56 protein-coding genes and 1 tRNA gene (1 of these 57 cut by a window edge) are annotated in these 56,692 nt (G+C 57.5%); 29 read left to right on the forward strand and 28 right to left on the reverse strand.

Annotation, left to right across the window (positions count from 1 at the left end; all coding sequences use genetic code 11):
- Positions 1-96 precede the first annotated feature (96 nt).
- From QRN85_RS09810 to QRN85_RS09825, 4 genes are all read right to left on the reverse strand, one after another.
- Positions 97-285: a hypothetical protein gene (locus QRN85_RS09810; RefSeq protein ID WP_062586892.1), complete on the reverse strand. Its 189-nt coding sequence runs from the start codon at positions 283-285 to the stop codon at positions 97-99.
- A 150-nt stretch (positions 286-435) separates the two neighbouring features.
- Entirely contained in the window at positions 436-1,347 is a 912-nt protein-coding gene (locus QRN85_RS09815) for a uracil-DNA glycosylase (protein WP_284757696.1), read from the reverse strand.
- Positions 1,348-1,392: 45 nt separating this feature from the next.
- Positions 1,393-2,685: an Hsp70 family protein gene (locus QRN85_RS09820; RefSeq protein WP_113218070.1), complete on the reverse strand. Its 1,293-nt coding sequence runs from the start codon at positions 2,683-2,685 to the stop codon at positions 1,393-1,395.
- A 140-nt stretch (positions 2,686-2,825) separates the two neighbouring features.
- Complete coding sequence (locus QRN85_RS09825; RefSeq protein WP_284757698.1) at positions 2,826-3,722, reverse strand: LysR family transcriptional regulator; 897 nt, start codon at positions 3,720-3,722, stop codon at positions 2,826-2,828.
- 105 nt (positions 3,723-3,827) lie between these two features.
- On the opposite strand from QRN85_RS09825, the gene blaOXA reads away from it, so the two are divergent.
- A complete protein-coding gene (blaOXA, locus tag QRN85_RS09830; RefSeq protein ID WP_350225067.1) occupies positions 3,828-4,643 on the forward strand; it encodes a class D beta-lactamase in 816 nt (271 codons plus the stop codon).
- 1 nt (position 4,644) lies between these two features.
- Here blaOXA and QRN85_RS09835 read toward each other — a convergent pair whose 3' ends face one another.
- Positions 4,645-4,848: a hypothetical protein gene (locus QRN85_RS09835; protein ID WP_112961196.1), complete on the reverse strand. Its 204-nt coding sequence runs from the start codon at positions 4,846-4,848 to the stop codon at positions 4,645-4,647.
- A gap of 160 nt (positions 4,849-5,008) precedes the next feature.
- Positions 5,009-5,797 (reverse strand): SDR family oxidoreductase, encoded by a 789-nt coding sequence (locus QRN85_RS09840; RefSeq protein ID WP_284757703.1) that lies wholly within the window; start codon positions 5,795-5,797, stop codon positions 5,009-5,011.
- A gap of 373 nt (positions 5,798-6,170) precedes the next feature.
- Between QRN85_RS09840 and QRN85_RS09845 the strand changes: the two genes are divergently transcribed.
- On the forward strand, positions 6,171-7,835 hold the full coding sequence (locus tag QRN85_RS09845; protein ID WP_284757704.1) for an electron transfer flavoprotein-ubiquinone oxidoreductase: 1,665 nt from the start codon (positions 6,171-6,173) through the stop codon (positions 7,833-7,835).
- A 217-nt stretch (positions 7,836-8,052) separates the two neighbouring features.
- Positions 8,053-8,787 (forward strand): pentapeptide repeat-containing protein, encoded by a 735-nt coding sequence (locus tag QRN85_RS09850; protein WP_113218239.1) that lies wholly within the window; start codon positions 8,053-8,055, stop codon positions 8,785-8,787.
- Between the two features lie 86 nt (positions 8,788-8,873).
- On the opposite strand, the gene QRN85_RS09855 is transcribed toward QRN85_RS09850, so the two are convergent.
- On the reverse strand, positions 8,874-9,890 hold the full coding sequence (locus QRN85_RS09855) for a zinc-binding alcohol dehydrogenase family protein (protein WP_284757707.1): 1,017 nt from the start codon (positions 9,888-9,890) through the stop codon (positions 8,874-8,876).
- Between the two features lie 104 nt (positions 9,891-9,994).
- Between QRN85_RS09855 and QRN85_RS09860 the strand changes: the two genes are divergently transcribed.
- The 8 genes from QRN85_RS09860 to QRN85_RS09895 all read left to right on the forward strand — a co-directional run bounded on the left by QRN85_RS09860 (position 9,995) and on the right by QRN85_RS09895 (position 16,855).
- A complete protein-coding gene (locus QRN85_RS09860; RefSeq protein WP_062586901.1) occupies positions 9,995-10,396 on the forward strand; it encodes a winged helix-turn-helix transcriptional regulator in 402 nt (133 codons plus the stop codon).
- On the forward strand, positions 10,393-11,796 hold the full coding sequence (locus QRN85_RS09865) for a coniferyl aldehyde dehydrogenase (RefSeq protein WP_284757711.1): 1,404 nt from the start codon (positions 10,393-10,395) through the stop codon (positions 11,794-11,796). The genes QRN85_RS09860 and QRN85_RS09865 overlap by 4 nt, the downstream gene beginning before the upstream one ends.
- Positions 11,797-11,888: 92 nt before the next feature.
- Complete coding sequence (locus QRN85_RS09870; protein ID WP_062586903.1) at positions 11,889-12,728, forward strand: undecaprenyl-diphosphate phosphatase; 840 nt, start codon at positions 11,889-11,891, stop codon at positions 12,726-12,728.
- 172 nt (positions 12,729-12,900) lie between these two features.
- Positions 12,901-13,680 (forward strand): ABC transporter ATP-binding protein, encoded by a 780-nt coding sequence (locus tag QRN85_RS09875; RefSeq protein ID WP_284757713.1) that lies wholly within the window; start codon positions 12,901-12,903, stop codon positions 13,678-13,680.
- A gap of 32 nt (positions 13,681-13,712) precedes the next feature.
- Positions 13,713-14,486, forward strand: coding sequence for a transporter substrate-binding domain-containing protein (locus QRN85_RS09880; RefSeq protein ID WP_284757715.1), 774 nt, complete (start codon positions 13,713-13,715; stop codon positions 14,484-14,486).
- An 18-nt stretch (positions 14,487-14,504) separates the two neighbouring features.
- Positions 14,505-15,227, forward strand: coding sequence for an ABC transporter permease (locus tag QRN85_RS09885; RefSeq protein ID WP_112961210.1), 723 nt, complete (start codon positions 14,505-14,507; stop codon positions 15,225-15,227).
- A 9-nt stretch (positions 15,228-15,236) separates the two neighbouring features.
- Positions 15,237-15,926, forward strand: coding sequence for an ABC transporter permease (locus QRN85_RS09890; protein ID WP_042618469.1), 690 nt, complete (start codon positions 15,237-15,239; stop codon positions 15,924-15,926).
- Positions 15,927-15,946: 20 nt separating this feature from the next.
- A complete protein-coding gene (locus tag QRN85_RS09895) occupies positions 15,947-16,855 on the forward strand; it encodes a homocysteine S-methyltransferase family protein (protein ID WP_284757717.1) in 909 nt (302 codons plus the stop codon).
- A 93-nt stretch (positions 16,856-16,948) separates the two neighbouring features.
- Here QRN85_RS09895 and mgtE read toward each other — a convergent pair whose 3' ends face one another.
- Both mgtE and QRN85_RS09905 read right to left on the reverse strand, forming a co-directional pair.
- A complete protein-coding gene (mgtE, locus tag QRN85_RS09900) occupies positions 16,949-18,319 on the reverse strand; it encodes a magnesium transporter (RefSeq protein WP_284757719.1) in 1,371 nt (456 codons plus the stop codon).
- A gap of 289 nt (positions 18,320-18,608) precedes the next feature.
- Positions 18,609-19,859 (reverse strand): MFS transporter, encoded by a 1,251-nt coding sequence (locus QRN85_RS09905; RefSeq protein WP_284757721.1) that lies wholly within the window; start codon positions 19,857-19,859, stop codon positions 18,609-18,611.
- Between the two features lie 229 nt (positions 19,860-20,088).
- On the opposite strand from QRN85_RS09905, the gene QRN85_RS09910 reads away from it, so the two are divergent.
- The 3 genes from QRN85_RS09910 to QRN85_RS09920 all read left to right on the forward strand — a co-directional run bounded on the left by QRN85_RS09910 (position 20,089) and on the right by QRN85_RS09920 (position 22,966).
- Positions 20,089-21,000, forward strand: a complete 912-nt coding sequence (locus QRN85_RS09910) for a diacylglycerol/lipid kinase family protein (RefSeq protein ID WP_062586910.1) — start codon at positions 20,089-20,091, stop codon at positions 20,998-21,000.
- Positions 21,001-21,119: 119 nt separating this feature from the next.
- Positions 21,120-22,490 carry an aspartate aminotransferase family protein gene (locus QRN85_RS09915; protein WP_284757723.1) on the forward strand — a complete coding sequence of 457 codons (1,371 nt, stop codon included), beginning with the start codon at positions 21,120-21,122 and terminating at the stop codon, positions 22,488-22,490.
- A 5-nt stretch (positions 22,491-22,495) separates the two neighbouring features.
- On the forward strand, positions 22,496-22,966 hold the full coding sequence (locus QRN85_RS09920; protein ID WP_284757724.1) for an OsmC family protein: 471 nt from the start codon (positions 22,496-22,498) through the stop codon (positions 22,964-22,966).
- A 3-nt stretch (positions 22,967-22,969) separates the two neighbouring features.
- Here the strand turns inward: QRN85_RS09920 and QRN85_RS09925 are convergent, their stop codons facing one another.
- The gene (locus tag QRN85_RS09925) at positions 22,970-24,466 is read right to left on the reverse strand and encodes a glycosyltransferase family 39 protein (protein WP_284757725.1); all 1,497 of its coding nucleotides are present in this window, start codon (positions 24,464-24,466) and stop codon (positions 22,970-22,972) included.
- 6 nt (positions 24,467-24,472) lie between these two features.
- Positions 24,473-25,465: a glycosyltransferase family 2 protein gene (locus tag QRN85_RS09930; RefSeq protein ID WP_284757727.1), complete on the reverse strand. Its 993-nt coding sequence runs from the start codon at positions 25,463-25,465 to the stop codon at positions 24,473-24,475.
- Positions 25,466-25,586: 121 nt separating this feature from the next.
- Between QRN85_RS09930 and QRN85_RS09935 the strand changes: the two genes are divergently transcribed.
- Positions 25,587-26,522: a lysylphosphatidylglycerol synthase domain-containing protein gene (locus tag QRN85_RS09935; protein WP_284757729.1), complete on the forward strand. Its 936-nt coding sequence runs from the start codon at positions 25,587-25,589 to the stop codon at positions 26,520-26,522.
- Positions 26,523-26,537: 15 nt separating this feature from the next.
- Here QRN85_RS09935 and amn read toward each other — a convergent pair whose 3' ends face one another.
- The 4 genes from amn to QRN85_RS09955 form a co-directional block, all read right to left on the reverse strand.
- A complete protein-coding gene (gene amn / locus QRN85_RS09940; RefSeq protein WP_122070807.1) occupies positions 26,538-28,043 on the reverse strand; it encodes an AMP nucleosidase in 1,506 nt (501 codons plus the stop codon).
- A 94-nt stretch (positions 28,044-28,137) separates the two neighbouring features.
- Positions 28,138-28,308: a hypothetical protein gene (locus tag QRN85_RS09945; RefSeq protein WP_162238063.1), complete on the reverse strand. Its 171-nt coding sequence runs from the start codon at positions 28,306-28,308 to the stop codon at positions 28,138-28,140.
- Positions 28,309-28,451: 143 nt separating this feature from the next.
- Complete coding sequence (locus tag QRN85_RS09950) at positions 28,452-29,429, reverse strand: HWE histidine kinase domain-containing protein (protein WP_284757735.1); 978 nt, start codon at positions 29,427-29,429, stop codon at positions 28,452-28,454.
- 276 nt (positions 29,430-29,705) lie between these two features.
- On the reverse strand, positions 29,706-30,863 hold the full coding sequence (locus QRN85_RS09955) for an esterase (protein ID WP_284757737.1): 1,158 nt from the start codon (positions 30,861-30,863) through the stop codon (positions 29,706-29,708).
- Positions 30,864-31,127: 264 nt separating this feature from the next.
- Here QRN85_RS09955 and QRN85_RS09960 point away from each other — a divergent pair, with 264 nt between their 5' ends.
- Entirely contained in the window at positions 31,128-31,340 is a 213-nt protein-coding gene (locus QRN85_RS09960; protein ID WP_502870778.1) for a hypothetical protein, read from the forward strand.
- A 78-nt stretch (positions 31,341-31,418) separates the two neighbouring features.
- Here the strand turns inward: QRN85_RS09960 and QRN85_RS09965 are convergent, their stop codons facing one another.
- The 3 genes from QRN85_RS09965 to QRN85_RS09975 all read right to left on the reverse strand — a co-directional run bounded on the left by QRN85_RS09965 (position 31,419) and on the right by QRN85_RS09975 (position 34,183).
- On the reverse strand, positions 31,419-33,326 hold the full coding sequence (locus tag QRN85_RS09965; protein WP_284757740.1) for a PhoX family protein: 1,908 nt from the start codon (positions 33,324-33,326) through the stop codon (positions 31,419-31,421).
- A 119-nt stretch (positions 33,327-33,445) separates the two neighbouring features.
- A complete protein-coding gene (locus tag QRN85_RS09970) occupies positions 33,446-33,742 on the reverse strand; it encodes a hypothetical protein (protein WP_284757742.1) in 297 nt (98 codons plus the stop codon).
- A gap of 102 nt (positions 33,743-33,844) precedes the next feature.
- The gene (locus QRN85_RS09975) at positions 33,845-34,183 is read right to left on the reverse strand and encodes a DUF2147 domain-containing protein (protein WP_284757744.1); all 339 of its coding nucleotides are present in this window, start codon (positions 34,181-34,183) and stop codon (positions 33,845-33,847) included.
- 507 nt (positions 34,184-34,690) lie between these two features.
- On the opposite strand from QRN85_RS09975, the gene QRN85_RS09980 reads away from it, so the two are divergent.
- A complete protein-coding gene (locus tag QRN85_RS09980) occupies positions 34,691-34,957 on the forward strand; it encodes an SEL1-like repeat protein (RefSeq protein ID WP_062586921.1) in 267 nt (88 codons plus the stop codon).
- Positions 34,958-35,185: 228 nt separating this feature from the next.
- Here the strand turns inward: QRN85_RS09980 and QRN85_RS09985 are convergent, their stop codons facing one another.
- Entirely contained in the window at positions 35,186-36,298 is a 1,113-nt protein-coding gene (locus QRN85_RS09985; protein ID WP_284757746.1) for a pyridoxal phosphate-dependent aminotransferase, read from the reverse strand.
- Between the two features lie 136 nt (positions 36,299-36,434).
- Positions 36,435-36,788: a hypothetical protein gene (locus QRN85_RS09990; protein ID WP_062586923.1), complete on the reverse strand. Its 354-nt coding sequence runs from the start codon at positions 36,786-36,788 to the stop codon at positions 36,435-36,437.
- A gap of 282 nt (positions 36,789-37,070) precedes the next feature.
- Here QRN85_RS09990 and QRN85_RS09995 point away from each other — a divergent pair, with 282 nt between their 5' ends.
- Both QRN85_RS09995 and QRN85_RS10000 read left to right on the forward strand, forming a co-directional pair.
- Positions 37,071-38,288 carry an NAD(P)/FAD-dependent oxidoreductase gene (locus tag QRN85_RS09995; protein WP_284757747.1) on the forward strand — a complete coding sequence of 406 codons (1,218 nt, stop codon included), beginning with the start codon at positions 37,071-37,073 and terminating at the stop codon, positions 38,286-38,288.
- A 12-nt stretch (positions 38,289-38,300) separates the two neighbouring features.
- Positions 38,301-39,095, forward strand: coding sequence for an aldolase/citrate lyase family protein (locus tag QRN85_RS10000; protein ID WP_284757748.1), 795 nt, complete (start codon positions 38,301-38,303; stop codon positions 39,093-39,095).
- 2 nt (positions 39,096-39,097) lie between these two features.
- On the opposite strand, the gene QRN85_RS10005 is transcribed toward QRN85_RS10000, so the two are convergent.
- From QRN85_RS10005 to QRN85_RS10020, 4 genes are all read right to left on the reverse strand, one after another.
- Complete coding sequence (locus tag QRN85_RS10005; RefSeq protein ID WP_284757750.1) at positions 39,098-39,274, reverse strand: hypothetical protein; 177 nt, start codon at positions 39,272-39,274, stop codon at positions 39,098-39,100.
- 78 nt (positions 39,275-39,352) lie between these two features.
- Positions 39,353-39,703, reverse strand: a complete 351-nt coding sequence (locus tag QRN85_RS10010; RefSeq protein WP_122070792.1) for a hypothetical protein — start codon at positions 39,701-39,703, stop codon at positions 39,353-39,355.
- 105 nt (positions 39,704-39,808) lie between these two features.
- Positions 39,809-39,899, reverse strand: a tRNA-Ser gene (locus QRN85_RS10015).
- Positions 39,900-39,971: 72 nt separating this feature from the next.
- Positions 39,972-40,334: a hypothetical protein gene (locus tag QRN85_RS10020; protein ID WP_284757752.1), complete on the reverse strand. Its 363-nt coding sequence runs from the start codon at positions 40,332-40,334 to the stop codon at positions 39,972-39,974.
- 134 nt (positions 40,335-40,468) lie between these two features.
- On the opposite strand from QRN85_RS10020, the gene QRN85_RS10025 reads away from it, so the two are divergent.
- The gene (locus QRN85_RS10025) at positions 40,469-41,596 is read left to right on the forward strand and encodes a porin (RefSeq protein ID WP_284757753.1); all 1,128 of its coding nucleotides are present in this window, start codon (positions 40,469-40,471) and stop codon (positions 41,594-41,596) included.
- Positions 41,597-41,902: 306 nt separating this feature from the next.
- Positions 41,903-42,979 carry a porin gene (locus QRN85_RS10030; RefSeq protein WP_284757754.1) on the forward strand — a complete coding sequence of 359 codons (1,077 nt, stop codon included), beginning with the start codon at positions 41,903-41,905 and terminating at the stop codon, positions 42,977-42,979.
- Between the two features lie 213 nt (positions 42,980-43,192).
- On the opposite strand, the gene QRN85_RS10035 is transcribed toward QRN85_RS10030, so the two are convergent.
- Positions 43,193-45,265 (reverse strand): lytic transglycosylase domain-containing protein, encoded by a 2,073-nt coding sequence (locus QRN85_RS10035; RefSeq protein ID WP_284757755.1) that lies wholly within the window; start codon positions 45,263-45,265, stop codon positions 43,193-43,195.
- 375 nt (positions 45,266-45,640) lie between these two features.
- Between QRN85_RS10035 and dapA the strand changes: the two genes are divergently transcribed.
- Positions 45,641-46,525 carry a 4-hydroxy-tetrahydrodipicolinate synthase gene (gene dapA, locus QRN85_RS10040; RefSeq protein ID WP_284757756.1) on the forward strand — a complete coding sequence of 295 codons (885 nt, stop codon included), beginning with the start codon at positions 45,641-45,643 and terminating at the stop codon, positions 46,523-46,525.
- Positions 46,526-46,640: 115 nt separating this feature from the next.
- The gene (gene smpB, locus QRN85_RS10045) at positions 46,641-47,123 is read left to right on the forward strand and encodes an SsrA-binding protein SmpB (protein WP_062586928.1); all 483 of its coding nucleotides are present in this window, start codon (positions 46,641-46,643) and stop codon (positions 47,121-47,123) included.
- A gap of 48 nt (positions 47,124-47,171) precedes the next feature.
- On the opposite strand, the gene QRN85_RS10050 is transcribed toward smpB, so the two are convergent.
- From QRN85_RS10050 to QRN85_RS10060, 3 genes are all read right to left on the reverse strand, one after another.
- Positions 47,172-49,208 (reverse strand): HWE histidine kinase domain-containing protein, encoded by a 2,037-nt coding sequence (locus QRN85_RS10050; RefSeq protein ID WP_284757757.1) that lies wholly within the window; start codon positions 49,206-49,208, stop codon positions 47,172-47,174.
- 241 nt (positions 49,209-49,449) lie between these two features.
- A complete protein-coding gene (locus tag QRN85_RS10055; RefSeq protein ID WP_113099063.1) occupies positions 49,450-50,946 on the reverse strand; it encodes a globin-coupled sensor protein in 1,497 nt (498 codons plus the stop codon).
- Positions 50,947-51,125: 179 nt separating this feature from the next.
- On the reverse strand, positions 51,126-51,698 hold the full coding sequence (locus QRN85_RS10060; RefSeq protein ID WP_062586931.1) for a LabA-like NYN domain-containing protein: 573 nt from the start codon (positions 51,696-51,698) through the stop codon (positions 51,126-51,128).
- A gap of 282 nt (positions 51,699-51,980) precedes the next feature.
- Between QRN85_RS10060 and rpoZ the strand changes: the two genes are divergently transcribed.
- From rpoZ to lepB, 6 genes are all read left to right on the forward strand, one after another.
- Positions 51,981-52,376, forward strand: coding sequence for a DNA-directed RNA polymerase subunit omega (gene rpoZ / locus QRN85_RS10065; RefSeq protein WP_062586932.1), 396 nt, complete (start codon positions 51,981-51,983; stop codon positions 52,374-52,376).
- 132 nt (positions 52,377-52,508) lie between these two features.
- Entirely contained in the window at positions 52,509-54,743 is a 2,235-nt protein-coding gene (locus tag QRN85_RS10070; protein ID WP_284757761.1) for a RelA/SpoT family protein, read from the forward strand.
- Positions 54,744-54,931: 188 nt separating this feature from the next.
- The gene (locus tag QRN85_RS10075; RefSeq protein ID WP_082469690.1) at positions 54,932-55,078 is read left to right on the forward strand and encodes a DUF3563 domain-containing protein; all 147 of its coding nucleotides are present in this window, start codon (positions 54,932-54,934) and stop codon (positions 55,076-55,078) included.
- Between the two features lie 120 nt (positions 55,079-55,198).
- Entirely contained in the window at positions 55,199-55,777 is a 579-nt protein-coding gene (locus tag QRN85_RS10080) for a DUF2062 domain-containing protein (RefSeq protein WP_284757762.1), read from the forward strand.
- Entirely contained in the window at positions 55,774-56,178 is a 405-nt protein-coding gene (gene acpS, locus QRN85_RS10085; protein WP_062586936.1) for a holo-ACP synthase, read from the forward strand. The genes QRN85_RS10080 and acpS overlap by 4 nt, the downstream gene beginning before the upstream one ends.
- A gap of 217 nt (positions 56,179-56,395) precedes the next feature.
- On the forward strand, positions 56,396-56,692 hold the start of the coding sequence (lepB, locus tag QRN85_RS10090) for a signal peptidase I (RefSeq protein ID WP_062586937.1). The gene runs 450 nt beyond the window's last position; the window shows 297 of its 747 coding nt (coding positions 1-297); the start codon lies at positions 56,396-56,398; its stop codon lies beyond the right edge, outside the window.

Consider the following 56,692-nt stretch of genomic DNA (forward strand, 5'->3'; position numbering starts at 1 on the left):
AGGCCCCAGAAACGCAAAAGCGCCTCTCCATGGGAAAGGCGCTGCAAAGCGTCGGGCTCTAAAAGCCGGTCAAGGCATGGCCTTGAGGCATTTCAATCAGCGTTCGCGGAAATCCGCAAAAACTGCCGAGGGCCGTGTGGTCCGAACCTGCTGTGTGGACGCGCGAGCGGTCAGCTGTTCGTTCGTAACACCAAAACGGTGGTAACCCTGGCTGGAGCGCGGGCCTAGGCCTGCAAGCCGGAGTGTTTCGAAGCCGGAATGTACCGGACGGAAGCGAGTGGTCATTGCCTTGGTTCCTTAAACCTTTTCCTCCCAAGACGAGATGACTTATTGCAGTGCAGCAGGGATTCGGCAAGAAAGGCAAATGCGCCGCTGTTATGCGCCATTTGCATGGCTATTTTCATAAATCATTTACATTGATCAAAAAGGAAGCATTCACAATTGCCGAATACGGCTCTGGAATGCTAATAAATCCTGCCATGCCAATGACTTACTGGCCGGAGCGTTCAAAAGCTCCTGCGGGTGCAGAGTGGCAATTGCGGGCACGGTTTCGTTGCCAGATGCGACATCACGCCACTGTCCACGCAGCGTATGGATGGTGCCGGTGCCGCCAAAGAAAAAACGCGCAGTGAAGTTGCCCAAAAGCAACAGTACTTTCGGCTCTGCTAAAGCGACCTGTCTTTCGATGAAAGGGCGGCAGATTTCCATTTCCGGGGTGGATGGCGGGCGGTTGCCGGGCGGGCGCCATGGCACGACATTCGTGAGCAGCAGGTTGGCACGTTCAAGGCCAATCGCCGCCAGCATACGGTCCAGCAAAAGGCCGGTCTTGCCGACGAAGGGCGTACCTTCTCGGTCGTCATCGGCATCCGGCATCGGGCCGATAACCATGATGCCAGAAGAGGGGTCGCCTTCGGCAAAAATGGTATGGCGCGCACTGTTCTTCAGATTGCAGCCATTGAAGCTTTCCAGTGCAGTCTTGAGTTCGCCAAGCGAGCGGGCAGTTTCTGCGGCAAAGCGGGCAGCGGCAATGGCCTGCTCGTCCGGCATGGCCACATTGGCCTGTACAGGCGCGGGCATGGAGGCGGCGGCGCGTGAAGCAGCCGATTGCGGGGCAGGCTGCGAAGAACGTGATGCGCCGCCTTGGACGTTCGCTGCAGCAGAGGACTGGTTTTCCCTTTGCTGCGCCGGACGGGCGTCCCTTGCTGCCGGGCTTGCTGTGCGCGAGGCTGCAAATTCCGCAAAGCGATCAATGGCCGTGTCTTCTAGCAGCCAGTCGACGCCCGCATCCGCATGAAAATGCAGAAGCGCCGCCAGTTCTGCCGGGGAAAGGTCTTGGGCCGAGATCATGGGCTGAAAACTACCTCAACTGCCGGTCCCGCGAAACCCCTGATATCACGCTGTCCAGCGCTCAATATCGCCGCTTTCGCCAATCATGGCCAAGCCGTGGGCAATCGACAGCAACTCGCCGCCGCTCTCGATCCTGTCCGCATCGAACCGCCGGGTGAAAAGCTCGCGCACGGCAGGCACGAAAGAGGTGCCACCCGTCAGGAACACCTTGTCGATGGCGTCAGGGGCGGTCTGGGTCTTTTCCAGCACTTCGTCGAGCGCGCCTTCGATCTTGGCGAGATCGTCGCTGATCCAGCTATTGAAATCGCTGCGCTTGACGGTCTTTTTGCCAGCCTTGCCGAGCGGAGAGAAGTTGAACTCCGCTTCTTCCTGGGAGGATAGGGCCATCTTGGTTGCCGAAATGGCCTGATAGAGCGGATAGCCTTCATCATGCTCGACAAGTTCGACAAACATTTCCAGCTTTTCCGGCTCAAGCGCTGAGCGCACCAGCGATTTCAGATCCGAGAACTCCTTGGTGGTCTTGAAGATGGAGAGCTGGTTCCAGCGCCCGAAATTGACGTAGTAGCCTGCGGGTACGTCCAGCACCTTGTCGAAGCTTTTGAACTTGCTGCCCTTGCCGATTTCCGGTGACACGAGGTTGTCGATCATGCGGAAGTCGAAATGGTCGCCCGCAACGCCGACACCCGAATGGCCGATGGGGGTGGCAGTCAGCTTTCCGGCGTGGCTTTCGAAGCGGATCAGCGAGTAGTCGGTGGTTCCGCCGCCGAAATCGGCGACCAGAACATTGGCGTCCTTTTTCAGGCTCTGGGCAAAGTAATAGGCGGCAGCGACCGGCTCATACACATAATGAATTTCAGGAAAGCCCGCACGGGTGAGGGCCTCGTTGTAACGGGCAAGCGCCAGCGCTTCGTCGGGGTTGCCGCCGGCGAAGCGCACGGGACGACCGGCAATGACGGTGGAAATGTCATCGCGCCACTCATCGCCCGCATAGGATTTCAGCTTGCGCAGGAAGACTTCCATCAGGTCCTCGAAGCTCTGGCGCTTGGCAAAGACCAGCGTGCCCTGAAACAGCGGCGATGCGGCAAATGTCTTGATGGACTGCAGGAAGCGACAGTCGCCGGGATTATCGATGAACTGCTGGATGGCGGCGTGGCCCGCCTCGACATGAAGGGCAGCGGCACCCAAGCTGCTGTCTTTCATGAAGGAGAGCGCCGTGCGCATACTGTCTGCGGTTCCGGCGCTGCTGGTAAAGCGCATGGAGTGGCTGTCGGTCCCGCTGTCGGAGAGTGCCATGACCGTATTGGTCGTGCCGAAATCGAGGCCGAGTGTCCGTGACATTGCAATGGTCCTTGGTTCCTGGGCAGGTGGAATCGCGCCCGGGGCGCGCTCTGCCCTTCAGTCTGGATGCCTGTGGCATCGGTTATTTTTGAAGAGGGCGGGTCATTGCATGATGACCGGTTCATGGCAAGCCGGGTGGCTCAGTTTTTTGTCGCTTGCCCGGCCCGCATTTGCGCCGCTTCTTCCTGCAGCCACTGCGAAAACGTCGCCATTGCCGGGGTCATAGTCCGGGATTTGAGGCGGGTCAGCCAGTAGCACCCTTTGGACACATAGACTGGAAAGGGTTGCTCCAACGCGCCGGACGAAAGCTGGCGGCTGAACATCAGCGGTGGCGCAAGCGCAATGCCTGCCCCCTGCAAGGCGGCCTCAATCATCAGCACGGAGGAATCGAAGACGATGCCCTTGATCTTGGGAGGCGTCACACCGGCAGCCTCGAACCATTCCGGCCACTCATCCATACGGTAGGAGCGCAGAAGCGGCCGTGCCGCCACGTCCTGCGGGGAATGAAGCTGGCTGGCGATCGCAGGCACGCAGAGCGCCGAATGCGGAGCCTCGAACAATTCTTCCGCTTCCGTATCGTGCCAGGCGCCGTTGCCGAAACGTATGGCGTAATCCAGACCTTCGGCGGCGATATCGACCCTGTTGTTGTTCGTGGAAAGCCGCACCTCGATGAAGGGATATCGCTCCTGAAAGGCGCTGAGACGCGGCAGCAGCCAGCCCACCGCAAAGGTGCCGACGGAGCCGAGGGTCAGAACATCACGCACATGCCCGTCTTCGAAACGCTGCAACATATCGGCCATGCGGTCGAAGGAGTCCTGCAGGGTGGGCAACAGGGCTAGGCCGTCTTCCGTAATCATCAGGCCGCGCGGCAGGCGACGGAAAAGCTCGACGCCAAGCCGCTGCTCCAGCAGTTTGACCTGATGGCTGATCGCAGTCTGCGTGACGCACAGCTCAATCGCGGCGCGGGTGAAGCTCAGATGGCGTGCAGCCGCTTCGAAAGCGCGCAGGGCGTTGAGCGGGAGATGTGGGCGTACCATGGTATGACCAAGTTTAATTCATGTCAGCAGCCAGATATCATCATTTGTACCCGTGCAACAGCGCAGACTAGAAGTAAGCCATCACAACCGGATGGAGACATGTCCATGGCAATCAAGCGGCGTATTGGTGTCGTTCTTTTATCATTTATTTCAAAAGCTTGCATCGGAAACTTGCATGCAGTTGCCGCGCAGACGGTGCAATGCACGGTCGTTCTCGATGCAGAGAGCGGTGACGTCCTGCATCGGCAGGGCAGCTGCGACAAGGCCTTTGCGCCCCAGTCCACCTTCAAGCTGCCTTTGGCCATCATCGGTTATGATACGGGTATTCTAACCAACGAGACCACGCCGCGCTGGGACTACAGGCCCGAGTGGAAAAGACCGAAACGCGAGCAGATGTCTGTCGATCCGACGATTTGGGAAAAGGAATCCATCGTCTGGTATTCGCAGGAAATTACCCGAAGGCTGGGCAAGGAAAAGTTTGCCGATTATGTGCGCCGGTTCGATTATGGCAACGCCGATGTGCGCGGCATTAAAGGGCGCTCGGACGGGCTGACGGAATCCTGGCTGATGTCGTCATTGAAGATTTCCGGCGATCAACAGGTCGCGTTTCTGCGCCGTTTCCTCACCGGCAAACTTCCCGTCTCCCAGTCCGCCTCTGATAAAACCATGGCGATCATGCCGAAGTTCACCGCAGCCGAGGGCTGGCAGGTGCAGGGCAAGACCGGGTCCGGGCGTATGCGGACCAAGGATGGAAAATATGACGGCGACGTCTGGCTTGGCTGGTTTGTCGGTTGGGCGCAAAAGGGCGATCGTCAGGTGGTTTTCGCCAAGCTGAACATCAAGGACTGGAAGAGCGAAGAGCCGATCAGCTTTGCCACGCGCGATGCGTTGATCGCCGAACTGCCGCAGCTGGTAAAATAGCCTAGCGAATGAGGCGTCGGCCGGCAAAGATCATGGCAAGCCCGACCAGCGCGACGAGGGCTCCGCGGATGATCCATGGGCTTTGATCGATCATGAAACTGGACGCGGGGTAGGGGAAATATCCGCTTCCCTGACCCATCCACAACAGGCCGACAAGGGCCAGAAGTGCGCCGAAGAAGGTAAGCAACAGACGAACTATCCGCATGATAAGCCTCAATGGAGAACCGATGCGTCACTCTACGCCTTGGCGCGGGAAGTGAAAGCATTTTCGGATGCTCGTCTGTTTTACCGATGCAGAAGCACGCCTGCGCAGCTGTGGGCGTGCTCTTTGACGCTCTGGCGCCTTTACGATGCCAGATGTGCGATCAGATCGACTTCGATGCTCCACCATCCACCCGCAGCATGGTGCCGGTAATGTAGCTTGCAGGTTGCGAGCACAGGAACGCGCCGGCGGCCGCAAACTCTTCCACCGTGCCAAGGCGTCCGGCGGGAATGTTTTTCACCGATGCATCGCGGATTTCCTCGACGCTCTTGCCCAGCCTTTTGGCGTTTGCACCATCCAGCTCATCGATACGGTCGGTGTGGATGCGCCCGGGCAGAAGAAGGTTGGCGGTGACGCCATTGCTGGCAACCTCTGCGGCAAGGGTCTTGTTCCAGCCCACAAGTGCGCCCCGAAGCGTGTTGGAAAGCGCAAGGTTCGTAATGGGCTCGAATACGCCTGAAGACGCGACGGTCAGAATGCGCCCCCAACCCTGTTCCTTCATCTGCGGCAGAAAAGCGCCCGTCAATGTAATGACGCGCAGCACCATGGACTGAAAGAAGGTTTCGAGCGTCTCGGCGGTGATATCCTGCGCGCTGCCGGGCGTAGGCCCGCCCGTGTTATTGACGAGAATGTCGATGCCGCCGAGCTTTTCCTTCACGGCCTCGACCATCTTCGGCACGAAATCATTCTGTGCGAGATCGGCCTCGACCCAGTCGGCCTTGCCTTTTCCAAGCGCGTTGATGGCCTGCGCATTGGCAGCCAGCCTCTCGGCGGTGCGACCAACCAGAAGCACGTTTGCGCCTTCCCCGGCCAGCGCCGTTGCAATGCCGAGACCAAGGCCGCGCGACGAAGCCAGAACAAGGGCGCGTTTGCCGGAAATGCCGAAATCCATAAGTGCTGTCCTCCTGAAACATGTTGCCGAGGTTATAGGGGTGGTCTCGCGGATTTTGAAGGCGTCTGCGGTTTATTTCGTTTGAGTGCCGTCGTTGTCGTGGGACTTGTCGGAGCGCTTGACCCTAAGGGCCATTCCGCATTAAATTACGTGCACGTAAAAGTAAGCTATTACAATTGCGTCAGAGAATGTAATGGGTTTGTGGCCGATTTGCCTGACTTCAACCTCGACAACGGCTTTGCGCTTTGCGAAGAAAGTTATCGAGATGGCGGTCTTTAAAGGCAGGCTGGTACGGCGCGTGCAATGAACCCTGCAGGCGCAAGCGCGTTAGAAAAACAATGCCGGAAGGGACCGGCAAGCGGAGAGGATGGATATGACCGAAGCAATGGAATTGCCGGAACGCGAATCGATGGAATTCGACGTTGTCATCGTTGGCGCAGGTCCGGCGGGCCTTTCGGCTGCGATACGGCTCAAGCAGGTCAATCCTGATCTCTCTGTTGTCGTTCTCGAAAAAGGCTCAGAAGTCGGCGCACATATCGTTTCGGGCGCCGTGGTCGATCCGATCGGCATCGACCGCTTGCTCCCCGGCTGGCGCGAGGAAGAGGGGCATCCCTTCAAGACCGAAGTCAAGGATGACCAGTTCCTGCTGCTGGGGCCTGCCGGATCGATCCGCCTGCCCAACTTTGCCATGCCGCCATTGATGAACAATCACGGCAACTACATCGTCTCGCTTGGTCTCGTCTGTCGCTGGCTTGCCGAAAAGGCAGAGGCCCTTGGTGTGGAAATCTATCCCGGCTTTGCGGCCACGGAGGTTCTTTATAACGAGGCGGGCGCTGTCATCGGCGTTGCTACCGGTGACATGGGTGTGGAGCGCAATGGCGAACCCGGCACGGCATTTACACGCGGCATGGCGCTGATGGGCAAATATGTGCTGATCGGCGAGGGCGTGCGCGGATCGCTTGCCAAACAGCTCATCAAGAAATTCGACCTTTCCAGGGATAGCGACGTCCAGAAGTTCGGCATCGGCATCAAGGAACTCTGGCAGGTCAAGCCTGAGAAGCACCGTCCGGGTTTGGTCCAGCACTCCTTTGGCTGGCCGTTGGGCATGAAGACCGGTGGCGGCTCGTTCCTCTACCACCTCGAAGACAACCTCGTGGCTGTCGGCTTCGTCGTCCACCTGAACTACAAGAACCCCTATCTCTATCCCTTTGAGGAATTCCAGCGCTACAAGACGCACCCTGCCATCCGCGACACGTTCGAGGGGGGCAAGCGCCTGTCCTATGGCGCACGTGCCATCACCGAAGGCGGGTATCAGTCGGTTCCGAAGCTGACTTTCCCGGGCGGCGCCCTGATCGGCTGTTCCGCCGGTTTCGTGAACGTGCCGCGCATCAAGGGCAGCCATAACGCCGTGCTGTCGGGCATGATGGCCGCTGAAAAGCTGGCCGAAGCCATTGCTGCAGGCCGCGCCAATGATGAAGTCATCGAAATCGAAAACGAATGGCGCGACAGCGACATCGGCAAGGATTTGAAGCGCGTCCGCAACGTCAAACCGCTATGGTCGAAATTCGGCACAGCGCTTGGCGTAGCACTGGGCGGGCTGGATATGTGGACCAACCAGTTGCTCGGCCTCTCCCTTTTCGGCACGTTGAAGCACGGCAAGACGGATGCGGAAAGCCTTGAGCCTGCCAAGCTTCACAAGCCGATTGCCTATCCAAAGCCGGATGGCGTGCTGACCTTCGACCGCCTGTCATCCGTCTTCATTTCCTCGACCAACCATGAGGAAGACCAGCCGGTGCACCTGCAGGTCAAGGACATGGATCTGCAGAAACGCTCAGAGCATGACGTCTATGCCGGTCCCTCCACGCGCTACTGTCCCGCCGGTGTCTACGAATGGGTGGAGACAGACGGCGAGCCGACCTACGTCATCAACGCCCAAAACTGCGTTCATTGCAAAACCTGCGATATCAAGGACCCCAACCAGAACATCAACTGGGTACCGCCGCAGGGCGGTGAGGGGCCGGTTTACGCGAATATGTAAAAACGGCGAAGACGCGGATCTCATCGTTTGCGCAAGAGGTCCGCGTAAGAATTATACGTGACAAAAAGGATCGATGTGGGATTTCGCCGGTTAGATTAAGACTTTGTCTTATCTGTTGTGCACAGAATTGTAGAATATTGCCCGGTGGCTTACTTATGAAGAATGCAGCGCGTACGTTGCCTGGAGATCCGACAAGGTTCGGATGTGGGAGCAGGTTATGACCATCGACAGACGTCTTTCTCAAAGCATTCGTCCACTTCTTTGTGGTGCGGCACTGACGATGGTTGCCGTCGCTATGCCCTTGTCCGAAACCCAGGCCGCAAGCTGCCGGGCTGAGGCGAGTGCGGGGTTGGATTGGAGCGCTTGCAACAAGCGACTTCTGATGCTGGGTGGCAGCGTGCTTGATGGTGCCGATCTTCGCGGCACGGATTTTACCTTCACAGATCTTCGCGGCTCGTCTTTCAAGAAAGCCAATCTGGAGAAGGCCAAGCTCATTCGCACATCGCTTGCATCATCCCAGTTGCAGGAAGGCAATTTCGTCAAGGTCGAGGCTTATCGCGGTGACTTCAGCGATGCTGATGCGGAAAATGCCAAGTTCAACAATGCTGAAATGCAGCGCGCCAGTTTCGAGAATGCAAAGCTGGTCGGAACGGATTTCAGCAAGGCTGAGCTTGGCCGTGCCGATTTCGAAGGCGCAACGCTGACGGGCGCGAAGTTCACGATGGCCAATCTGTCCCGCGCCCGTTTCGAAGGCGCGAACTTGACCGGGCCTATCGATTTCGAAAACGCGTTTCTTCTGCTTACCCGTATCGAAGGGCTGGACCTTTCGGGGGCAACGGGGCTGGAGCAGAAGCAAATCGACATTGCCTGCGGCGACGCCAAGACGAAGCTTCCACAGGGGTTGACGACGCCGACCTCATGGCCTTGCCCGGAAGATCCAGACGAGGATTGAGACGCTCGACGGCGCACGCAGTTTACTGTTTTTGATGAAAGAGGGAGCCCCGGCCTGTCGCTGGAGCTCCCTCAGTGCTTTCAGGCTTAGAAACCGGACAGGACGATCTTGCCCTTCGCCGTTCCGGTTTCGATCAAGGCATGGGCCTTTAGCAGATTGGCCGCGTTGATGGTGCCATAGACATCCGTCATCGTGGTCTTGATCTGGCCTGCATCGACCATCTCGGCAACATGGTTGAGAAGCTTGTGCTGCTCCAGAACATCGGCGGTCTGGTACAGCGGCCGTGCGAACATGAACTCCCAGTGTACCGAGATGGCCTTTCGCTTGAAGGGCATGATATCGAAGCCGCCTTTTGGATCATCGATCAGGCAGTAGCGGCCCTGTGGGGCGAGAAGCGCAACACTGTCTGCCGCATGAATATCGCTCTGCGTCGTGGAGAAAACGAAGCCGGGCGCACCGAGACCGAGCGCCTCCACCTGAGGGGCAAGCGGCTGGCTATGGTCGATAACGTGATGGGCGCCAAGCTTGGTTGCCCATTCCTTCGTCTCAGGACGTGAGGCGGTGGCGATGACGACGAGATCCGTCAATTGTCGGGCAAGCTGGATGGCGATGGAGCCCACGCCGCCTGCGCCGCCGATGATGACGATGGCATTGGCAGCGCCCGGGACGGTTTGCCTGACGTTGAGCCGATCGAACAGCGCCTCGTAGGCGGTGATCGCTGTCAGGGGAAGGGCGGCTGCCTCTTCGAAACTCAAGCTCTTCGGCTTTTTGCCGACGATACGCTCATCCACGAGATGATACTCGCTGTTGGAGCCGGGCCTGTCGATGGCGCCTGCGTAAAACACCTCGTCGCCCGGCTTGAACAGGCTGACCCCTTCACCCACCGATTTGACGACGCCCGCGGCGTCGAACCCGAGGATGCGCGCCTGACCATTTTCCGGTGCCTGGTTGCGGCGCACCTTTGTATCGACCGGATTGACGGAGACCGCCTTAACCTCAACCAGAAGGTCAAGCCCCTCGGCTTGCGGCATTGGCACCTCCAGATCGAGAAGCGCATCCGCTTCCGTGACGGGCTTTGCACTTTTGTAACCGATAGCACGCATGGCGTGATCTCCTTTGCTTGTTGCGTCGGATCCTATTTGGTAGAGATGGGCATGGAGCGCAAGAATGCACATATTGTGTCTATACGCACAAAAAGGATACTGTGATGTCCCGTCCACGTGCCAAGCTGACAGGCAATTTTCCCGGATGTCCGGTGGAATCGACGCTGAGTTTCATTGATGGAAAATGGAAGGGCGTCATCCTTTATCACCTCATGAATGAGGGCACGCTTCGCTTCAACGCACTGCGCCGACACATTCCTAGCGTCACGCAGCGGATGCTGACGAAGCAATTGCGGGAGCTGGAGGAGGCGGGGCTGATTTCCCGGAAGGTCTTTGCCGTTGTGCCGCCGCGCGTGGATTACGACCTGACGCCGCTCGGCCACTCCATGCAGCCGGTGATCGCTGCCCTCAAAACATGGGGCGACGCGCATGTGGTCTGCGAACAGGGCGAGAGGCGTGTTGTTCCGCCACACGCGCCGACAACGTCACTGGAAGCAGCCGAATGAGCGACGCTGCCACCATATTGCTACAGCAGCGCGATGCATTTCTGCGCGACGGCCCGCCCACGCTCGAAGCGCGCAAAGCCGATCTCAAGGCACTGCGCCGGACAATCATTGCGCGAAGGCGAGATATCGAACAGGCGGTCGATGCGGGTTTCGGCGGACGATCGCATCGGGAAACGGCACTGCTGGATATTTTAGGCACGGTACAGGCCATCGACTACCTGTCGCGCAATCTGAAACGCTTTATGAGGCCGGAGCGCCGTCATGTCGCGCCGACGTTCCAGCTGGGTCGCGCATATGTGGAATATCAGCCGCTGGGCGTCATCGGCATTATGTCGCCTTGGAATTATCCCTTTCTGCTGGCCATGGTGCCGGTGGCAACCGCGCTGGCCGCAGGCAACAGGGCCATGCTCAAGCCATCCGAGCTGACGCCACGCACCAGCCAGTTGATTGAGGAAATGCTGGTGGCGGTTTTCCCGCAGGAGAAGGTCGCTATTATCTTGGGCGATGCATCTGTCGGGGCGGCCTTCAGCCAGCTTGCTTTCGACCACCTGTTCTTTACCGGCAGCACCGAAGTGGGCAGGCACGTCATGGCGGCGGCCAGCGCCAACCTCGTGCCGGTGACGCTCGAACTGGGTGGTAAAAGCCCGACCATCATCCAGAAGGGTCATGCGACGCAAAACCACGTTGCGTCCATCGCTTTCGGCAAGTTGACCAATGCCGGGCAGACCTGCGTTGCCCCGGACTATGTCTTTGTCCATGAGGACGATCTGGTAGCCTTCACTCAGGCCTTCGAGGCGGCTGTTGCGCAGTCTTATCCTATGGGCGTGGGCACTGTCGATTTTGCCTCCATCGTCAGCGACCGACACTTTAACCGCCTGAACGGACTGCTGGAGGATGCCCGACAAAAGGGCGCGCGTGTGGTACAGCCGGGCATAGCCGGTGATGTCGCATTAAGCCGTATCCGCGTTATGCCGCCCACGCTGGTTTTCGGCGCAACCGACGAGATGACTGTCATGCGCGAGGAAATCTTTGGACCGGTTTTGCCGGTGCGGACCTATCGGGACATCGGCGAGGTCATCTCCTTTATCAATGCCCGACCACGGCCGCTGGCGCTCTATTTCTTCGGTGAGGAGCACAGCGAGGACTGTCGCGCGGTGCTGGCCCGCACCACATCGGGCAATGTCGGCATCAACAACACGATGCTGCATGTGGCGCAGGACGACCTGCCCTTCGGCGGAGTGGGGGCAAGCGGCATGGGCGCTTACCACGGCATTGAAGGCTTTCGCCGCATGAGCCATGCCAAAGGTGTTTTCGTGCAGGGACGCTGGAGTTTGCCAACCCTGTTGCGTGCACCATTCGGTCGGCTTACAGATTGGGCGCTGGCATTTCTGCTGCGCTAATTCTGCAAATATTATTTTCCGCATTGCAACATGGATCTGCCCGTTTTGCTTCATAGCGTTGCGGCAGTGATTCTCAGTCAGGGATGACAAGCATGACAATTGGTTGGATCGAGGCGGCAATTCTCGGTTTTATTCAGGGGCTTACGGAGTTCCTGCCCATTTCTTCCAGCGCACATTTGCGCATTGCGGGTGAGTTTCTTCCCTCCGGTATCGATCCGGGTGCTGCCTTCACCGCCATCACCCAGATTGGAACGGAGCTGGCCGTTCTAGTCTATTTCTGGTCCGATATCATGCGCATTGCCAATGCCTGGCTTCGCCAGAACCTGCGCATCGGTGGCGAATATGATCCGACCGACGCCCGCATGGGCTGGATGATCATCGTCGGTTCGGTGCCAATCGTGCTGCTGGGTCTGCTGTTCAAGGACGCCATCGAACACTCGCTGCGCAATCTCTATATCACCGCCGTCATGCTGATCGTCTTCGGCCTCATTCTCGGTTATGCCGACCGTATCGGCCAGAAGAAATACCCGCTGAAGAAACTGATCTGGCGCGATGCCGTGCTGTTTGGCTTTGCGCAGGCCATGGCGCTCATTCCCGGTGTTTCACGCTCCGGCGGCACCATCACCGCCGGTCTCCTTTTGGGATATACCCGCGAAGCGGCTGCCCGCTATTCCTTCCTGCTGGCCGTTCCTGCCGTGTTCGGTTCCGGTTTTTACCAGCTTTTCAAGAGCATCGGCCAGGATAACCCGGTGGGATGGGGCCCCACAGCGCTGGCCACCGCCATTGCGTTCTTCGTGGGTTATGCCGTCATCGTGTTTTTCCTGAAACTGGTTTCGACCAAGAGCTACATGCCCTTCGTCTGGTACCGCGTGGTGGTTGGCGCTCTCTTGCTGGTCCTGCTCGGTACCGGCGTCATCAGCGCCACGGCCTGATAGCTCATCCACGCTCCTGCCGGTGAAGGACCGGCAGGAGCCGATTTTCCTTGAAATCTCTCCTACGGAATGATTTTTCATCCCGGATGTGCAATAGAGCCGTTTATTGCGCGGCAAATGCCGTGCGCTTCTTTAAGTATCCATCCGGGAACAGGACAGTCGGGGCCAATTGATGAGCAGTGAAAGCGGCTACGCGCTTGATGTGGAAAACATCCACAAGAGTTTCGGTACCCAGGACGTTCTCAAAGGCATTTCACTGAAAGCCCGCAAGGGCGATGTCATCTCGATTATCGGTTCGTCCGGCTCCGGCAAGAGCACCTTTCTGCGCTGCATCAACTTTCTGGAAATGCCCGACCGCGGTCGCGTGACCGTTAATGGCGAAGAGGTGGCGACCAAGATCGGGCGTGATGGCAAGGCCGTGCCGAAAAGCTGGCGACAGGTGGAACGCCTGCGCACCGGGCTTGGCATGGTGTTTCAGAATTTCAATCTCTGGGCTCACCGCACGGTGCTGGAAAACATCATCGAAGCGCCTGTGCATGTGATGGGCGTGAAGCGGCAGGATGCTATTGAGAGGGCCGAAGCGCTGCTCAACAAGGTCGGCCTTTACGACAAGAAAGACGCCTATCCGGCCTTTCTCTCCGGTGGCCAGCAGCAGCGCGCGGCGATTGCGCGTGCGCTCTGCGTAGAACCCGCCGTGATGCTGTTTGACGAACCGACCTCGGCGCTGGACCCGGAACTGGTGGGCGAGGTGCTGAAGGTTATCCGCGATCTAGCCGAAGAGGGCCGCACCATGCTGTTGGTTACGCATGAGATGCGCTTTGCCCGCGATGTTTCCAGCCACGTCATGTTCCTGCATCAGGGCCGCGTGGAAGAGGAGGGTACGCCCGAGCAGGTCTTTGGCAACCCGGTCAGCACCCGCACCAGAGATTTTACCGGCGCCATCGCCAATTGATGTTTTCGATATTCCAACAGGAGAAATTTAGAATGAAATTATTCGCCACGCTGCTAGCCGGATCGGCATTTGCGCTTTCCGCCTTCACGGCCAGCGCCGATGTGCGCTTCGGCATCATGAACGAATCCTACCCGCCATTCTTCGCCAAGGATGCGTCAGGCAAGTGGCAGGGTTGGGAAATCGACCTCATGGACGCCGTCTGCGCGGAAATGAAGGAAAAATGCTCCATCGTCGAGCTTTCCTGGGATGGCCTTATTCCAGCACTTGAGGCCAAGAAGTTTGACGTGATCTGGTCTTCCATGTCCAACACGCAGGAACGCCAGAAGGTCATCACCTTCACCGACAAATACTACAACACGCCAAGCAAGCTGATCGGCGCCAAGGATGGCAAGCCAGGCGCGACCGCAGACGACGTGAAGGGTAAGACCATCGGCATTCAGGTCTCGACCATCCAGTCTGCCTATTACGCCAAGTATTTCAAGGACGTGGCCGACGAGAAGACCTATCAGACGCTGGACGAAGCTTTCCAGGATCTGGCAGCCGGTCGTATCGATTACGTCTTTGGCGATTCGCTTGTTCTCGATGCCTTCCTGAAAAGCGATGCGGGCAAGGATTGCTGCGCGGATGCCGGCAATGTGGCTGACGACAAGGAAATCCTGGGTCTTGGCGTCTCCGGCGGACTTCGCAAGGACGATGCCGAGCTGAAGCAGAAGCTGAATGCCGCTCTTGCTGCGGTTCGCGCCAGCGGAAAATATGACGAGATCACCAAGAAGTACTTCACCTTCGACATCTACGGCGCGAAGTAAGTCAAAACGGTCGCGTTGATGGCAAGCATTGAAACCATGGTTCAACTTCTGTCACCCTATCCTCCGGGATGGGGTGGCACGCTGTTAAAGGGTGCCGTTTCCACGCTTGCCATTTCCGCCGGTGCCTATCTCATCGGCATCCTCATCGGCATGGCCGGTGCGCTGGGCAAGCTTTCCGGCAACAGGCCGCTGGGCATGGTGCTTAATTTCTACACGACGATGATCCGGGCCGTGCCGGAACTGATCCTCATTGTCGGGCTCTATTATGCCGGAACGGATGGCCTGAACCGGCTGTTGCAATGGGCCGGCATGCCCCCGCTTGAAATCAACGGTTTCGCCGCTGCCATCGCCGTTCTGGGCTTTGTGCAGGGTGCCTATATGACCGAGGTTCTGCGGGGTGCGATTCTCGCCATTCCGGCGGGGCAGATCGAAGCGGCGCGGGCCTTCGGCATGTCGCCCTTTCTGCGCTTTCGCCGTGTGGTGGTGCCGGCACTGGTGCCGAATGCCCTGCCGGGACTGTCCAATCTGTGGCTGGCGGTGACGAAAGACAGCGCGCTGGTGGCCGTTGTCGGTTATCAGGAACTGGCGCTGGCGACGCGGCTGGCGGGTGCCAGCACCAAGCAGTATTTCCTGTTCTTCGCGGCAGCTGCGCTCATGTATCTGGCGATCACGCTGGTTTCCAACCTCGTATTTTCATTGATCGAGCGTCGGGTGCGGCGCGGCCAACCGGCGCTGGCCTGAGGAGACATGATGGAATTCTCCTGGATCGAAAAATACTGGCCGCTGCTGCTGTCTGGCGCTTATCAGACGGTGGCGCTGCTGGTGATTTCCGTCAGCATCGGTTTCATCCTCGCCATCGGGCTGGCGTTTGCGCAGGTCAGTGGTGGCAGGCTGACGCGGATGCTGGCGCGCGGCTATTGCACCTTCTTTCGCGGCACGCCGCTGCTCATTCAGCTCTGGCTGCTTTATTATGGCGTCGGCTCGCTGCTGCCGATGATACCCGGCTTGCGGCAAAGCTTCATGTGGCCTGTGTTGCGCGAAGGCTTCTTCTTCGCCGCCGTCAGCTTCACGCTCAACTATGCGGCATACGAGGCCGAGGTGCTTCGCGGCGCTTTGCTGGCCGTGCCGAAGGGTGAGCTGGAGGCGGGCAGGGCGTTCGGCATGGGCAGGTTCACGCTCATCCGCCGCATATGGCTGCCCCGTGCCATCCGCATCGCCTTGCCAACCATTGCGGGCGAAGTGGTGATGCAGTTGAAAGCGACGCCACTTGCCTTCACCGTCACTGTCATGGATCTCTACGCCGTGGCTTACAAGGTCCGGCAGGATACGCTGCTGGTCTATGAGCCGCTGCTGGTCGTTACCGTTTTCTACCTCATCCTCACCGCCATCATTGTGCGCTGCTTCGGCTTTGTCGAAGCGCAGGTGCCGCAGCGGCGATAATTGTTTCAAGGAGTTTTCACATGGGCGATATCCGTATTCTCGACGGCGGCATGAGCCGCGAATTGCAACGGCTGGGCGCGCAGCTGAAACAACCGGAATGGTCTGCCCTGGCGCTGATCGACACGCCTGACATCGTGCGTCAGGTCCATGCGGAATTCATCGAGGCCGGTGCCGATGTCGTCACCACCAATTCCTACGCGCTGGTGCCGTTTCACATTGGTGAGGAGCGCTTCCAAAAAGAAGGCGCATCGCTGATCGCGCTCTCAGGCAAGCTGGCGCGCGAGGCAGCGGATGCAGCCGGCCGCAAAGTCACCGTCGCCGGTGGCCTGCCGCCGATCTTCGGCTCCTACGAACCACAGAATTTCGACCCCGCCCGCGTGCAGGATTACCTCAAGGTTCTCGTCGAAAATCTTGCTCCCCATGTCGATGTGTGGCTGGGCGAAACGCTGAGCCTGATTGCCGAAGGCGATGCGGTGCGCAAGGCCGTGGCTGGGACTGGAAAGCCTTTCTGGGTTTCCTTCACCCTGAACGACGATGCCGCACAGGTTAACGGCAACGAACCGCAGCTTCGCTCTGGCGAAACGGTGCGCGCGGCTGCCGAATGGGCCGCGGACTCGGGCGCTGCGGCGCTGCTCTTCAATTGCAGCAAGCCGGAAGTCATGAAAGCCGCTGTGGAAACTGCCGCCTCGGTCTTCAAGGACAAGGGCGCCTCAATCGAAATCGGCGTCTACGCCAATGCCTTCGAAGGCGAACAGGGGGACTCTGCTGCCAATGAAGGCCTGCACGAAACCCGCGCCGACCTGACCGACGACGCCTATTCCCGCTTCGCCTGCACCTGGGCCGACGCCGGTGCGACGATGATCGGCGGCTGCTGCGGAATTGGGGCGGCCCATATTCACACGGTTGCGGGTGCTCTTAGGGCGCGGTGATAGGCGGCTCGGATGGACGATAATTTGCCTTTCGTCATCCTCGGGACAAGCCCGAGGATGACGGCGGAGTGTGTAGCAATGGCTCTGTCTCACCTAAAGCAAAGTCCCACTCAAGATCAGCAGTGCCACCGAGAAGTAGATGACCAGACCTGTGACATCGACCAGCGTTGCCACGAATGGGGCCGAGGCTGAGGCGGGGTCTAGGCGCATACGTTGCAGCAGGAAAGGCAGCATGGAGCCGGTGATGGAGCCGAAGGTGACGATGCCGACGAGGGCTGCAAAGACGGTGAAGCCGACCAGCAGCCAGTGTTCGCCGTAATCGTAAAAGCCCGCCTGTTGCCACACAGTCAGCCGCAGGAAGCCGATGGCGCCGAGGATTGCGCCGAGCGTTAGGCCCGTTGGCAGCTCGCGCAGCAACACCCGCCACCAGTCGGACAGTTTGAGTTCGCCCAGCGCCAGCGCCCGGATGATGAGCGATGTGGCCTGCGACCCGGAATTGCCGCCTGAGGACATGATGAGCGGTATGAACAGGGTCAGCACCACGGCCTTTTCCAGCTCCCCCTCAAAATGCTGCATGGCGCTGGCCGTCAGCATTTCGCCGAGGAACAGAGCGGAAAGCCAGCCGGCGCGTTTGCGGATCATGTCGAGGAAGCCCATCGTCATATAGGGTTTGCCCAGCGCTTCCATGCCGCCGAATTTATGCGCATCTTCGGTGGTATCGGCAATCATGGTGTCGATCACGTCATCGACGGTGACGATGCCGAGAATGTGGTCGTGCTCGTCCACCACCGGAAGGGCCAGCAGGTCGTGCTTGCGGATGAGGCGGGCAACATCCTCCTGCGACATCAGTGGATCGGCATAGGTGATGCCTTCCTTGGATGCAACGGAGAGGATGGAGGCCGAGGGTTCGCCGGTCACGAGGCGGCGCAGGGTGACGACATTGGCCAGCGTGCCATTTTCAGCCAGCACATAGATGGCATAAACCGTTTCGCGGGACCGCTCAACAATGCGGATATGCGCAAGGGTTTCCTCCACCGTCCAGCGGTCGGGCACGCTGACGAACTCCGTTGTCATCATGGAACCAGCCGTGCGGGGCGGATAGGTCATCAGGTGCTGGATGGCGGTTGCAGTTGCGCGGTCCAGCCGGGCGAAAAGCTTTGCGCGTGGCTCGTCGTCCATATCGGCCATCACGTCTGCCACCCGGTCATCCGACATCAGATTGACGAGGGGAACAGCGCGATCCAGCGGCAGAAGCGCGAGGATATCGGCGGCACGGTGAAGTTCGGGACGGTCGAGAACGGCGACGGCCTTTGCCTGTGGCATCTTCAGCAGAGCGACGACGGCATCGTCCAATTCGAGCGCGTTCAGCTGATCGACGCGTTCTGCTGTTGTCGTGGGGCCAGTACCGCTGCGAAGAATGCGTGCAGCCTTGCTGGCTCTCTGGGAGAGATTGTGAAAGTTCATGTTTGCTCACCTTCCAGTCGATCCGCCGATCACGGCGGAACGTGGTGAGCCGACAGGTGTCAGATCAGTGCACGTTTCGCCGTGTTCGGCAAAGGCAATCGACTACTACTGTCGCTAGACATCGAATGATGCTCCGTGGAAATCTGCGCCAGACCCTTGGCTTGACCTGCGCATATCAAAGCAAATGCGCCCGAAAACAGGTTGAGTCAAGCAGGCCGAATATGAAATTTTCGCAAGGTAAATCGGCGGTCCAAATGGCCGTCAGGGGTGTTGTGCGGGTGCTGCGAAATCAGGCTGTGAGAGCCGCCTTCTCGCGCTTTTCCAGCGCCACGGCAAAGCCGAATACGATGAGACCGGCAAAGGACAGGATTGCACCGATATAGCCTGTGGATGCATAGCCATAACCCAGCGCAATGGCGAGGCCGCCGAGCCATGCGCCGAGAGCATTGGCAATATTGAAGGCCGAGTGGTTGGAGGCGGCGGCGAGTGTTTGCGCATCCGCTGCCACATCCATGAGGCGGGTCTGCACGGCCGGGCAGGCGGCAAATCCGCAGCCGATGAGGAAGACGCAGATGCACAGCATATAAGGGTTGTGGGCGGTCAGACCGAACAGCGCCATCAGCACCACATTGAAGGCCAGCATTCCACCAATCGTTCCGTTGAGCGAGAGATCGGCCAGACGGGAACCGACGACATTGCCGACATTCATGCCGATGCCGAAAAGCGCAAGCACGACTGGCACGGTGGCAACGGGCATCATGGCGACATCCGTCGTGGTTTTGGCGATATAGCTGAAGACGGCGAACAAGCCGCCAAAACCGACCGAAGCCACGGCCAGCGACAGCCAAACCTGGACACGACGGAACGCGCCGAGTTCACGCCAGATGCTGGCACCTTCCTGTACCTTGTCCCTTGGCTGAAACAGCCATAGCAGAACCACCGTCAGCAGCGCGATACCGCCGACCATGAAGAAGGCGGCGCGCCATGAGAACAACTGGCCGAAAAACGTGGCCAGCGGTGTGCCGAGCAGCGTGGCGATGGTTAGCCCCAGCATGACGCGGCCAACGGCACGCGCGCGCTTGTGGATGGGGGCCATGGATGCGGCAACCAGCGCCGCCACGCCGAAATAGGCACCATGCGGCAAGCCGGTGATGAAGCGCAGCACGGTAAAGCTGGTAAAGTCCGGTGCGATTGCGCTGAGAATATTGCCCGCTGCAAACAGGCTCATCAGCGCCAGCAGCAGCACGCGGCGCGTCATGCGCGCTGCCAGCACCGCAATGATGGGCGCACCGATGACCACGCCGATCGCATAGGCTGCAATCACATAGCCAGCCTGCGGGACGGTAACGCCATAGGTGGTGGCCACATCCGGCAAGAGGCCCATGATGGCGAACTCGCCAGTGCCGATACCGAAACCACCAGCGGCAAGAGCGAGCTCAATGAGGGCAATGGAAAAGGGTGTGAGCGTTGTTGCAGGAGAAGGCGCAGCCTTTTCGGCTTCCGCATCGGGGCGGTTCTCGGATTGGCGTATCTGGGTCATGGCTTCTGCGGGGTGCGAAGAAAAAAAGGGCAAGACCGAAGATTTCGGCCTGCCCTGACTGGAAGTGGTGGTCACTAAAATGACCTTATCACGGGCATAACATCAAATTGTGCGTCGCGGTAGTATGTGATTCTGCAAAATCCATGACTCACGCGAAGGTGTACGGAACGTAACCCTTCGTGCTGCATTTAGGATCGCGCTTTGCGTGTAACAAAGGCTGGATAAACATATGAAGCTGGTGGCGATCTTTAACCGCGATGGCGGAACCTTCAAAACCACCGACATGGACGCCTATTGCGAACATGCCCAGACGGTTTTCAGCAAGGCAGGGCACGAAATCGAATGCCGCCTCGTTTCCGGCAAGGACATCGTCAAGGAGATGGAACGGACCGCCGATGACAAAGGGCTGGACGGCCTGATTGCCGGTGGTGGAGATGGCACTATCTCCGCCGCTGCCGGTATTGCCTGGAAACACAAGATTACCCTTGGCGTCGTTCCCGCCGGTACGATGAACCTCTTTGCCCGCTCGCTGAAACTGCCGCTCGATATCTGGCAGGCAGTCGATACGCTGGCGCAGGGCCATGTCGAAAATGTCGATATTGCAACTGCCAACGGCCAGCCCTTCGTGCATCAGTTCTCCGCAGGCCTCCATGCGCGCATGGTGCGCTACCGCGACAAGATGGAATATGCATCGCGGCTGGGCAAGATGCGCGCCAATGTCCGCGCAGCGCTGGGCGTCGTGCTCAACCCGCCCGTCTTCGACATGGAATTTACGGTGGACGGAAAGACCCAGCACCGCAGGGTCTGCGCGATCTCCGCATCCAACAACGAGTTCGGGCCGAGCCCGCTCCTGGTCGCCGACGATATCACGCGGGGGCACCTTGGCCTCTATATCGCTGATGCGCTGACGCCTTCAGGGGTGGCTGGGCTTGCCATCGATATCATGCGCGGCAAGCTGAAGGAAAACGCCGCCGTGACGGCCATGGCCGTTACCGATGCGGAACTGCATTTTCCCAAGCGCAGACACGACGTCAAATGCGTGATCGACGGCGAGTTGCTGCCAATGAAGCGGGATGTCTCGTTGAAGATGCACGCTGGCGAGCTGAAGGTCATCGTTCCCAAGGACTTTGCGACAGCCTGAGGTCGCGCCTGCATCCCATGTAGGAACATGGCTGCGTTGTTCCTTTGCGGCTTGCAAAAAGCGTTGGCCGACGCCATGCTCGCCTGTGCAAGGGCATGGGCATGGGAGTGCGTCGCGACATGAATAACCACACGGCAACGTTGTCAAACCTCGCAGCCATAGATGCCGCCCACCATCTGCATCCCTTCTCCGACATGGGAAAGCTGAACGCCTCCGGCACCCGCATCATTGAACGGGGTGAGGGCGTTTTCATCTATGACAGCGCCGGCAAGAAGTATCTGGATGCCTTTGCCGGTTTATGGTGCGTCAACATCGGTTATGGACGCCCGGAAATGGCCGCAGCCGTCGCAAGGCAGATGACTGAGCTTCCCTATTACAACGCCTTCTTCGGCACGACGACGCCACCGGCAACACTTCTGGCACAAAAGATGACCGCCCATGCCGGACCAAACATGAACCATGTGTTCTTCACCAATTCCGGCTCCGAGGCCACCGACACGTGGTTTCGAATGGCGCGTGTCTACTGGAAGGCACTGGGCCACCCGACGAAAACGCACGTCATCGCGCGCCGCAACGGCTATCACGGATCGACCGTGGCCGGTGCCTCGCTGGGCGGCATGACATGGATGCATGAGCAGGGCAATCTTCCCATCGACGGTATTTCCCACATCGGCCAGCCCTATTGGTATGCCGAGGGTGGTGATCTCTCTCCGGAAGAATTTGGCCTGAAGGCGGCCCGGGAACTGGAAGCCAGGATCGATGAGCTGGGCGAAGAGAACGTCGCCGCCTTTGTGGCTGAACCGATCCAGGGCGCGGGCGGCGTCATCGTGCCACCGCAGACCTACTGGCCGGAGATTGCCCGTATCTGCAAGGCGCGAAACATTCTTCTGATCTCGGATGAAGTCATCAGCGGCTTCGGGCGGCTTGGCTCCTGGTTCGGCTATCAGCATTTCGGCTTCGAGCCGGATATGGCCCCGGTCGCCAAGGGGCTTTCATCCGGTTACCTGCCGATTGGCGGCGTACTGGTTTCCGACAGGGTGGCGCAGGTCATGATATCCGAGGTGGGCGATTTCAACCATGGCTTCACCTATTCCGGGCACCCGGTATGCGCCGCCGCCGCTCTCGAAAACCTGCGTATCATCGAAGACGAGGGGTTGGTCGAACGCGTCAGGGACGATATCGGCCCCTATTTCCGCAAGGGCTGGGAGAGCCTTTTGTCCCACGAACTAGTCGGCGAGGCCGTCAATGTCGGTCTTATGGGCGGGTTGCAGATTGCAGCCGACAAGACGATCCGCAAACGTTTCGACAAACCGGACGATGTGGGAATGCTGGTGCGCAATCACTGCCTAGAAAACGGTCTGGTTATGCGCGCAACGGGCGACCGTATGCTTGCATCACCACCGCTGACCATCAGCCGGGGCGAGGTGGACCAGATCATAGAGACACTGCGCAAGGGGCTGGATTACCTGCGCGACACCAGGGGGGTGTAATATCCGTGGCAGAGCATGAGCATCACTATAAGATCAAGGTCACATGGACAGGCAACCGCGGCACCGGCACTTCCGGCTACCGGGAATATGACCGGACGCATGTGATTTCCGCTGAAGGCAAGCCAGATATCGATGGCTCGGCCGATCCGGCCTTTCGCGGCGATGTGACGCGCTGGAACCCGGAGGAGCTTCTGCTCGCCTCCGTCTCCGCCTGCCATAAGCTCTGGTACCTGCATTTTTGTGCGGTTTCCGGCGTTGTCGTTGCCGACTATGTGGATGAGCCCGAGGGCACGATGGTGCTGTCGCGCGACGGGGCAGGCCACTTTACCGAAGTGGCGCTGAAACCGGTTGTTACCCTTTCCAAGGGCGATCCGCAGACCGCGCTTGAGCTGCATGAGGAGGCTCACGAAAAATGCTTCATCGCCAATTCGGTGAAGTTCCCCATTCGTATCGAGCCGGTGATCAAGCCGGCCTGATCGCTATTTCGCTGCGGTGACAGTCCACGCATAGTAGAAGGCGTGTCTCTTCTCAGCCTTGCTTCCATAATAGGGCACTTCGAGGTGCCGTATATCCGCAGGCGCAGGAAGCGCTGCGCGTGCGGCCATGGCGGCGAGTTCCGCGCCGGGATTGGCTGGCATATTGCCCTCCAGATCCGTGCCCGCCAGAAGAACCGTTGCGCCCGCGGGCCAGTTGGACGGCGCGTCATCCGTTGCCGGATTGCCGATGAAGACCGTGGCCTTCGGGAACTGTATCTTGAGATTGCCGCCGACAATCCCACTTGATGCGATGATATATTGCGGCTCCGGGAAACCGTCCCGTCGCACGGCCTGCGCAAAGCCGTCATATGGAATATGCACGAGTGAGGTGCGGCCAAAATAGGGTGCTACGAGCCCCCGGAACAGCAGAAGAATAAGAACGCCGATCGTCAGCGCCGAGGTGATCGCGACCATTCCGGGAAGCTTCGGTGCGACCTCCACACCGGCCGCGTGGATTTTAAGACAGAGGTAGAGCGGCAGCAGGACGAGATAGACGATCAGCCATTTCTGCCTGACATTGGTGACATCGAGCGCAAAGACGATAACCAGAACGATCAGCAGGCTGAGCAGCAGGATGCGTCCGGTGATGCGGGTCCATTGGTTGCTGGCGGGCAGAATGCGGCGGATATCCTTGAAAAACACCAGGGCAAACACGGCAAGCGTGGTTGCGGAACCTTTCAGCGCCGCTCCGATGAGATCAAGCGCTCCATATACCCCATGAAAGGACACGCCGTCATGGCCCTCCGTCATTTCCCCCATCGTCTGGCCTGTGGCCAGTCCGATATGGTTGAGCACCCACAGGCCGTGCGGCAGGACAATGAGCGCAGATACCGCAACCGCCGCCAACATGCGCCAATCCAGCACCCGTGCCCGCAGGTCTTTTTCCGGCAGGACAGCCAGAATGGCGGCGAGCGGCACGAGAACGAAATTATACTTCGAGAGGGTGCCAAGGCCGACAGCTACCCCAGCCAGCAGATAGGCGCCAAGGCTTGGGCGCTGCAGCGTGCGGAAAAACGTATAGAGGAACAGCGCGACCGCCAGAATGGCCAGCAGCGAATGGGTCAGGTCCCTTTGCGCCATGAGAAAAACGGGCGGCAGCGTCAAAACACCGAGCGCCGCTGCACCGCTGAGAAAACGATCGCCTGTTAAAAGCCGCGTCGTCAGCCAGATGAAGAGGCAACAGAGAAACAGGATGGTGTTTTTCAGAATGCTCAGCGTGGCGATGGACATGCCGAATATTCTGGCCAGCCCGAGCTGAAGCCAGTCATAAATGGGTGGCTGCGAGCCGTATCCCCACTGGAAGAATTGCGAGAGCGCGGCCTGCGACTCGTCGATTTCCAGGCCCGGAGAACGGACGAGACGGACGATGATTGCGAGCAGGTAATAGCCCGCAATCAGGGTGATGATCAGCTCCGGATTGCGGGAAAGATACCTGCGCATGGATCGTCACTCCGACTTGTAGATCTTGCCGATGATGTAATTCGGGTTCTGCTCATCGCGGTAATAGAGGCGGGCAATCATTTCCGCGAGAATGCCGGTGGTGATGAGTTGCACCGAAGACAGAAGCAGAGCCACGCCAACCATCAACATCGGACGGGCACCGATATCATTGCCAAGGATGAACTTGTCGATGAAGAGATAGGTCATGATGACGGCCGAAAGCGCGCCAAGGCCAAGGCCGAGCGAACCGAAAAAGTGGCCGGGCCGCGCCTTGTAGCGCATGAAGAACATGACCGACAGAAGATCGAGAATGACGCGGAACGTGCGGGAAATACCGTATTTCGATGCGCCGTACTGGCGCGCGTGGTGCGTGACCGGCATTTCGCCGATGCTTGTGCTGGGCACCACGCCGGCAACCCAGGCCGGAATGAAACGGTGCATCTCACCCATCAGCTTGACCTGCTTGATGATGGAAGCGCGGTAGATCTTCAGGCTGCATCCATAGTCATGCAGGCGCACGCCGGTGATCTTGCCAATCAGCCGGTTGGCAATCCATGAAGGAACCTTTCGCAGGAAAAGCCCGTCCTGACGGTTCTTGCGCCAGCCGACCAGGAGATCGAGTTCGCGGCGCTCAAGCTCGGCCACCAGCATGGGAATGTCCTTGGGATCATTCTGCAGGTCGCCATCCAGCGTGGCAATCAGGCGGCCTTTAGCGGCGTCGATACCTGCCTGCATGGCTGCCGTCTGTCCGAAATTGCGCTGGAGAGCCACGATCTTGAGATCAAGACCGGCACGACCAATGTAAGTCCTTGCATTGGCAATGGTGGCATCCGTGCTGCCATCGTCAACGAGAATGAGCTCCCAACCGGTTTTTGCCGATAGCATCGCTTCTGCGACGCGTTCGATCAAGGGGCCTACACTGTCTTCCTCGTTGAAAATCGGAACCACAAGCGATAAGTCCGGTGAAACCTCGTAGCTATTGGCAGTTGGTTCCGACACCGAGGCTTCTCCGTTTAGTTGTGAATTGTATTCTAAAGCGATAACGTGCTAATGAGCCGGATATGACGATGCATGTTTGTTGTCTAGATAAGGCCGCAAATTGATAGGGTGCCCGGGCAAAATGAAACAAACAGCGTGGCTTACCCGCAACGCGATGACGCTCGGCACCATTCTTGTGGTTGCGGTTTATGCAGCCTTCATCCACGAGACGTGGGGATGGGGAAGCGTCCTGACGCTCTGGAAGCAGGCAGGCTTCGGCGCGATGGCACTGGCGCTTGCGCTTCTAGTCAGCACCTACGTGCTGAGAACCTGGCGGATCTACGACTATTTCCCAAACGAAACGCGCGGCCACTTCATGCCGTTGTTTCGGGTGGTGCAGATCCACAACCTGCTCAATGTCATGCTGCCATTCCGTTCTGGCGAGACCAGCTTTCCACTGTTGATGAAGAAGGAATTCGACGTTCGCCTTGCGCGCGGCACTTCTGCCTTGCTCGTCATGCGGCTGTTTGATCTTCACGCCCTGCTGGCTGCAGCCGGGCTTGGGCTGGTGCTGGAAAAGAGCGAAATCGTCATGTGGCTGCTGTGGCTCTCATTCCTGCTCCTGCCGGTGTTTGCCTTTGCCGCAAGACATCCGGTCTTTCGCCTCGCTGAACGAATGGCGCCCGCCAAGGCAAAGAGCATCATCCATGAGGTGCAAGCCGGTTTGCCGCTGGATATCAGCGCCTTTGCTCGCGCCTGGGGCGTGACCTTCATAAACTGGTTCGTCAAGATTGCCGTTCTGGCCTGGGTGCTGGTGCTGATGGCTGGTATCGACCTGCCTGCGGGCTTTGGTGGTGCCTTGGGCGGAGAATTGTCATCCGTCCTGCCAATCCACGCGCCGGGAGGCGTCGGAACCTATCCTGCTGGCATCACGGCAGGCGCCGTCGGCTTTGGTGCGGCGGCGGATCAAGCCGCATTGTCATCGCTGGGGCAGGCGGCGGTCAACGTCCACCTGCTTGTCATCGTCTCGTCCCTGATAGGAACCGCCATGGCGCTATTCGTGCCTGTGCGCAAATAGCGCCATGGTGACGTACTATTGGAAGGCCGTTTCGTAGAAGCTGCGCAGCTTGCGGGAATGCAGCGTTTCCTTCTGCATGGCCGCCAGCTTCTGAACGGCACGGATGCCGATCTGAAGATGCTGGGCCACCTGGGTGCGATAGAACTCTGTCGCCATGCCCGGCAGTTTAAGTTCGCCATGCAGCGGCTTGTCCGACACGCAGAGCAGGGTGCCGTAAGGCACGCGGAAGCGGAAGCCGTTGGCCGCGATGGTTGCCGATTCCATATCGAGCGCGATGGCACGAGCCTGTGACAGCCGCTTGACCGGTCCCGCTTGGTCGCGAAGCTCCCAGTTGCGGTTATCAATGGTGGCGACGGTGCCGGTGCGCATGATGCGCTTCAGCTCGAAGCCTTCATAGCCCGTGACTTCCGCGACAGCGCCTTCGAGCGCCATCTGGACTTCTGCCAGAGCCGGGATCGGCACCCAGACGGGCAGATCGTCATCCAGAACATGGTCTTCCCGCATATAGGCGTGCGCCAGAACATAATCGCCCAGCCGCTGGCTGTTGCGCAGACCGGCGCAGTGGCCCACCATCAACCATGCATGAGGGCGAAGAACCGCAATGTGGTCGGTAATCGTCTTGGCGTTGGAAGGGCCTACGCCGATATTGACCAAGGTGATGCCCGCATGACCCTTTTTCTTCAGGTGGTAGGCAGGCATTTGCGGCATACGGCCCAGGGTCATGTCCGTTTCAGGTCTGTCGGACCCGGCCAGCGTGACGATATTTCCCGGCTCCACGAACTCCGTGTATCCCTCTCCGCCATCCGCCATCATCTTGCGCGCCCAGGCCGCAAATTCATCGATGTAGAACTGGTAGTTCGTAAACAGCACGAAATTCTGGAAATGGTTGGCGCTGGTGGCCGTATAATGGCTGAGGCGCGCCAGCGAATAGTCGATACGCTGCGCGGTAAAGGGTGCCAGAGGCGCGGGCTCTCCGGGCACCTGATCATATTCGCCATTGGCGATAAGATCGTCCGTATTGTTAAGGTCAGGCGTATCGAACAGATCGCGCAGCGGCACATCCGTCATGGCGGCGGCCGCCGCCGCTTCCACATACGCGCCTTCGCCAAAGGCGAAATGCAGAGGAATGGGCGTTGCCGATTCCGATACGGTCACGTGGACATTGTGGTTCTTCATGAGCAGACCGAGCTGCTCTGTCAGATAGTGCTTGAACAGTTGGGGCCGTGTGACCGTTGTCGTATAGATGCCGGGCGATGTGACATGGCCGTAGGACAGGCGCGAGTCGACATGGCCGAAGCTCGACGTCTCGATGCTGACCTGAGGATAACAGGCGCGGTAACGACCGGAAATGGGTGTTCCCTGCGCCAGATCAGTAAAGGACTTGATGAGGAAATTCGTGTTGCGTTCATAAAGCGCCGTCAATGCACTCACGGCCTCTTTCGGATCCATGAAGGTCCGTGGCGCGAATGGCTCGGGCGTGATGAAGGCGAGGGGCGGAATCGTGTGCTTTGCTATTGTCATGGCCTATTATAGAGAGCCATTTTCGACAGGCAAGCGACAGAAATATGAGCGTTTGAAAAACTTGCAGCGCTGATCCTACCTCGGCGCTGTTCGCCTACAGCATCACGTGGCAGCCATTCGAAAAGCCTTGCTGGCAGGTATAGGCAGCACCGACGTTAATGCGCTGGAAACTGCGGTTGGGATTGACCACCAATGCTGCAAAAGACATGGCGAAGATCGCCATCAGAAGCACGATGATGCTGAAACGACGTATCATGATTGCCATGTCCATTCCCCGCTGCGTTGATGTGTCCCTTAATCTGGACACCACACTGCCACGATTGGACTGAACCAACCCTGAGGGACGGGTTCATGTGAGGTTCAGGGAGGTTAACGGGTAGACGTTGGCCAACGGAAGAATAAGTGTCGTCAAAATTCCGCCAGGTTTGATGTCGGCACTGACAGGGAAAACACCAGCCCGTCGGGGTTGAAATCGACACAGCTTGTTCCGCCAACATAGGAGGACAAGGCTTTTTCGATCATTCGAGAGCCGAAGCCACGTCTTGAAGGCAGGCTAACATTCGGCCCTCCGCTTTCTGCCCAGACGAGATCGAGTGTGGGCTGCGCCCACTCCGAGCGGATTTTCCAGGAGAGGGAAACCATCCCTTTGTCGTTGGAAAGAGCCCCATATTTTAACGCGTTTGTCGCCAGTTCATGAAACGCCAGGGTCAAGGCAAGCGCGCATTTGGCAGACAGGTTTATGTCTGGCCCGTCGAAGACAACGCGTCCGGCTGCCTGTTCTGCTGCGACAGCCACCGCGAGTTCTCTGAGTTGGGTCGAATTGTGCTGTGAGTTGATGAGAATGTCATGGCCGCGGCTGAGTGCGGCCAGACGCGAGAGAAATGCCGGTTTCGCAACCGCCATATCCGCGCCATCCTTTAGCGTCTGGGAAGCAACGGCTTGCACCAGTGCCAGGATATTCTTGATTCTGTGCGCAAGCTCATTGCGCAGCAGCATCTGTTCGTCTTCAAAAGCTTTGAGCGAGGTAATGTCTCTGGAAATCGACAGGATGCTGTCGATCCGGCCGTCATCATTGACAATCGGCGAGACCTTCACGTCCCAATATCGCTTGTTGCCCTTGGCGGTATTGGCAAAGCCGGTAAAACGTGCCGAGCGACCTGCACGTGCCTCATCAAGCGCCGCTATGGCATCGGCGTTGCCCTGGCCTTGCCAGAAGTCGGGCCACGGACAACCTTTAAAGCGGGAAAAGTCGTCCACTTCCATGACCCGCTGCCCACCCTCGTTCATGAACTGCAACGATCCGTCGAGCCCGATAACCTTGATGCAGTCGTCGGAGGCTGCAAGGGCAGCGGCAATGAATCGCGGATTATTTTGAGCGTCGAGCAATCGTCATTACCTTAATAAAATAGCCGATCCGGCAGCTTGCCAAGAAAGAAAACATTGGCCGAAGTTATAAAATAGGAACCGCAGCTTTCAAATCCAAATTTCAGATCAAATCTATGGTTAGGGCCAGTCGCGCGCTTTTTGACAGAACGCCGTTATACCTGTTTTTCGTTCCACTCTGTCGACAATAATCTCACAGTGATGCTGCCGGGCCACCAATGCGTTGTTTTAAGCATCCGCCTCATCTCTTGCGTGACGCGGCGGATGCTTTCTCAGCTGCTACTTCCTGAAAACCTTCTGCAAATACGCCTCGAAGGATGGCCGCCAGACGTCCATTTCGTGGCCTAGATCCTTGTATTCCACGTAATCGTGGACGATCTTCTTTTCGTCCAGGATAGACTTTAGGCCGGCGATGTCCTTACCGGTAACGACATCCTTGGTGCCAACGGTGACGGTGAGGTCGCGCAGTGTTTTGTTGAGCTTGTCGGGATCGGCAAGTGCTGCGTCGACGGCCTTGTTGGGAACCGTTGTGGTGGTGACGCCGCTGAAGGTTGCGACCCAGCCGAAGGTGCCGAGATGGGTCAGGCCTGAGACGAGTGACTGGTAGCCGCCTTGCGACAGGCCAACCACGGCGCGGCCATCTGCATCGTCGCGCACCTTGTAGTGTTCCTTCATGTAGGGGATGAGGTCTTCCACCAGCTCGCGGTCGATGGCATCGGCGTTGATGGGGTAGAAGTTCTTGCGACGCTCGGCGCCGGGAAAGTTTTCGGCAATCGCCTCCGGGATATCGGCTTCCGTATCGGGAATGACGACGATCATCGGCTCGATCTTCTTTTCAGCCAGCAGATTGTCGAGGATTTGCGGGGCGCGGCCCTGTGCCACCCACGAGGCCACCGTATCGCCAAAGCCGTGGTAGAGATACATCACGGGCAGGGGTTCGGAGGCATCGGTGTAGCCCGGCGGTGTATAGACATAGGTTGCGCGCTGGGACTTCAACGCCTTGGAGGGGATGGTAACGAGGCGCAGCTCGCCATGCGGCACATCGCGCACATCGAGAATGCTGCCGGGCACCAGGATGAGGCTGGTATTCACCTGCCGCTGCGGCTTGGGGTAATTCGTGCCGGTATCGATGCTGCGGAAGCCATCGATGTTGAAGTAATATTCGTAGAGGTTGGGCTTGAGGGCATCGGTCCTTGCGCTCCAGACGCCGCTTTCGGCACGCTTCATCTCAACCGGTGCGTTGGCGCCCAAAACAACCGATACGGCCTTTGCCGAGGGTGCAAAAAGCCGGAAGGTGATCGATCCATCCTTCTCGACGGACGTGACGAATTCGTTGAGTGGCCGGTCTGCGGGTGGCTGGGCAGGCAGATCGATGGCAAAGGCGGGCGCGGTCATGAAGCAACTGGCCAAAAGCGCATAAGGCAGAAACAAACGCATGTAAAACTCCTCCAAATCAACACTAGTCCCCCGGGGCGAGGGTGACAGATGGTCGATGCCTTTTCAACCGCACACTGGCCGAGCCTTCCCGACAGACATCCGATCAAGCCATGGGCGTGAGTTGCTGAAACGGGTTTTCAAGGCTAGGAACGCTCCTGGCCCACATCGAAGCGGCCTTCATTCATGCGCGGCGGGAGGCGTGACGCGGATGGACATTCATATGATGCGTTAGGAAATACTGTGAAAATCATAAAAGTGCTGACGATGATTCTGGTCTTCGTCGTGGTGATCGTCGGATACCGCTGGTACGGTTACGTCACCAACACGGACAGCCCCTATAATGAAGTCGGCATCGAACTGAACAGCCGTATGCCGGGCCCGATCAACAAATGGGGTTGCGACAAGCTTCACCAGACATTCGGCAATGTCCTGCCGCCCTATGGCTGCCAGGCCGGTGACGGCACGCAGTGGCTCTGAAGGGTCATTGAAGGTTTTTGAGCAGACACAAAAAAGGCGCCGCGTAAACGGCGCCTTTTCCGATTTTGAGAGGCCGGATCAGCCGATCATGGCGTTGTCGTTCCGCTTGATGGCAACGACGGTCGAGCGCGGCAGCTTGCCTTCGCCATCCGGGAAGGGAGCGTCGGGATGCTGGATGCCGACGAAGTGGGTGCGCTTGTCGGCAGACCATGTCTGGCCGGTGACTTCTGCGCCCTTCGGTGCCGTCAGGAAGCGCTCGATGCGACCGGAGACGGGGTCGCCCGCCAGCATCTGGTTGTTGCCCTGTCCTGCATACTGGCCCTCATTGGTGTCTTCGCCATCTGTCTGGATCCAGAGCAGGCCGGTCGAATCGAACATCATGCCATCGGGCGAATTGAACATGTTGCCCGAATTGATGTTGGACGAGCCCGCATAGGCATCCTTGTGAACATCCGGGTTGCCGGCCATGCAGAACAGGTCCCACTTGAACTTGCCATCGGCATGGTCGTCATTTGCGGGATACCAGCGTACGATCTGGCCGTATTCGTTCTTTTCGCGCGGGTTTGCGGCGTTGAGAGCCATGGCATCGCCGCCGCCATTGGCGCGCAACTTGCCGTCCTTGGTCACGCCGCGGTTGCTGTTGTTGGTCAGCGCGCAGTAGGCTTCGATGGCGACAGGGTTGATGGCGACCCATTCAGGGCGGTCCATGGTGGTTGCGCCCACCTTTGAAGCGGCCTGACGGGTGAAGACGCAGATTTCATCCATCTTCATGCCGGTGGATTCGGGCGTCAGCGCCACCCACTCGCCATTGCCATCATCGTTGAACTTGGCGACGTAGAGCGTGCCTTCGTCCAGCAGTTTCGACGTATCGCCACCTGGCACGTAGATGCCGTTGGATACGAACTTGTAGAGGAACTCGCCACGCTCATCGTCGCCCATGTAAACGACGACACGGCCATCGCGCGCCACGACGACGGCGGCGTTCTCGTGCTTGATGCGACCAAGCGCGGTACGCTTGATTGGCGTCGACGATGCGTTGGACGGATCGATTTCCACGACATAACCAGCGCGGCGCGGCTCGTTCGGGTTCTTGGAAACGTCGAAACGCTCATCGAACTTCTCATAGCCGTAGCGGGTTTCGGCGGCGATGCCGTAACGCTTGTAGTCGTCGGGCATCTTGAAATCGGCCACGGTGGAGCCGAAGTAGCCGTTGAAGTTTTCTTCGCAGGTCAGGTAGGTGCCCCACGGTGTGCGGCCCGCGCCGCAATTGTTGAAAGTGCCAAGACAGTCGATACCCTTCGGGTCGGCTGCCGTCTTGACGAGCTCGGAACCGGCGGCAGGGCCGGACAGCTTCATCGGTGTGTTGTGGTGAATGCGGCGGTTGAACGGGCTGCCGACGACGATCTCCCAGCCGTCCTTGCCTTCAGCCACTTCCATGACGGTAACACCCTGCATATGCTGCAGGATCTTCACCTCGTCCAGATTGGCTGGCATTCCCTTTTCGCGATGGGGCAGGTTGGTTTCGTTGTTGACATATTCGTGGTTGACCGCGATCAGCTGGTGGCTGCCAACAACGAAAAGCTCCATGCCATCGGTGTTTTCACCAAAAACCTTGTCCGAGTTTTCAAGGCTTACACCCTTGACCGGATCGATATCCTGCACGTTGGGGAACAGCGGCTGGCCCCACTTTGCAAGCGGCTTCCAGCTATAGCCTTCCGGCACATGGATGGTGTTGTCGGTGGCAGCGGCTACAGGCTTGAACGGAAAACGCGAGGCTTCCTGTGCCTGGGCAGAGGTGGAGCTGGCGAGATTGCCAAGCGTGCCAAGAGCGGCAGCGGCAGAACCAAACGCCAGAACGCCGCCCAGAAAACCGCGTCGTGAAATAGCCGATTCAACAACGCGGTCGAAATCGGTAACGGCAGGCGGTGGGTTCTGAAGTTCGTCCCACTCATCCCAGCTTAGCTTGCTTGTGTCGATGTTGGTCATGGCGCTCTCCGTTGGCTTGCAGTTTGGAACAATTCCAGACGGGGCAACTAAAGAGAGTTTATTACATCGATATGACGGAAAAATAACGCGAATATACCCTTGGGTTGTGCATTCGCCAGCTAGGACGGCAGGTTTTGAAACGATGCCCAGATCATGAAGCCCAAAAGTACAATCATGATAAAGATATAGAACGGGCGAAACAGATAAAACCGCTCCCAGTTGGTCAGGTTCAGGTTGTAGACGGTAATCTTCTCATCGATCTTCAGCCTGTCCAAATTGCTGTCGATGGAAAAATCCCAGCCGTTCTGCTTATAGAAATAGTACTCTCTCACCTGCGTCGCGATCTGGTGCAGGATCAACAGGGAAAGCGCGCCGAGTGCTGCCGCTTTGATGAGGATTTCAAAAACTATCATCATCTTGGATATGAAGACCGTCCAGATCGCTCATTGTGTTTAAGGCATTGGTGCCTCATTCAAACAATGTGGACGAAGCCTCGCCCCGTCCACATCGTCCACCGATTACAGACGCGACCACGTCTGCGACTTGCACAGAACTTTCAGCACGCAGCCCTTCATGCTCAGCGAGCCACCGGAAACGGTGCCGGTGCCGGCATAGGTCTTGTCATTGGCGGGATCGGTAATCTCGCCGGAATAGCTATTGCCCTTGCCGCTCATCTTGCCAATCTGTTTTCCGGCGTGCTTGCCGGTTTTCAGCGTTACGCAGAAAGCTGAACCGCATGGGGCGATCACGGCGGTCTCGCCGCTGGCCGTTTTCCAGTTGCCCTCGATAGCCTCCGCTGCATAGGCACTGCTGCCCATCAAAAACGCGGCAGCGGCAAGTATCGTCATTCTCTTCATAGGGACCTCCCAATCCTGCTGTGGCCAAACCTTCACGTCGCGCAAGATCCGGCATCCGCATCTCCTCACGCGGACGCCGCAATTTATAGTTTACGTGAACGTAAAAGGAAATATGGATCTTCGCAAAAACCTCGGCTTTTCGCGGTCCGGACCTCGTAAAAACGATCATCGCAAAAATGCCTGTTTGAGACGTGGTTACGAAAGGGTTGAATTCCATCCGTAAACTTTTCGTAAAATTGTCCGCAAAGTCCTTAATTTCCGGGGGCTGTGATATTTAACAAAAACCCAACTTTACCAATCGTTTGGACTTTGTTTGGCTCCCATTAATCATGGATTTTAAGCGCCCGTTGAAGCCCGTTTGGCATAGTGGGGACATCGAAAGAGCAGAGCAAATCTGCCAACGGAAAAGGCCAGAACAAGCCGCAGAAGACGGCAAGGCCGGAACCGAAAAAGCCTCCGAAGAGGGGCGCTGACACGACGCTAACGGGCAAACAGGGATTAGAAAAAATGGCACGCTTTGAAGTTCGCGATATCGAAATGGCAGTCGCCGGTGGCCAAAGCCGCGCGGACGTCTTCTGCAACCTCGGCCTGATCTATGCGACAGGCCGCGGCTGCCCGGTGGACCTCATCGCTGCCCATAAATGGCTCAACATCGCCGCTATCAAGGGTTCGGAACGGGCAGCCTCGCTGCGCGCCGATCTGGCCCGCAACATGACCAAGGCAGACCTCGCAACGGCACTTCGCGCCGCCCGCGACTGGATGACTGCACACTGACAAAACCGCGCCGGGGCAACTGACGCGCAACAAAAAGACAGAGCGATCGACAGATCGCCATTTCTTCCGGCTGGTTCCTCCAGTCCTGGCCGGACCATAAAAAGAATAACCCCGTACAGGGAACAGCCAGATCCACGCTGAACATCAAACCGCGACCGGCAGAAACAAGGCCGGCGCGGTTTCTCTATTTTTGTTGGCAAGATGCTTGGCCTGAGCGCTTGGGGTTCATCAACCCAATGTCTTCAAAACCTTCGGCAGCGCTTCGGCAAAAAGATTCAGCTTGCTATCCGGCGCTGCGCTGACGCGGATGCAACGGTTGAGTGGTTCCACACCGGGCATTCGGATGAAGACACCGTGTTCCATGAGCCCATCAACAATGGCCTTGGCGTAGACCCCATCCCGCCCACAATCGATTGCCACAAAATTTGTTGCCGAGGGAAGGGGGCGCAGCCCGTTCTGCCGCGCTATGGTGGCAATGCGTTCACGGGCGTTGGCGATGCGTTTGACCACATCGCGCAGGTAAGCCTGATCCTTTAGGGCCGCCAGTGCGGCGGCCACGGAAACGCGGGACATTCCGAAGTGATTGCGGATCTTGTCGAAAGCCTGCGCATTGCCCAGTGTGCCGATTGCGTAACCGACGCGGGCGCCCGCCAGCCCATAGGCCTTGGAGAAGGTGCGCATACGCAGAACATTCGGCATCCCGATCATGGCGCGCACACTGGGGATGGCGCTTTCCGGTGCTGTCTCGCAATAGGCTTCGTCCAGCACCAGCAGACAGGTTTCTGGCAGAGCCTTGGCGAAGGTCAGGACTTCGCTTGCTTCCCACCAGCTGCCCATCGGATTATCCGGATTGGCGAAATAGACCAGCGGCGCATTCTCTTTCTTGACGAGATCAAGCAGCCCGTCGAGATTTTCATGGTCATCGAAATAGGGTGTCGTCACCAGACGCCCGCCATATCCGTTCACATGATAATTGAATGTGGGGTAGCCGCCAAAGGAGGTGACAACGGGCGTTCCCGGCTCCACCACCAGCCGGACGATTTCGCCAAGAAGGCCATCCACGCCACTGCCAACGGCAATATTATCGCGGGACACACCGTGATAGATGGCCAGCGCCTCACGCAGTTCGAAGTTTTCCGGATCGGCATACATCCAGGTCTCAGACGCCGCCTGCTTAATGGCCTCAAGAACCGAAGGCGCAGGGCCGAAACCGCTCTCATTGGCACCGATTCGCGCCTTTACAGCCAGCTTGCGATTACGCTCAATGGCTTCCGGACCAACGAAAGGCACGGAAGAAGGGAGCGAAGCGGCGAGAGACGTGAAGCGCGAAAATGCGGACATTTCAGAGAGTTCCGTTATCCGTTGAAACAACGGCCACACAATAGAATCAAAATTGGCCCGCGCAAGGCGGGCCATGGATATTGCAGGGGTTATTGAAGTCTTTTAGCGTTGACGCTGCGTGGAGCGGCGGTTTGCTTCAGAGAGCCGTTTCGAAGCTCAGCCGGCGGACGTGATGCAGGAACTCCGCATCGATCAGCATGTTGAAGCCAACGGTGGCCTGTTCTTCCTCGCGCCGGATAAGCGTACAGCCGATTTCGTCCCTGATGCCGAGAACCTCAAGGTAGAAGTTGTTCGGCAGGTCAAGATGCGGGCTAACCTCGATATCCGCGCCATAAAGGGAGATATTGCGGATTAAGCAGCGCATCGTATTCTTCGTGCTGAGGTGATGGCCGATAAATGTTATCTTGCCAGGACGATCGACGCTGTATTTCTCATACATTGCATCCTGAGGAACGGCGTCGTGCGAATTGATGTGTACGTTGAGCGCCATGACAACCTCCCGATTGCCTTTTTGTTCTGGATTTGATCATACACCCGCTTCATTGCCAAAGGCTGAATCAAAACGTTAGGATTGAAGCGTTTCTGGCCTGTTTTGCCACAGCACCCTTCGCAACCGAACCGGATTTCAGTGCAGAAACGTGTTTACTCCCAAAAGGTTGCGCCAAGCTGGCGCAATTGGGTCCCATGGTGCCGGATGATGCACCAGCACTGCAGTTGACGCGGGGCGTACTTAGCGTTACGCCTTTGGCATGACAGACCTATGGAGCAGTACATGGCAGGCAGACTCGTCATCGTCGGAGCGGGGCAGGCCGCCTTTTCCCTTGGCGCAAAGCTTCGTGCCTTAAAAGACGAAAGACCGATCACGATGATCGGATCGGAAGACGTCTTGCCGTATCAAAGGCCACCTCTGTCCAAGAAATACCTGATGGGCGAGATGACCTTCGAACGGCTGGAGTTTCGTCCCGCCGAATGGTTTGCCGAGAATGATGTCGATATCCGCCTGTCCACCTGGGTCGAGGAAATCGACCGTGCGGCCAAGACCGTGCGGATGCAGGATGGCAGCAAGCTGTCTTATGAAAAGCTGGTCCTGGCCACAGGCGCAACGCCACGCACCTTGCCAGCGGGAATCGGCGGAGATCTGGATGGCGTCCTGACCGTTCGCGACAAGCGTGACGCAGACCGCCTGATGGGCGAAATGAAGCCGGGCCGCAAATTGCTGGTGATCGGTGGCGGCTATATCGGGCTGGAAGCGGCAGCAGTTGCCAAGAAGGCCGGCCTGGACGTTACGCTGATCGAAATGGCAGACCGTATTCTTCAACGCGTCGCCTCTGCTGATACGGCAGCCATCATGCGCGATGTTCACCGGGCAAATGGCGTTTCCATCATCGAGAAAACCGGATTGACGCGGCTGCATGGAAAGGATGGCCACGTCACCTCTGCCGAGCTTTCCGACGGTACGGTACTTGATGTCGATTTCGTCATCGTCGGCATCGGCGTTACCCCCAATGACCGGCTGGCACGCGATTCTGGTCTTGATAGCGGCAATGGCATCCTCGTTGATTCCTATACGCGCACGTCAGACCCCGACATTCATGCGGTTGGTGATTGCGCATCGCTGCCTTGGGAGGGCGGGCGTGTCAGGCTGGAATCCGTGCAGAACGCAGTCGATCAGGCCGAGGCTGCGGCTGTGGTTCTGACCGGCGAAGAAAGGGCATACGCGCCGAAGCCTTGGTTCTGGTCCGATCAGTATGATGTGAAGCTGCAAATCGCCGGTTACAACGCGGGCTATGACGAGACGGTGCTTCGCCCGGGACAGCGCGAGGGAAGCTACTCCATCTGGTACTTCCGGCAGGGCAAGTTCCTCGCTGTCGACGCGATCAACGACGCCAAGGCCTATGTCAGCGGCAAGAAGCTGCTGGATACGGGTAGGGAGCCTGACCGTACGGTTCTTGCCGACGCTTCCGCCGATCTGAAACTTCTTCTGGCGTAAAGGACTGCTCCCATGCCCGCTTCTCCCAACCACTTCAAATCCGCCATTCAGCAGGGAAAGGCGCAAATCGGTCTCTGGCTGGATATGGGTGAGGCCATTACCGCTGAAATTGCCGGGACCGCCGGTTTCGACTGGCTGGTCATCGATGGTGAACATGGCCCTAACGACCTGCGCAGCATCATTGATCAATTGCGAGCGCTCGCCACTTCCACTGCAGAACCTGTGGTGCGTGTGCCGACCGGCGAAAGCTGGATCATCAAACAGCTTCTCGACGCTGGAGCCCGTACGCTCCTCATCCCAATGGTCGATACCGTTGCCCAAGCGGAGGCTCTTGTCGCTGCCATGCATTATCCGCCGCGCGGCATACGTGGAATGGGTGCCGTGGTTGCGAGGGCATCTGGTTTCAACACGATCGAGAATTACGCCGAGACGGCCTCGGACGGTCTTTGTCTTCTGGTGCAGGCGGAAACGAAAGCTGCGCTTTCGAACCTCGACGACATACTTAAAGTGAAGGGTATCGACGGCGTCTTTATCGGCCCCGCTGATCTGGCCGCGGATATGGGCTATCTCGGCAAAATCGATGAAGTGGAAGTCCAACAAGCCATAGAAGGAGCGATTACGAAAATCGTTGCCGCCGGAAAGGCAGCAGGAATATTGACCTTTAACGAGGCATATAACCGTCGTTATCTGGAACTCGGCGCGACCTTCGTTGCGGTTGGCGCCGATGTTACGGAGTTTTCAAGCGCCATCCGGGCGCTTTGCGCGCGATATAAAGGTGGCGATGTCAAAAAGTCTTCCAGCTACTAGGATCAGCCGTCGTTACTGGCATTCAACTTTGCTGGATGGATGCCTTCCTGACCGGAAAACAGAAACCCTTCGCGGATAAGATATTCGCGAACGATTCTTTTGATCGCATCTTCCCGCGCCATATGATTCTCATTGGAGAATGCGGCGAGCGCTGTTTCGACTTCATCTTCAAACTGCAATTGATCTCTCCCTACGTTCAAAAACGGAAAAAGGGTGAGGAAGCATGACCTCCTCACCCTCTAAATTCTCAGGCACTCTTAGCGCCAGCGATAGAAGCTGCTGCTCTTCTGGTCCTGGGCTGCATTTGCCACAAAATATCCGAGCGCGAAGCCGAGCGCGCCGACCACCGTCAGCAGCGATGTTGCCGTGCCTGGATTTTCGCGGGCTGCTTCAACAACGTTATGTCCTTGAGCCTTGACTGTCTGCGCCGCGGTCTGAGCAACGCGCTGAACGCGGCCACGGGCTTCATCGACAAATTCGGAGGCATCGTTGGACAGTGTGCCCGCACGCGCCGATACCGACTTGGAAAGAGATGCAATCTGCGAGCGGAGCTCGGCGATCTGATTCTCGACTGTGTCTTCCACAACGTTCAATTTGGTCTGAGCCATTTGAAATCACCCTTTGCTGTTGGTCGAGGTGGTAACGCAGTGGGCAAAACAAATGTTCCGCGCCGCAACAACAAAGAAGCAAAGGTATGTGGGGATTTTGGATGATGGCGGAGAGGATGGGATTCGAACCCACGATACGCTTTTGACGTATACTCCCTTAGCAGGGGAGCGCCTTCGACCACTCGGCCACCTCTCCGGTGCCGCCTGATTATTGCGTAAAAAATGTGAATGCAAGGGCTTTTCTCCAAAAGATGAAAAAGACCCGCTATCACTCCCCATTTTGACTGACGCTGACGGCTCTAACGCGATCGCGGACGAAAAACTGACGCAGGGCAGGATCCGAATCGAAATGACGCACCGACTGCAAGTGAGTCGGAGTTCCTGAGCTCACAGTGTCGGCTCCGCACCCCGACAGCGAAAGATGCCCATGAGTCCAGAATCGTTGCGGAGTGTCATATTTTTGAAATATTAGAGCGCCGATTTCAGCCTTTAAGCTACGGAATCGACTGGGCTTTTTAAAGATTTGTAAATTTTGAACGATAGCGATCACTAAAATGTGTTTTTTCAGCAACATCGAAAAATGAAGCGGTCCAGCAAACTCGGTCCTGCGGTGTTTGCCGATTGCAAGCATTTAATCCTTTAGTATTTTCACAAACGGAAGCGCGGCGGTGGATCGTCCGTTTTCAATACATGGGAATGGGGCAGGGAATGCTGTCCTTCAGCAAAAGAACCCAAACCCTTTTTGAAACTTGACTGGAGGTCAACATGAACATCAAGAGCCTTTTGATCGGCTCCGCTGCGGCTCTCGCAGCAGTATCCGGCGCACAGGCCGCTGACGCTATCGTCGCTGCAGAGCCTGAGCCCCTCGAATACGTCCGCGTTTGCGACGCTTTCGGCACCGGCTTCTTCTACATCCCAGGCACCGAAACCTGCCTGAAGTTCGGCGGCTACGTTCGTTTCCAGACCGATTTCGGTCGTAATGAATCGACTGCGGGCCGTGGTACATCTGACTGGGACTCCTTCACGCGCGCCCAGTTCGAAGTTGACACGAAGACCGACACAGAGCTCGGCGCTCTGCGCGGCTTCATCGGCTTCCGCGGCAATGCTGACCAGGGTTCTTCTGGTTCCAGCACAGTTGCCGTCAACCAGGCGTTCATCGAGCTTGGTGGACTTAAGGTTGGTAAGTTCTACAGCTGGTGGGATGATGGTCTCTCTGGTGAAACTGACGTTCTTTCGAGCAACGCTCTTTTCAACTCCATCCGTTATACATACGACGCAGGTTCATTCTGGGTTGGTGTATCGGTTGACGAACTTGAAGGTGTGAATAGTCAGCTCAGAGATGGCGCCGTTCTCCCAACGTTGACCGCTATACCTGCTGAAAACGACAACAATGTTGGCATCGCGGCAGGAATCGGTGGCAAGTTTGGTGGCGTAACGCTTCAGTTCATCGGCGGCTACGACACGGATCAAGAAGAAGGTGCAGTCCGTCTGATCGCAACTGCAGAAGTCGGTCCAGGTACGCTTGGTCTGTCGGGTGTTTACGCTTCCGGTGGTAACGCGTATTACAATGTTTCCGAGTGGGCCGTTGCTGCGGAATATGCCATCAAGGCAACTGACCGTTTGAAGATCACTCCAGGTGCACAGTGGTTCGGCAGTGTTGCTGATGCTCGCGCCACCGGCACGGGTGTTCTGGTAAATGGTACCGCAATCACTGGCGCAGGCGACGCAGTTCGTAGCAACGATTGGTCAAACCGTGACGCGTGGCAGGCTGGCGTAACTGTTGACTACAAGATCACAGACGGTCTTACAACCAAGGTTGCGGTTAACTACTTTGACGAAGATGAGCGCGACGACCAGGTTAACGGTTTCGTCCGTCTTGAGCGTAAGTTCTAATCTGATCTGATTTGCAGGATTGACTGAAGCCCGGCTGCGAAGCCGGGCTTTTGCTTTTATGCTTCTCTCTTCCTTGCCGCAAGTTTTATCAATGGACGTTAATCTTGTGTTAGGAAGTTGGCGCCTTGAGCGGTCTTCTGTAGCGAAACGGCAACAGGGCGACGAGAAGCAGTTTGATTTGTGACGAAATTGTTTCCTTCTTGATTGCGCGAATCCACTCTTTTGGATGTAATCAATCTCAGAGCGGCATTTTAATTTATTTGTATTTCCCACTCGCTGCTCATTCGATTTTGACTGGAGGTCAATATGAACATTAAGAGCCTTTTGATCGGCTCCGCTGCAGCTCTCGCAGCAGTATCCGGCGCACAGGCCGCTGACGCTATCGTCGCAGCAGAGCCTGAGCCCCTCGAATACGTTCGCGTTTGCGATGCTTTCGGCACTGGATTCTTCTACATCCCAGGCACCGAAACCTGCTTGAAGTTCCAAGGTTATGTCCGTTTCCAGACGGATTTCCAGCGCGGTAACGGCGGTTCCTCTGCTGGCACACAGAACGGCGGAAATTCCGATTGGGATTCGTTCACACGCGCTCAGTTCGAAGTTGACACACGTACGGACACCGAACTCGGTGCTCTGCGCGGCTTCATTGGTTTCCGTGGCGATGCCGATGCTAGTTCTTCAGGCAGCAGTACATTTGCTGTAAACCAGGCATTCATCGAACTTGGTGGTCTGCGCGTTGGTAAGCAGTACAACTGGTGGGATGACGATCTGTCTGGTGAAACAGACCTGCTTTCGTCTAGCACTCTGTTTAACTCGGTTCGTTATGTCTACGATGCTGGTTCGTTTTCTGCCGGTCTCTCGGTTGATGAACTCGAAGGCATTTCCTACGGCAATGACGCGGCTCTCGGAAACGTTGACAACAACGTAGGTATTTCCGGTAGCTTGGCTGGTAAGTTCGGTTCTGCTGCAGTTTCTCTGATCGGCGGCTATGACGTTGACCGTGAAGAAGGCGCTGTCCGCCTGATCGCAACTGCCGATATCGGTCCTGGTACGCTTGGTCTCGCAGGTGTATACGCTTCTGGCGTAAACTCCTACTACGCTTTGTCTGAATGGACTGTGGCGGCTGAATATGCCATCAAGGCCACCGACAAGCTGACGATCACACCCGGTGCTCAGTGGCTTGGTAACGTTGCTGTCAAGGACGCGACCGATGGCTACTCCATCGTGAACGCTGACTGGTCGAGCAATGACGCTTGGACTGCTGGTCTGACTGTTGACTACAAGATCACTCAGGGTCTGTCGACTAAGGTAACTGCAAACTACTACGACGAAGACAACCGTCCGGAATTCTGGACAGGCTTCGTTCGCCTGCAGCGCGACTTCTAATCTGATCTGACTTAGGTTAGTGATGGAAAGCCCGGCTTTAGAGCCGGGCTTTTTTTATTTTAACGAAGCAAGGTCCGATCGCGCACGTCATCGATTTGCAGTTTGGCCGCGGGCTGCGGTGACAAAGCGGGTGCGGGTGCGCGAGCGGGGAGGGCGAGAGCGAATACTGCTGGCGCGCCGCCTCAAATTCTGCGTTGCCAAATATGTGGCGTTCTACCCGGAGCGGCCGTTGCGAAGGTCGGTGACGATGTCTGTTTTTTCGCCAAGGCGCGTTTTGTAGACCTGATAGTTCTCCATTACCCGCTGAACATAATTGCGGGTTTCGGGAAAGGGGATGCGTTCGATCCAGTCGACCACGTCATCAATGGATTTGCCGCGCGGGTCGCCGTAGCGATTGATCCACTCCGTCACGCGTTTTGGCCCTGCATTATAGGCTATGAAGGTGAGAATGTAGGAGCCGCCGAAGCTTTCGATTTGTTCGCCAAGATAATGGGCGCCGAGGGTCGCGTTGTAACCAGCGTCGGATGTGAGTTTGGCTTGCGTGAACTCCATGCCGTGACGGCTGGCGACCCCCTTGGCTGTCCCGGGCAAAAGCTGCAACAGGCCGCGCGCATTGGCGGGCGATACGGCAGAGGGGTTGAAGGCGCTTTCCTGTCTGGCAATCGCGTAGGCGAGTGCCTTGCCCGAGCCGGAAATATTGGCCGTGCCGGGAATGACGCCGATGGGGTAGGCGAGGGCGGCTGCATCTATGCCACGACCGAAGGCGGTCTTGCCGATCTGCAGTGACACCTGGTGACTGTTCTTGCTTTCGGCGCGCGATGCGAGGATCGCCAGTTCGCCGGGACTGTCAATCTGTTCGGCAAGCGCCCGGTAAAGGCTGTCCGCACGCCAGCCGTATCCGGCACTTTCGAGTCGCTCGATGGCTCGTACAGCTTCCCGTTCGGCAAAATGCTGCCGGTCGCCTTCTGTCGGTGTCGGATAGGCGACATTGATCGTGCTCGTGCCGATTCGGGCGGCTGCGAGTTGGCCATAAAACGTGCCGGGGTGCGCGGCGGCGCGGGTGAAATAGTCACGCGCATCTCCCGGTCCGCCAGCTTCTGCGGCGCGCCCCAGCCAGTAATAGGCGCGCGATGATGACAAGGGCTTGTTCGAGGTGGCAAGAAGTGCGTTGAAGTGCTTTGCCGCTGAGGCCGGATCTTGCAGTGCTCGCAGCGCGTACCAGCCAGCATGAAATTCCGCATCCGCGACATCCACCGGCGACGTAGCGGAATGGTTGGCCGAGATCGTATAGGCTTGGGCAAAATCACCGAGGTCGGCGAGGCCACGCGCAATGATGCGGCGCTCGTTCCACCATTCGCCAGGGTTGACGAGCTTCGCCGGGTCAGTCGGCGCCTGTGCCAGAAGCTTGGCAGCGTCCTCATATTTCTGCTGATGCCGCAGGTTTTCTACGCGCGCGAACAGATAGGCGGGGTCGTTGCGAAGGGATGATGCTACGCTGTTCAGCGCGGCCGGCGCGTTCTTGGTTCGCTGGAGCACAGCTGCCCAAGCGGTGTAGAGAGATTGCGCCTTGCCGAGGTCTCCGAAACGCTTCGCCTGGCTGACACGGCTTTTATACATGAGGTAATCCATCCGCGCCTTATGGTCGGCGGCAGACAATTCGGATGGAAACTGATCCATCACGCGATCTTCCAGATCAGTATCCATCCCCTCGCTGATCCACAGCTGGCGAACGAGTTGTTGCGCCTGTGGAAGATGGCCGGAAGCCTTCATGGCCAGTGCCAAGGCCACCTTGCCCTCCGGGGTTTCCGGTGGGTTGGTGCCGAAGGCCGCAAGGACCTGAGGGGCTGGCGGGTTTTCACGCAGCAGGGCGCGTTCGGCATTTGCGCGGAAAATCGTCACGCCGGGCCAGCCTGCAAGTTCCTTCTGAGCAGCTGCAATCTCGCTAAAGGTCACATCTCTCTGCCCGGAGATAGCAATGGCCCATGTGAGAATGTGGCGGTCGAGAGCTGTGGGCGCGAGTGCGTTGCGGATGGAGACCGCGCGCGCCACATCCCGGCTGGAAAGAGCATCGAGCCCGGCTTTGAGGTCGCGGACATCAAGCGGATTGTTGGGTCTGATTATGGAGCCAGTAACCTCCGGCGTCGCAGGCAGGAAGGCAGGCACCGTCGGCGCATCGGGTTTGACGAAAGGAAGGGGAACAAGGCCTTCGGGCGCAGCGCCCGCCCATGCGGTCCACACGGTTGCGGCGAGACCGGCTGCCATCAAGCCTAAAGCTGTTTTCTTCATGCCTCTACCCGCGACTTTGGAGCAGCATATAGGTGCGCCCCAACCTCCTTTAAAGCCTGCATAAAGGGAGGCTTCTTCCAGCCAGGCCCTTTAGCGGATCATACCCCTTCATTAGCGGCTTTCATCCTTAACGAAACCTTACCCATAAGCCTCGCATTCGATCAAATATCGGTCAGATGGCGTGTCTTTCACCGATGTTGCAGGGTTTTAAGCGTTGGAATGCCGCTTATGCACAAGCTCTGAAACTATTTGCATTCGAAGGCCCAAAAGGCGCTGTAAACAGCTTGTCGGTCGCTTGGCCCCACACTAATGTGACAGCGTTTTAACCAAGGAATGCGGCTGAAGCATGAACTGGCTCACCGCAAGGAGTTTTGCATGTTCAAGGGATCCATTCCCGCCCTCATTACGCCGTTCACCGCCGATGGCGCTGTGGACGAAACGGCGTTTGCCGCCCATGTGGAGTGGCAAATTGCTGAAGGCAGCAGCGGCCTTGTGCCCGTCGGCACCACAGGGGAATCTCCGACCCTGTCCCATGACGAGCACAAACGTGTCGTTGAATTGTGCGTAGAAACGGCGGCCAAACGGGTTCCTGTCATCGCTGGTGCAGGCTCCAACAACACGCATGAAGCCATTGAGCTCGCGCTCCACGCGCAGGAAGTGGGAGCCGATGCCCTGCTGGTCGTCACGCCCTATTACAACAAGCCAACGCAAAAGGGTCTGTTTGCACATTTTTCCGCAATCGCCCAAGCGGTGACGCTGCCGATCATCATCTATAACATCCCGCCGCGCTCCGTCATCGACATGACGCCGGAGACGATGGGCGCGCTTGCCAAAGCTCACAAGAACATCGTTGGCGTGAAAGATGCGACCGGCAAGATCGACCGCGTCTCGGAACAGCGTATTGCCTGTGGGAAGGACTTCGTCCAATTGTCCGGCGAAGATGCGACGGCGCTTGGCTTTAACGCACATGGCGGCGTTGGCTGTATTTCGGTGGCGGCCAATGTCGCGCCGCGTCTGTGTGCGGAGTTCCAGGCGGCGACACTTGCGGGCGATTATGCGCGCGCCCTCGAATATCAGGACCGGCTGATGCCGCTGCACAAGGCAATCTTCATGGAGCCGGGCGTTTGCGGTACGAAATACGCTCTGTCGCGTACCCGCAATGGCAGCCGCAAGGTCCGCTCGCCACTGATGGACACGCTTGAGCCTGCAACAGAGGCAGCGATCGATGCTGCGTTGAAACACGCAGGCCTTATGCACTAGCAAGGATAGAAGGTGCGCTGGCAATTGCGCACCTTCACTTTTCGAGCCCCGGCCACTACATAGGGGGCATCGACCCGCAGATCGTTGCGGCTCCAGAATATATACGGATTGAAAAATGGCCCCCAAAGGCAGTCAGCGTGTGGTGAACAAGATCGTTGCGGAAAACCGCAAGGCTCGCTTCAACTATGAAATCCTCGATACATACGAGGCTGGCATTGTGCTGACTGGAACCGAGGTGAAGTCACTACGCGAAGGCAAGGCCAATATTGCCGAATCCTATGCATCGGACGAAGGCAATGAAATCTGGCTGATCAATTCGCATCTACCGGAATATCTGCAGGCCAACCGTTTCAATCATGAACCGCGCCGGCGCCGCAAACTTCTGCTGTCTAAGCGCGAGATCAACCGGATGCGCGTTGGCATCAACCGCGAAGGCATGACGCTTGTGCCGCTGAAGATCTACTTCAACGACAAGGGCAGGGCGAAGCTGGAACTGGCGCTCGCCAAGGGCAAGAAGCTGCACGACAAGCGCGAGACGGAGAAGGAACGGGACTGGAACCGCCAGAAATCCCGTCTTCTCAAGGGTGGCGCAAGCTAAACCGCCACATCGGCGTTGCGATGTGTAGCGGGCCGCTTGATCCGCCGGCTATTCTCCAAGCTCCATGACCAGTGAGAGCGGCGCGCGGAAGGTCGCAATCAGGCCTGATGGCGTGAAGTTTTTCTCGACATCGCCTGTCCCTGCGATGCCCATGCGGATAAGGCGTGAGCCAAATCCTCTACGCTCAGGCTCGGTCGCGGGTGGGCCGCCTTTCTCTTCCCATTTCAGGGTCAAAATCGGCTTTTCCGAATCGTCAGAGACATGCCAGCTGATGTTGACGGTGCCTGCGTCGGTTGAGAGTGCGCCATACTTTATGGCGTTCGTTCCCAACTCGTGCAGCAGCAGCGATAATGAGAGACCGGCCTTGGGGCCGAGCGGAACCTCAGGGCCAGAGATGACGATCTTGCCATCGGTGGCATGAAGATGCATGACCTTGCCGATAACGTCGCGGAGCCGTGCCGTCGACCATGATTGCTGAAGCAGCACATCATGGGCGGAGCTTAGCGCGTGCAGGCGGCCGTTAAAGGCGGCGACGGCATCCTTTTCAGTGACATTGCGCAGGGTCTGTGCGGCAATGGCCTGAACGATGGAAAGCGTGTTCTTGAGGCGGTGACTGAGTTCCTGGTTCAGCAGGCGCTGTTCAGACTCGGCGTTCAACCGGGCTATTGCTGCATAGGCCCTGTCTGCGACGCCCCAGGCGAAATCCAGCTCAAGCTTGCTCCAGAAACGCGGCTTCGAATCATGCGCAAAGAGAACGCCGACGAGAACGCCGCGATCGATGATAGGAACCTTGACGAAGGAGCGGACGCCCAGCGCGGCATAGGATTCAAGATCCGCTTCCAACCAGCTTGCAGCGTTCACGTTCGGCACGGCCAAGGTGTCGCCAACATCGAGCCGGTCGATGGTTGCGGAGAATTCGTTCAAAGCGTGATGCCCGGCAATCGATGGTACGCCAGCGGCAAGCCAGTTGAATTCGACGAAGAGATTGCCTGTGGCGCTGTTGATCGATGCATAACCGGCGCGGGTGACGGACAGTCCCTCGGCCAGAATCTCCGATGCTATGCGGGATATGTCTTCGACCGTCTTGCCGACCCGCAGGCGGTCACCCAATGTCAGAAGCGCCGCGATACGGGCGTCCTTGCGCTTGGAGTCGGTAACATCGATGACGACGCCGATCATCTTGGACGGTCTTCCCAGATCGTCTTCAATGAATTGCGCGCGGCGGGCGACCCAGCGAACACGCTGGTCGTTTCCACGCCGGATGCGGTATTCGACGCTCAAAGGCGCGTTGGCATCGCCGCTGCTGGCGGCTTCGGAAGCCGTCTTCTTGTCCTCGTCGATAATGAGTTTCTGAAATACGGATGCATTATAATTGCGCTGCGAGGGGACACCGAAGATGCGGCAGAATTCCTCAGATACAATCATGTCGTTGGTTTCGATATCGACTTCGAATATGCCGATGCGGCCTGCGTCATGGGCGGCCTTGGAACGGGCGTCATTAACGAGCAGCTCTTCGTTCTTGGCTCCGACCTTGGATGCGCGGATCTGACGTTTTGCTGAAAGACGGCGCTCCAGTGCCAGATCATGCGACATGCCCTGCATGGTGCGTCGCAACTCAAGTTGAGACATGACCTGCCTTGCCAATGCCTGAAGAGACCGTTTCTGGTCTTCGCTCAATTGCTTCGGCTCATAGCCAAGAACGCAAACCGTTCCAATCGCCAGATCGTCGTCGGATTTGAGGAGCGCACCCGCGTAGAAACGAATATTGGGTTGGCCGGTGACGAGAGGATTGCAGTTGAAGCGCGGGTCTTTGGTGGCATCCGCCACCATCATGAAATCCTGCTCAAGAATCGCTTTTGCGCAAAATGAACTGTCGATGGGCGTTTCGCGGACGCCCAAACCAACCTCTGCCTTGAAGAACTGCCTGTCCTCACCGATCAGATTGACAACTGCAATCGGCGTTCCGCAAATCGTGGAGGCGAGTTGCGCTATGTCATCGAAGTCCTGCTCACGCGGGGTATCAAGGACGTTGTAGCTTTCCAGCGCCGCCAGACGGCGTTGTTCTTTAGACGCGATACCTTCCATGGGCTTTTGTAATCTGCTGCTTTCATTGCCGCGCCGGCCCGAAGCAGCCGATCATTCGGTAATTTGATACAATAATCCGCAGCATTATCATAAGAAAAAAAGAATGAACTGAAATGTTTTGGCCATTCTCCGCAGGACTTTTTGCCAGACCCTGGCTCACGGTCCGTCAAGAAGAAAGCGCCAGCGGGAGCTCAGAGCCCACTCCGGCGCTTTTTCTTGCAAAATCATATGGATGGAAGCATCACGCGGCGCGGTGTTGCCTTTGTTCCTGGCGCACTGCCCCTTGCACGTTAAAGCGTCTCACAAGCTCGGCGAGATTGGTGCTGACGTCGCTAAGACCATGCGTTGCGGCATTGGTTTCCTCCACCATGGCAGCGTTTTGCTGGGTCAATTGATCCATGCTGCTGATTGCAGAATTGATCTCCTGAATGCCCATGGCCTGCTCCTGCACAGCCTGGGTAATGGCGCCGATATGTTCCTGGATATGATCGACCTTGCCGCCAATCGAATTGAGCGCTTCACCCGTTCGGTTGACCAGCGAAACCCCGTGGGTGACATCCTGCGACGACTTGTCGATGAGAGCACGAATTTCCTTGGCGGCGTTGGCAGAGCGTTGCGCCAGTTCACGCACCTCTTGCGCCACAACGGCAAAGCCTTTTCCGGCCTCGCCAGCGCGGGCAGCCTCTACGCCGGCATTCAGGGCAAGCAGATTCGTCTGGAAGGCAATTTCATCGATGACGCTGACAATCTGGGTGATCCGCTGCGACGATTCCTCGATGGCGCTCATGGCTTCAACGGCTTCGATCACGACGTGGCGCGAGCGTTGGGCTTCTTCCGCCGAGCTCTTGACGATATCCTGCGCCTGCTGCGTGCGCTGGGCGGACTGTTTGGAAATCGTCGTGATCTGGTCCAGGGCCGCAGCCGTCTGTTCAAGAGACGCGGCTTGCTGCTCGGTGCGGCGGGCCATGTCGTCGGTGGAGGATGTCAATTCGCGGGTGTTTTCGGAGATTTTGTGTGATTCTTCGATGATCTCTGAGAAAGCGCCGGATAGCTTGGCAACGGCCATGTTGAAGTTGTTCTTGAGTTCATCGAACTCGGCCGCGAGTTTGCCGTCCAGGCGGGAGGTCAGATCTCCCTGAGCCATATGGTTCAGTGCGTCGTTCAACAGCGAAAGAACGTGCTGCTGTTCGTCTTTCATCCGCTGCTGCTCGGCCTCGGCCTTTGCTCTCTCCTCGGCAAGCGCTTCCAGATAGACCGAAATGGAATAGTCCATATCGAGAAGGGCGGCCTTGATTGCGACCGTTACGTCCTTGGCGACCTTTTTGCCCTTTTTCTCGACAAGAAAGCCCTTGAGTTCCTTTTCAACGACAGCCTTGATGATGCCCTCCAGAATGAGGGCGTAGCCACCAATATACCAGCGCGGCTCCAGGCCCAGCCGGGCGTGGGTACGGCCAATCGCCGTGACGGCTGTTACGTAGTCGTTATCGAATGTTGCGGAGGAAATATGCGTCCAATGCTTGATCTGCATCGATTTTGCATGATTGATGTGCGCTTCGCTGCTGAAGAACCGGGCCGTATCAGGGACGGTCTTCGCCTTGCGGTAGAAGGCGTCCAGCGAACCATCGAGCGAGGCGGTAATCACTTGCTTCAATGCCGCGAGGTCTTGCCTCTGCTCGGACCCCAGGCCAAGAAATTGAAGTCTTTCGGCGAGTTGTTGTCCGCCATTTTTACCAGTCATGCGTCGTTCCCCTGAAAACCGATGCACGACCCCGTTCGTGCCAATTCCTCAAAGGAAAACACATTTATGCTTAATGATTAGCTAAAATTACGTGCGAATACATTGTAAATTCTAATTAAGTAAATTACGCGCATCGACGAAGATGCGCGCATTTTCCGATAGTAAGACGAAAGTATCTTTTACTCGACCGTTTCGACAGGTTCTGTGACGCGATGGGCACGTTCACTCGGATCGCGACCAATCTCTGCTTTCAAGGAAAGAAGATCGATGAAGTGATCCGCCTGTCTGCGTAGATCGTCTGCAATCATCGGCGGTTGGGTCGACATTGTTGAGATGACGGAAACCTTGCGGCCCCGACGCTGAAGCGCATCAACGAGCGTCGTGAAGTCGCCGTCGCCCGAGAACAGAACGAGGTGATCGACGGTCTCCGACTGCTCCATGGCATCGACAGCAAGTTCGATATCCATGTTGCCCTTGATCTTGCGGCGACCCATGGCGTCGGTGAATTCCTTCGCGGGCTTCGTAACGACCTTGTAGCCATTATAATCCAGCCAGTCGATCAGCGGACGAATGGAGGAATACTCCTGATCCTCGATCAGCGCCGTGTAGTAATAGGCGCGCAGGAGATAGCCTCTCTTTTGAAATGCTTTCAAAAGTTTGCGGTAGTCGATGTCGAATCCCAGGCTCTTGGAAGCGGCGTAGAGATTGGCCCCATCGATAAACAGTGCAATTTTTTCGCGTGGGTCGAACATTAAAACCAAATCCTCCTAGGCGGGTGAGCCGCCAGTAATGTAGACAGTAACAGGCTTGCGAATATAAACGCGTAAGACAGTACATTATTAAGCATTCATATAAGCGTCATCATACGTCAGTCCAGCCCCTTTCCGACAATTATGGATAAAGATTAATCCAATTGTTCCAATCGCGGGCATTTGCCCACATGAATGCGGCGGATCAGGAAAAACTTGAAATCTGTGGCCAATGCCTGTATCGGGTCGGGTAATCCGCGACAAAAAGACCGCAAAGGACAGGCAATGGCCCGTGTCACAGTAGAAGATTGCATTGATAAAGTAGACAACCGTTTCGAACTGGTCCTTCTCGCCAGCCATCGTGCGCGCCAGATTTCTCAGGGCTCGCAGATCACGATCGATCGCGATAACGACAAGAACCCGGTTGTTGCGCTGCGCGAAATCGCAGACGAGACCCTGTCGCCAGACGACCTGAAGGAAGACTTGATCCATTCGCTGCAGAAGCACGTCGAAGTGGATGAGCCAGAGCCCGATCCGGTCACGATTGCGGCTGCTGGTTCTGCAAGCGACGCGGAAGATGACGACGCGCCTGAGAGCATCAACTTCGACCAGATGTCGGAAGAAGATCTTCTGGCCGGTATCGAAGGCCTTGTGCCGCCAGAAAAGAACGACGATTATTGATTTTACCGCTGCGCACCCGGCGCGACTGCCGGTTACGCTCTGTAAAGCTTTGTCGTCATAATCTGAACCCAGATTATGCAGCAGTGTGCGCCGGTCTAGATCGGCGCGCTTTTTTTTCGGGGCATCCCATACATGATGCGACAATACGAACTCGTTGAGCGGGTTCAAAAATATAAGCCTGAAGCAAACGAGGCCTTGCTGAACAAGGCCTACGTCTATGCCATGCAAAAACATGGCCAGCAGAAGCGTGCCAACGGCGATCCCTATATTTCGCATCCGCTGGAAGTGGCCGCCATTCTCACGGAAATGCATCTCGATGAGTCGACGATTGCCGTTGCGCTCTTGCACGACACAATCGAAGATACGAGCGCCACGCGCGCCGAAATCGATGAGCTCTTTGGCGAGGACATTGGCCGCCTGGTCGAAGGTCTGACCAAGCTCAAGAAGCTCGACCTCGTTACCAAGAAAGCAAAGCAGGCCGAGAATCTTCGCAAATTGCTGCTGGCGATTTCCGACGACGTGCGCGTGCTTCTGGTAAAGCTGGCCGACCGTCTCCACAATATGCGCACCATGGAGCATATGCCGGAGGACAAGCGCAGCCGCATCTCCGAAGAAACCATGGAAATCTATGCCCCGCTTGCCGGGCGCATGGGTATGCAGGATATGCGAGATGAGCTGGAAGACCTCTCGTTTCGCTACCTGAACCCGGAAGCCTTCGAAACCGTGACCAAGCGGCTTCAGGATCTGGAAGAACGCAATCAGGGCCTCATCAAGAAGATCGAGGATGAGTTGCGCGAACTTCTGCTGGCGAACGGCATCGAAGGCGCCAACGTCAAGGGACGTCAGAAGAAGCCGCATTCCGTTTTCCGCAAGATGCAGTCGAAGTCGCTCTCCTTCGAGCAGCTTTCCGACGTCTATGGATTCCGCATTCTGGTCGAAGATATTCCGGCCTGCTATCGGGCGCTCGGCATTGTGCACACCAGATGGCGCGTCGTACCCGGTCGCTTCAAGGACTATATTTCCACACCGAAGCAGAACGATTACCGCTCGATCCATACCACCATCGTCGGCCCGTCGCGCCAGCGTATCGAATTGCAGATCAGAACCAAGCGCATGCACGAGATTGCCGAATTCGGCATCGCTGCCCATTCGCTCTACAAGGATGGGGAGATCGGCGATGGCGATGTGACGTCGCCGGAATCGAATGCCTATTCCTGGCTTCGCCACACGATCGAAGCGCTGGCGGAAGGCGATAGTCCGGAAGAGTTTCTGGAACACACCAAGCTCGAACTGTTTCAGGACCAGGTCTTCTGTTTCACGCCGAAGGGAAAGCTCATTGCTTTGCCGCGCGGTGCGACACCCATCGATTTTGCCTATGCCGTCCACACCAATATCGGCGATACCACCGTCGGCGCTAAGATCAACGGTCGCATCATGCCGCTGGTCACCCGTCTCAACAATGGCGACGAGGTGGAGATCATCCGTTCCGGCGTTCAGGTGCCGCCAGCGGCTTGGGAAGAGGTCGTCGTCACCGGCAAGGCACGTTCGGCCATTCGCCGGGCGACACGCATGGCCATCCGCAAGCAATATGCGGGCCTCGGCCACCGTATTCTCGAGCGCACATTCGAGCGCGCCGGCAAGCCATTCTCGCGTGAGGCGCTGAAACCCGTTCTGCATCGTCTGGCGCAGAAGGATGTGGAGGATGCGATTGCAGCGGTTGGGCGTGGCGAGGTTTCATCGCTCGACGTCCTGCGCGCAGTTTACCCGGATTACCAGGACGAACGCGTCACCGTGAAGATGACCGGTGACGATGGCTGGTTCAACATGCGCAGCGCGTCTGGCATGATCTTCAAGATCCCGGGCAAATCGCGTTCTGTCCTTGAAGATGATGGAGCGACAGAGGTTCTGGACGGGCCTGACCCGCTGCCGATCCGTGGATTGTCCGATAATGTCGAGGTCCACTTCGGCGCTGCGGGCGCTGTGCCCGGCGATCGCATTGTCGGCATCATGGAGAAGGGGAAGGGCATCACCATCTACCCGATCCAGTCTCCGGCGTTGCAGCGCTTCGATGACGAGCCGGAACGCTGGATCGATGTTCGCTGGGATCTGGATGAGGCCAACAAGTCTCGTTTCATGGCGCGGGTGATGATCAATGCGCTCAATGAGCCCGGCACGCTGGCATCCGTTGCGCAATCCATTGCGACACTCGATGTCAATATTCGCGCCCTGAACATGGTGCGGATCGGCACGGATTTCTCTGAGCTCGCGCTCGATGTCGAGGTCTGGGATCTGCGGCAATTAAACCAGCTGCTATCGCAGTTGAAAGATCTCGACTGCGTCTCAACCGTCAAACGTGCCTTCGATTAAGGCAGATTTGCTCAAAGATAAGTCATTAAGGCCACCGCTATGCGCTCAGTGCATGGCAGTGGCCTTGTCCTGTCTGTAGTCATGGGCCTCTATCGGGATTATCTTCACTCCAGAAATCGAGAACAGGAAAACGGCCTGCCAGCAAAGAGCTGACGATGTGGCCGATAAATCTGGAAAAGGAAAAGAAGATGTTTGGACCGCTTCGTAAGATCGCCCGTGCCGTTCGTGGCAAGACAACTCAGGAACGCGAATTCGATTACCTGTGTGACTCCGTATCGCGCATCGACCTGGAATTCCGCCAGCGCGAAGTCGACCGCGGCATGTTCCGCAAGTAATGCAAAAATGCATACCGGCCATGCCGGTGTGGTTGTGCAAGAGCGCATTTGCGATGCGCTCTTTGTCCGGGCTGCGGTTTCGCCCTTGGCGTAATCGAAACGATGCAATAAGTTCCTCATATGCCGTTTCGCCGCCGTAAACCCGCTGGACTGTTTGAAAGATTGCGCTCCGCTGTGTGGCCGCGCATGGGCTTTCGCCGTTCGCTTCGTTATTTGAAGCTGAGGCTCGTGCGGCTGTCTGCATCTCCATATTCCGTGGCGGCGGGCGTGGCAGTGGGTGTGGCAGTCGCATGGACGCCCTTTCTGGGTGTCCACATCATTATCGCCATGGTTCTAGGTTTCCTGCTGCGAGCCAATCTGGTTGCCGCGGCCTTGGGCACGACCTTTGCCAATCCCCTTACATTTCCACTGATCTGGGCGTCGACCTGGGAACTGGGCCACCTCATTCTGGGTCGCGGGCAGGGCGATGCGTCTGCCCATGTCGATTTCATGGCGCTTTTCAGCCACATGAACTTCCTGCAACTGTGGCAGCCGGTGCTTGAGCCCATGACCGTCGGCGCAATCATTCCCGCTGCTTTCTCTGCCATTGTGGCCTATGTCAGCGTCTACGCGATCATTCGTGGTTTCAGGACGCAGAAGCAGTTGCTGCTTGCGCAGAACATCGCCAACCGCAAATCCGCATTGGGTGCCAGCGAATGATCATAGGCATGGGCAGTGATCTCATCGACATCCGTCGTATCGAGACCTCGATTTCCCGCTTCGGCGACCGTTTCACGCAGCGTTGCTTTACCGCTGTCGAGCAGGCTAAATCGGACGGACGAAAGAACCGGGCGGCATCCTACGCCAAACGCTTCGCTGCCAAGGAAGCCTGCTCCAAGGCCTTGGGTACAGGTATTGCGCAGGGCGTTTTCTGGAAGGACATGGGTGTGGTGAACATGCCGACCGGCAAACCGACGATGTTGCTGACCAATGGCGCAGCGGACCACCTCGCCAGGCTTTTGCCGCCCGGCCATGAGGCCGTGATCCATCTGACCATTACGGACGAGTTTCCCTATGCGCAGGCCTTTGTCATAATCGAGGCCCTTCCGGTAACCAAATAACGTTGAATTGCGGGAAACTGTGAGCTTTCCGCCTGTCCGCTCACGTGGAAACGCTTTCTTTTATTATTGAAACGCTCTAAAGCATGTCCCGCAAAACTGCGCAGAATTTTGCGAAGCGCCCTGTGCAGAATATTGATTTCAAGTCCGCGGGATTTTTTCACGCGGCAGGCTCTACGCAAGTCCGTTGAAAATGAAGCACGAGCAGGCAGGTCTTTAAGTGTCCGAAAAAGCTGAAAAAAAGCAAAGCGCCCTCTGGGAAAACGTTAAGGTCATCGTTCAGGCATTGTTGCTGGCGATGGTCATCCGCACGGTGCTTTTCCAGCCTTTCACCATTCCGTCCGGCTCCATGATGCCGACCCTGCTGGTGGGAGACTACCTGTTCGTCAACAAATTCTCTTACGGCTATTCGAAATATTCGCTGCCATTCTCTCCGAACCTGTTTTCCGGTCGTATCCTTCAGTTCAGCCAACCTGAACGGGGTGATGTCGTAGTGTTCCGCCTGCCGCCAAACCCT

It is taken from the genome of Agrobacterium sp. fls2-241-TYG-188a (assembly GCF_030209845.1).

Coding starts and splice junctions, on each gene's coding strand:
- QRN85_RS09945 (WP_162238063.1), bottom strand. CDS start 28,308: ATGGCAATCATGATACGTCGTTTCAGCATCATCGTGCTTCTGATGGCG.
- QRN85_RS09905 (WP_284757721.1), bottom strand. CDS start 19,859: ATGACCCAGATACGCCAATCCGAGAACCGCCCCGATGCGGAAGCCGAA.
- QRN85_RS10025 (WP_284757753.1), top strand. CDS start 40,469: ATGAACATCAAGAGCCTTTTGATCGGCTCCGCTGCGGCTCTCGCAGCA.
- QRN85_RS09870 (WP_062586903.1), top strand. CDS start 11,889: ATGACAATTGGTTGGATCGAGGCGGCAATTCTCGGTTTTATTCAGGGG.
- QRN85_RS09840 (WP_284757703.1), bottom strand. CDS start 5,797: ATGGATTTCGGCATTTCCGGCAAACGCGCCCTTGTTCTGGCTTCGTCG.
- QRN85_RS09975 (WP_284757744.1), bottom strand. CDS start 34,183: ATGAAGAGAATGACGATACTTGCCGCTGCCGCGTTTTTGATGGGCAGC.
- QRN85_RS09925 (WP_284757725.1), bottom strand. CDS start 24,466: ATGCGCAGGTATCTTTCCCGCAATCCGGAGCTGATCATCACCCTGATT.
- QRN85_RS09855 (WP_284757707.1), bottom strand. CDS start 9,890: ATGCGTGCTATCGGTTACAAAAGTGCAAAGCCCGTCACGGAAGCGGAT.
- QRN85_RS09960 (WP_502870778.1), top strand. CDS start 31,128: ATGATTCTGGTCTTCGTCGTGGTGATCGTCGGATACCGCTGGTACGGT.
- blaOXA (WP_350225067.1), top strand. CDS start 3,828: ATGGCAATCAAGCGGCGTATTGGTGTCGTTCTTTTATCATTTATTTCA.
- QRN85_RS09935 (WP_284757729.1), top strand. CDS start 25,587: ATGAAACAAACAGCGTGGCTTACCCGCAACGCGATGACGCTCGGCACC.
- dapA (WP_284757756.1), top strand. CDS start 45,641: ATGTTCAAGGGATCCATTCCCGCCCTCATTACGCCGTTCACCGCCGAT.
- QRN85_RS10030 (WP_284757754.1), top strand. CDS start 41,903: ATGAACATTAAGAGCCTTTTGATCGGCTCCGCTGCAGCTCTCGCAGCA.
- smpB (WP_062586928.1), top strand. CDS start 46,641: ATGGCCCCCAAAGGCAGTCAGCGTGTGGTGAACAAGATCGTTGCGGAA.
- QRN85_RS10050 (WP_284757757.1), bottom strand. CDS start 49,208: ATGGAAGGTATCGCGTCTAAAGAACAACGCCGTCTGGCGGCGCTGGAA.
- QRN85_RS10010 (WP_122070792.1), bottom strand. CDS start 39,703: ATGGCTCAGACCAAATTGAACGTTGTGGAAGACACAGTCGAGAATCAG.
- QRN85_RS09875 (WP_284757713.1), top strand. CDS start 12,901: ATGAGCAGTGAAAGCGGCTACGCGCTTGATGTGGAAAACATCCACAAG.
- QRN85_RS10020 (WP_284757752.1), bottom strand. CDS start 40,334: ATGCTTGCAATCGGCAAACACCGCAGGACCGAGTTTGCTGGACCGCTT.
- amn (WP_122070807.1), bottom strand. CDS start 28,043: ATGACAATAGCAAAGCACACGATTCCGCCCCTCGCCTTCATCACGCCC.
- QRN85_RS10035 (WP_284757755.1), bottom strand. CDS start 45,265: ATGAAGAAAACAGCTTTAGGCTTGATGGCAGCCGGTCTCGCCGCAACC.
- QRN85_RS10075 (WP_082469690.1), top strand. CDS start 54,932: ATGTTTGGACCGCTTCGTAAGATCGCCCGTGCCGTTCGTGGCAAGACA.
- QRN85_RS09890 (WP_042618469.1), top strand. CDS start 15,237: ATGGAATTCTCCTGGATCGAAAAATACTGGCCGCTGCTGCTGTCTGGC.
- QRN85_RS09860 (WP_062586901.1), top strand. CDS start 9,995: ATGTCCCGTCCACGTGCCAAGCTGACAGGCAATTTTCCCGGATGTCCG.
- QRN85_RS09865 (WP_284757711.1), top strand. CDS start 10,393: ATGAGCGACGCTGCCACCATATTGCTACAGCAGCGCGATGCATTTCTG.
- QRN85_RS09985 (WP_284757746.1), bottom strand. CDS start 36,298: ATGTCCGCATTTTCGCGCTTCACGTCTCTCGCCGCTTCGCTCCCTTCT.
- QRN85_RS09885 (WP_112961210.1), top strand. CDS start 14,505: ATGGCAAGCATTGAAACCATGGTTCAACTTCTGTCACCCTATCCTCCG.
- QRN85_RS09910 (WP_062586910.1), top strand. CDS start 20,089: ATGAAGCTGGTGGCGATCTTTAACCGCGATGGCGGAACCTTCAAAACC.
- QRN85_RS09820 (WP_113218070.1), bottom strand. CDS start 2,685: ATGTCACGGACACTCGGCCTCGATTTCGGCACGACCAATACGGTCATG.
- mgtE (WP_284757719.1), bottom strand. CDS start 18,319: ATGAACTTTCACAATCTCTCCCAGAGAGCCAGCAAGGCTGCACGCATT.
- QRN85_RS09965 (WP_284757740.1), bottom strand. CDS start 33,326: ATGACCAACATCGACACAAGCAAGCTAAGCTGGGATGAGTGGGACGAA.
- QRN85_RS09815 (WP_284757696.1), bottom strand. CDS start 1,347: ATGATCTCGGCCCAAGACCTTTCCCCGGCAGAACTGGCGGCGCTTCTG.
- QRN85_RS09810 (WP_062586892.1), bottom strand. CDS start 285: ATGACCACTCGCTTCCGTCCGGTACATTCCGGCTTCGAAACACTCCGG.
- QRN85_RS10000 (WP_284757748.1), top strand. CDS start 38,301: ATGCCCGCTTCTCCCAACCACTTCAAATCCGCCATTCAGCAGGGAAAG.
- QRN85_RS09970 (WP_284757742.1), bottom strand. CDS start 33,742: ATGATGATAGTTTTTGAAATCCTCATCAAAGCGGCAGCACTCGGCGCG.
- QRN85_RS09915 (WP_284757723.1), top strand. CDS start 21,120: ATGAATAACCACACGGCAACGTTGTCAAACCTCGCAGCCATAGATGCC.
- QRN85_RS09835 (WP_112961196.1), bottom strand. CDS start 4,848: ATGCGGATAGTTCGTCTGTTGCTTACCTTCTTCGGCGCACTTCTGGCC.
- QRN85_RS09895 (WP_284757717.1), top strand. CDS start 15,947: ATGGGCGATATCCGTATTCTCGACGGCGGCATGAGCCGCGAATTGCAA.
- QRN85_RS10060 (WP_062586931.1), bottom strand. CDS start 51,698: ATGTTCGACCCACGCGAAAAAATTGCACTGTTTATCGATGGGGCCAAT.
- QRN85_RS10070 (WP_284757761.1), top strand. CDS start 52,509: ATGATGCGACAATACGAACTCGTTGAGCGGGTTCAAAAATATAAGCCT.
- QRN85_RS09990 (WP_062586923.1), bottom strand. CDS start 36,788: ATGGCGCTCAACGTACACATCAATTCGCACGACGCCGTTCCTCAGGAT.
- QRN85_RS09845 (WP_284757704.1), top strand. CDS start 6,171: ATGACCGAAGCAATGGAATTGCCGGAACGCGAATCGATGGAATTCGAC.
- QRN85_RS09825 (WP_284757698.1), bottom strand. CDS start 3,722: ATGGTACGCCCACATCTCCCGCTCAACGCCCTGCGCGCTTTCGAAGCG.
- QRN85_RS10080 (WP_284757762.1), top strand. CDS start 55,199: ATGCCGTTTCGCCGCCGTAAACCCGCTGGACTGTTTGAAAGATTGCGC.
- QRN85_RS09955 (WP_284757737.1), bottom strand. CDS start 30,863: ATGCGTTTGTTTCTGCCTTATGCGCTTTTGGCCAGTTGCTTCATGACC.
- QRN85_RS09980 (WP_062586921.1), top strand. CDS start 34,691: ATGGCACGCTTTGAAGTTCGCGATATCGAAATGGCAGTCGCCGGTGGC.
- QRN85_RS09995 (WP_284757747.1), top strand. CDS start 37,071: ATGGCAGGCAGACTCGTCATCGTCGGAGCGGGGCAGGCCGCCTTTTCC.
- QRN85_RS09850 (WP_113218239.1), top strand. CDS start 8,053: ATGACCATCGACAGACGTCTTTCTCAAAGCATTCGTCCACTTCTTTGT.
- QRN85_RS10055 (WP_113099063.1), bottom strand. CDS start 50,946: ATGACTGGTAAAAATGGCGGACAACAACTCGCCGAAAGACTTCAATTT.
- rpoZ (WP_062586932.1), top strand. CDS start 51,981: ATGGCCCGTGTCACAGTAGAAGATTGCATTGATAAAGTAGACAACCGT.
- QRN85_RS09880 (WP_284757715.1), top strand. CDS start 13,713: ATGAAATTATTCGCCACGCTGCTAGCCGGATCGGCATTTGCGCTTTCC.
- acpS (WP_062586936.1), top strand. CDS start 55,774: ATGATCATAGGCATGGGCAGTGATCTCATCGACATCCGTCGTATCGAG.